The 57,671-nt window shown below is 59.9% G+C and carries 50 protein-coding genes (2 of these 50 cut by a window edge); 19 read left to right on the plus strand and 31 right to left on the minus strand.

Annotated features, from left to right (window positions below; translation table 11 throughout):
- The 14 genes from QOM10_RS28860 to QOM10_RS28925 form a co-directional block, all read right to left on the minus strand.
- Positions 1-1,096: the 5' portion of a sigma-54 interaction domain-containing protein gene (locus QOM10_RS28860; protein WP_127930259.1), read on the minus strand. It extends 425 nt beyond the left edge of the window; only the first 1,096 of its 1,521 coding nucleotides appear in the window; it begins with the start codon at positions 1,094-1,096; its stop codon lies off the left edge, out of view.
- 10 nt (positions 1,097-1,106) lie between these two features.
- Complete coding sequence (tssH, locus tag QOM10_RS28865) at positions 1,107-3,764, minus strand: type VI secretion system ATPase TssH (protein ID WP_316917334.1); 2,658 nt, start codon at positions 3,762-3,764, stop codon at positions 1,107-1,109.
- Between the two features lie 11 nt (positions 3,765-3,775).
- Entirely contained in the window at positions 3,776-4,783 is a 1,008-nt protein-coding gene (gene tssG, locus QOM10_RS28870; RefSeq protein WP_034152087.1) for a type VI secretion system baseplate subunit TssG, read from the minus strand.
- Positions 4,747-6,534, minus strand: a complete 1,788-nt coding sequence (tssF, locus tag QOM10_RS28875; RefSeq protein ID WP_122596749.1) for a type VI secretion system baseplate subunit TssF — start codon at positions 6,532-6,534, stop codon at positions 4,747-4,749. The genes tssG and tssF overlap by 37 nt, the downstream gene beginning before the upstream one ends.
- A gap of 101 nt (positions 6,535-6,635) precedes the next feature.
- A complete protein-coding gene (locus QOM10_RS28880; protein WP_160042368.1) occupies positions 6,636-7,019 on the minus strand; it encodes a hypothetical protein in 384 nt (127 codons plus the stop codon).
- Positions 7,016-7,867: a hypothetical protein gene (locus QOM10_RS28885; protein ID WP_316917335.1), complete on the minus strand. Its 852-nt coding sequence runs from the start codon at positions 7,865-7,867 to the stop codon at positions 7,016-7,018. Before QOM10_RS28885 ends, QOM10_RS28880 begins: the two co-directional genes overlap by 4 nt.
- A 5-nt stretch (positions 7,868-7,872) precedes the next feature.
- Complete coding sequence (locus QOM10_RS28890) at positions 7,873-8,376, minus strand: PAAR domain-containing protein (RefSeq protein ID WP_122604598.1); 504 nt, start codon at positions 8,374-8,376, stop codon at positions 7,873-7,875.
- Between the two features lie 11 nt (positions 8,377-8,387).
- Complete coding sequence (gene tssE, locus QOM10_RS28895; protein ID WP_007920274.1) at positions 8,388-8,795, minus strand: type VI secretion system baseplate subunit TssE; 408 nt, start codon at positions 8,793-8,795, stop codon at positions 8,388-8,390.
- Between the two features lie 9 nt (positions 8,796-8,804).
- Entirely contained in the window at positions 8,805-10,280 is a 1,476-nt protein-coding gene (gene tssC, locus QOM10_RS28900; protein ID WP_007920272.1) for a type VI secretion system contractile sheath large subunit, read from the minus strand.
- Positions 10,281-10,305: 25 nt separating this feature from the next.
- Complete coding sequence (tssB, locus tag QOM10_RS28905; RefSeq protein WP_003229587.1) at positions 10,306-10,809, minus strand: type VI secretion system contractile sheath small subunit; 504 nt, start codon at positions 10,807-10,809, stop codon at positions 10,306-10,308.
- A 32-nt stretch (positions 10,810-10,841) separates the two neighbouring features.
- Positions 10,842-12,404, minus strand: coding sequence for a type VI secretion system protein TssA (gene tssA, locus QOM10_RS28910; protein ID WP_007920270.1), 1,563 nt, complete (start codon positions 12,402-12,404; stop codon positions 10,842-10,844).
- Positions 12,405-13,045: 641 nt separating this feature from the next.
- The gene (locus QOM10_RS28915) at positions 13,046-13,321 is read right to left on the minus strand and encodes an HU family DNA-binding protein (protein WP_003213368.1); all 276 of its coding nucleotides are present in this window, start codon (positions 13,319-13,321) and stop codon (positions 13,046-13,048) included.
- A gap of 190 nt (positions 13,322-13,511) precedes the next feature.
- Positions 13,512-14,660 carry an NAD(P)/FAD-dependent oxidoreductase gene (locus tag QOM10_RS28920; protein WP_127930261.1) on the minus strand — a complete coding sequence of 383 codons (1,149 nt, stop codon included), beginning with the start codon at positions 14,658-14,660 and terminating at the stop codon, positions 13,512-13,514.
- Positions 14,661-14,680: 20 nt separating this feature from the next.
- A complete protein-coding gene (locus tag QOM10_RS28925; protein WP_003437744.1) occupies positions 14,681-14,848 on the minus strand; it encodes a rubredoxin in 168 nt (55 codons plus the stop codon).
- Positions 14,849-15,048: 200 nt separating this feature from the next.
- Between QOM10_RS28925 and QOM10_RS28930 the strand changes: the two genes are divergently transcribed.
- Together QOM10_RS28930 and ubiA are read left to right on the plus strand one after the other, a co-directional pair.
- Positions 15,049-15,609 carry a chorismate--pyruvate lyase family protein gene (locus QOM10_RS28930; protein WP_316917336.1) on the plus strand — a complete coding sequence of 187 codons (561 nt, stop codon included), beginning with the start codon at positions 15,049-15,051 and terminating at the stop codon, positions 15,607-15,609.
- Positions 15,609-16,499: a 4-hydroxybenzoate octaprenyltransferase gene (gene ubiA / locus QOM10_RS28935; protein ID WP_127930263.1), complete on the plus strand. Its 891-nt coding sequence runs from the start codon at positions 15,609-15,611 to the stop codon at positions 16,497-16,499. Before QOM10_RS28930 ends, ubiA begins: the two co-directional genes overlap by 1 nt.
- A 113-nt stretch (positions 16,500-16,612) precedes the next feature.
- Here the strand turns inward: ubiA and QOM10_RS28940 are convergent, their stop codons facing one another.
- Complete coding sequence (locus QOM10_RS28940) at positions 16,613-16,996, minus strand: hypothetical protein (protein ID WP_160042376.1); 384 nt, start codon at positions 16,994-16,996, stop codon at positions 16,613-16,615.
- Positions 16,997-17,147: 151 nt separating this feature from the next.
- Here QOM10_RS28940 and phoB point away from each other — a divergent pair, with 151 nt between their 5' ends.
- The 3 genes from phoB (at position 17,148) to QOM10_RS28955 (ending at position 20,707) form a co-directional block, all read left to right on the plus strand.
- Positions 17,148-17,837 (plus strand): phosphate regulon transcriptional regulator PhoB, encoded by a 690-nt coding sequence (gene phoB / locus QOM10_RS28945; protein ID WP_007896474.1) that lies wholly within the window; start codon positions 17,148-17,150, stop codon positions 17,835-17,837.
- A gap of 132 nt (positions 17,838-17,969) precedes the next feature.
- Positions 17,970-19,256 (plus strand): phosphate regulon sensor histidine kinase PhoR, encoded by a 1,287-nt coding sequence (phoR, locus tag QOM10_RS28950; protein ID WP_238786360.1) that lies wholly within the window; start codon positions 17,970-17,972, stop codon positions 19,254-19,256.
- Between the two features lie 110 nt (positions 19,257-19,366).
- Entirely contained in the window at positions 19,367-20,707 is a 1,341-nt protein-coding gene (locus QOM10_RS28955; protein WP_095119766.1) for a hemolysin family protein, read from the plus strand.
- Between the two features lie 114 nt (positions 20,708-20,821).
- Here QOM10_RS28955 and QOM10_RS28960 read toward each other — a convergent pair whose 3' ends face one another.
- The 8 genes from QOM10_RS28960 to QOM10_RS28995 form a co-directional block, all read right to left on the minus strand.
- Positions 20,822-21,718 carry a peptidoglycan DD-metalloendopeptidase family protein gene (locus QOM10_RS28960; protein ID WP_127930266.1) on the minus strand — a complete coding sequence of 299 codons (897 nt, stop codon included), beginning with the start codon at positions 21,716-21,718 and terminating at the stop codon, positions 20,822-20,824.
- Positions 21,719-21,928: 210 nt separating this feature from the next.
- Positions 21,929-22,885: a response regulator gene (locus tag QOM10_RS28965; RefSeq protein WP_316917337.1), complete on the minus strand. Its 957-nt coding sequence runs from the start codon at positions 22,883-22,885 to the stop codon at positions 21,929-21,931.
- A gap of 177 nt (positions 22,886-23,062) precedes the next feature.
- Positions 23,063-23,824, minus strand: coding sequence for a phosphate signaling complex protein PhoU (gene phoU / locus QOM10_RS28970; RefSeq protein WP_016985766.1), 762 nt, complete (start codon positions 23,822-23,824; stop codon positions 23,063-23,065).
- Between the two features lie 125 nt (positions 23,825-23,949).
- A complete protein-coding gene (gene pstB, locus QOM10_RS28975) occupies positions 23,950-24,783 on the minus strand; it encodes a phosphate ABC transporter ATP-binding protein PstB (RefSeq protein ID WP_016985765.1) in 834 nt (277 codons plus the stop codon).
- A 144-nt stretch (positions 24,784-24,927) separates the two neighbouring features.
- A complete protein-coding gene (gene pstA, locus QOM10_RS28980; protein WP_007920248.1) occupies positions 24,928-26,598 on the minus strand; it encodes a phosphate ABC transporter permease PstA in 1,671 nt (556 codons plus the stop codon).
- Positions 26,599-26,614: 16 nt separating this feature from the next.
- Positions 26,615-28,648 carry an ABC transporter permease subunit gene (locus QOM10_RS28985; RefSeq protein WP_174245149.1) on the minus strand — a complete coding sequence of 678 codons (2,034 nt, stop codon included), beginning with the start codon at positions 28,646-28,648 and terminating at the stop codon, positions 26,615-26,617.
- A gap of 422 nt (positions 28,649-29,070) precedes the next feature.
- Positions 29,071-30,069, minus strand: coding sequence for a phosphate ABC transporter substrate-binding protein PstS family protein (locus tag QOM10_RS28990; RefSeq protein ID WP_316917338.1), 999 nt, complete (start codon positions 30,067-30,069; stop codon positions 29,071-29,073).
- 240 nt (positions 30,070-30,309) lie between these two features.
- Positions 30,310-31,608: an MFS transporter gene (locus QOM10_RS28995; RefSeq protein ID WP_150749869.1), complete on the minus strand. Its 1,299-nt coding sequence runs from the start codon at positions 31,606-31,608 to the stop codon at positions 30,310-30,312.
- 377 nt (positions 31,609-31,985) lie between these two features.
- Between QOM10_RS28995 and QOM10_RS29000 the strand changes: the two genes are divergently transcribed.
- Together QOM10_RS29000 and QOM10_RS29005 are read left to right on the plus strand one after the other, a co-directional pair.
- Positions 31,986-32,390, plus strand: coding sequence for an acyl-CoA thioesterase (locus QOM10_RS29000; protein WP_003229628.1), 405 nt, complete (start codon positions 31,986-31,988; stop codon positions 32,388-32,390).
- Between the two features lie 58 nt (positions 32,391-32,448).
- Positions 32,449-33,348: a D-hexose-6-phosphate mutarotase gene (locus tag QOM10_RS29005; protein ID WP_160042378.1), complete on the plus strand. Its 900-nt coding sequence runs from the start codon at positions 32,449-32,451 to the stop codon at positions 33,346-33,348.
- Positions 33,349-33,474: 126 nt separating this feature from the next.
- Here QOM10_RS29005 and QOM10_RS29010 read toward each other — a convergent pair whose 3' ends face one another.
- From QOM10_RS29010 to QOM10_RS29030, 5 genes are all read right to left on the minus strand, one after another.
- Positions 33,475-34,011: a DUF3299 domain-containing protein gene (locus QOM10_RS29010; RefSeq protein ID WP_007920225.1), complete on the minus strand. Its 537-nt coding sequence runs from the start codon at positions 34,009-34,011 to the stop codon at positions 33,475-33,477.
- Positions 34,012-34,104: 93 nt separating this feature from the next.
- Positions 34,105-34,350, minus strand: coding sequence for a GlsB/YeaQ/YmgE family stress response membrane protein (locus QOM10_RS29015; protein WP_095187854.1), 246 nt, complete (start codon positions 34,348-34,350; stop codon positions 34,105-34,107).
- Positions 34,351-34,462: 112 nt separating this feature from the next.
- Positions 34,463-35,545, minus strand: a complete 1,083-nt coding sequence (locus QOM10_RS29020) for a 5-(carboxyamino)imidazole ribonucleotide synthase (RefSeq protein ID WP_127930271.1) — start codon at positions 35,543-35,545, stop codon at positions 34,463-34,465.
- A gap of 10 nt (positions 35,546-35,555) precedes the next feature.
- Positions 35,556-36,047 carry a 5-(carboxyamino)imidazole ribonucleotide mutase gene (purE, locus tag QOM10_RS29025; RefSeq protein WP_127930272.1) on the minus strand — a complete coding sequence of 164 codons (492 nt, stop codon included), beginning with the start codon at positions 36,045-36,047 and terminating at the stop codon, positions 35,556-35,558.
- A 331-nt stretch (positions 36,048-36,378) separates the two neighbouring features.
- Positions 36,379-37,287, minus strand: a complete 909-nt coding sequence (locus tag QOM10_RS29030) for a LysR substrate-binding domain-containing protein (protein WP_064116481.1) — start codon at positions 37,285-37,287, stop codon at positions 36,379-36,381.
- A gap of 180 nt (positions 37,288-37,467) precedes the next feature.
- Between QOM10_RS29030 and aspA the strand changes: the two genes are divergently transcribed.
- The 6 genes from aspA to QOM10_RS29060 all read left to right on the plus strand — a co-directional run bounded on the left by aspA (position 37,468) and on the right by QOM10_RS29060 (position 49,122).
- The gene (aspA, locus tag QOM10_RS29035; RefSeq protein WP_064116482.1) at positions 37,468-38,892 is read left to right on the plus strand and encodes an aspartate ammonia-lyase; all 1,425 of its coding nucleotides are present in this window, start codon (positions 37,468-37,470) and stop codon (positions 38,890-38,892) included.
- Between the two features lie 450 nt (positions 38,893-39,342).
- The gene (locus QOM10_RS29040; RefSeq protein ID WP_150776037.1) at positions 39,343-40,791 is read left to right on the plus strand and encodes an alanine/glycine:cation symporter family protein; all 1,449 of its coding nucleotides are present in this window, start codon (positions 39,343-39,345) and stop codon (positions 40,789-40,791) included.
- A gap of 171 nt (positions 40,792-40,962) precedes the next feature.
- Entirely contained in the window at positions 40,963-41,967 is a 1,005-nt protein-coding gene (locus tag QOM10_RS29045) for an asparaginase (RefSeq protein ID WP_316917339.1), read from the plus strand.
- A gap of 248 nt (positions 41,968-42,215) precedes the next feature.
- Positions 42,216-43,208, plus strand: coding sequence for an AraC family transcriptional regulator (locus tag QOM10_RS29050; protein ID WP_316917340.1), 993 nt, complete (start codon positions 42,216-42,218; stop codon positions 43,206-43,208).
- Between the two features lie 127 nt (positions 43,209-43,335).
- Positions 43,336-44,361 carry a histone deacetylase family protein gene (locus QOM10_RS29055; protein WP_150749874.1) on the plus strand — a complete coding sequence of 342 codons (1,026 nt, stop codon included), beginning with the start codon at positions 43,336-43,338 and terminating at the stop codon, positions 44,359-44,361.
- Between the two features lie 153 nt (positions 44,362-44,514).
- Positions 44,515-49,122, plus strand: a complete 4,608-nt coding sequence (locus tag QOM10_RS29060) for a dermonecrotic toxin domain-containing protein (protein ID WP_316917341.1) — start codon at positions 44,515-44,517, stop codon at positions 49,120-49,122.
- Here the strand turns inward: QOM10_RS29060 and QOM10_RS29065 are convergent.
- A complete protein-coding gene (locus tag QOM10_RS29065; RefSeq protein ID WP_127930280.1) occupies positions 49,079-50,632 on the minus strand; it encodes a PLP-dependent aminotransferase family protein in 1,554 nt (517 codons plus the stop codon). The two genes, QOM10_RS29060 and QOM10_RS29065, sit on opposite strands and share 44 nt — an antisense overlap.
- 92 nt (positions 50,633-50,724) lie before the next feature.
- Here QOM10_RS29065 and QOM10_RS29070 point away from each other — a divergent pair, with 92 nt between their 5' ends.
- The 3 genes from QOM10_RS29070 to QOM10_RS29080 are packed head-to-tail and all read left to right on the plus strand — an operon-like array spanning position 50,725 to position 52,489.
- Complete coding sequence (locus tag QOM10_RS29070; RefSeq protein ID WP_127930281.1) at positions 50,725-51,348, plus strand: FMN-binding negative transcriptional regulator; 624 nt, start codon at positions 50,725-50,727, stop codon at positions 51,346-51,348.
- A gap of 10 nt (positions 51,349-51,358) precedes the next feature.
- A complete protein-coding gene (locus tag QOM10_RS29075) occupies positions 51,359-51,805 on the plus strand; it encodes a GNAT family N-acetyltransferase (protein WP_127930282.1) in 447 nt (148 codons plus the stop codon).
- 12 nt (positions 51,806-51,817) lie between these two features.
- The gene (locus tag QOM10_RS29080) at positions 51,818-52,489 is read left to right on the plus strand and encodes a GNAT family N-acetyltransferase (protein ID WP_127930283.1); all 672 of its coding nucleotides are present in this window, start codon (positions 51,818-51,820) and stop codon (positions 52,487-52,489) included.
- A gap of 100 nt (positions 52,490-52,589) precedes the next feature.
- On the opposite strand, the gene QOM10_RS29085 is transcribed toward QOM10_RS29080, so the two are convergent.
- Entirely contained in the window at positions 52,590-53,489 is a 900-nt protein-coding gene (locus QOM10_RS29085; protein WP_316917342.1) for a homocysteine S-methyltransferase family protein, read from the minus strand.
- A 113-nt stretch (positions 53,490-53,602) separates the two neighbouring features.
- Between QOM10_RS29085 and QOM10_RS29090 the strand changes: the two genes are divergently transcribed.
- Together QOM10_RS29090 and QOM10_RS29095 are read left to right on the plus strand one after the other, a co-directional pair.
- Positions 53,603-54,424: an ABC transporter substrate-binding protein gene (locus QOM10_RS29090; RefSeq protein ID WP_127930285.1), complete on the plus strand. Its 822-nt coding sequence runs from the start codon at positions 53,603-53,605 to the stop codon at positions 54,422-54,424.
- Entirely contained in the window at positions 54,421-55,257 is an 837-nt protein-coding gene (locus QOM10_RS29095; protein ID WP_007912085.1) for an amino acid ABC transporter permease, read from the plus strand. Before QOM10_RS29090 ends, QOM10_RS29095 begins: the two co-directional genes overlap by 4 nt.
- A gap of 32 nt (positions 55,258-55,289) precedes the next feature.
- Here QOM10_RS29095 and QOM10_RS29100 read toward each other — a convergent pair whose 3' ends face one another.
- Positions 55,290-55,568: a helix-turn-helix domain-containing protein gene (locus QOM10_RS29100; protein WP_127930287.1), complete on the minus strand. Its 279-nt coding sequence runs from the start codon at positions 55,566-55,568 to the stop codon at positions 55,290-55,292.
- Positions 55,569-55,830: 262 nt separating this feature from the next.
- Between QOM10_RS29100 and QOM10_RS29105 the strand changes: the two genes are divergently transcribed.
- Positions 55,831-57,671, plus strand: partial view of an autotransporter domain-containing protein gene (locus tag QOM10_RS29105; protein ID WP_316917343.1) — the 5' portion only. The gene runs 1,117 nt beyond the window's last position; only the first 1,841 of its 2,958 coding nucleotides appear in the window; the start codon lies at positions 55,831-55,833; its stop codon lies off the right edge, out of view.

Here is a 57,671-nt window from a genome sequence, read left to right on the forward strand (position 1 = left end):
CCGGCAGCTCGATCGGGAATTGCGCGAGACGGTAATACAAGTCCTCGCGGAATTTGCCCTCGCTGACCAGCGTCGACAGATCGCGGTGGGTCGCGGCGATGATGCGCACGTCGATCTTGTGCGTGTCGTTGGAACCCAACGGACGAATCTCGCCTTCCTGCAACACGCGCAAGATCTTCGCTTGCAACGACAGCGGCATGTCGCCGATTTCGTCGAGCAACAGCGTGCCGCCATTGGCCGCATCAAACAGCCCGGCACGGTCGCGATCGGCGCCGGTGAACGCGCCCTTGCGATAGCCGAACAGCTCGCTTTCCAGCAGATTTTCCGGAACCGCCGCGCAGTTCTGCACGATAAACGCCTGGGAACGGCGCGGGCCGCAATCGTGAATCGCCCGCGCCACGACTTCCTTGCCGGTGCCGGTTTCGCCACGCAACAACACGGTGTACGGGCTGTGCAGGACTTTGCTGATCAGCGAATGGGTCTGGCGCATCGCCGCGCTTTTACCGATCAAGCCATAGCCACTGATGCTCGGCACGCTGCGCACAACCGATGCCGACTCTGCCAACGGCTGACGCAAGCGTTGCAGCAAATGCAATTGGCCAAGCACGAACGAGCCGAGCTGGCCAAGGGAATCGGCGAAGCCTTGCAGGTGGGTGCGACGACGGCTGGCGCACAGCAGCAAACCTTCAACAGCTTTGTGCTGATTGACCAGCGGCACGCACAACAGCGACTGCCACGGCGAGGTTGCCGCCGGCAGAAAACTGGTTTCGTGCAGGCTGCCGCTCAAGTCGTCGAGGCACACCACACGGTTCTGGCACAGGGCAAATTGCAACAGTTGTTCACCGTTGTAATCCGCCGGCAGGCTCGCCGCTTCACGCGGTTGCAGGGCGCCGTCGAGGCATTCGGCGTTCATCCCCAGGCACGTGTGGGTGGCGTCGAGCAGATACAGCTGCGTCAGTTCGCAACCGCTCAGCTCGGCCAACCCGCGCACAAAATCACCCAGCAACGCAGCACCGTCCGCCGCCCGCGACAGACTGGCGAACTGCGCCAGCAACGCTTCGGCATAGACCAGTGGCTGCGGCACCTGAGTGAACATCACACCCACCTCAGGCGAACTCGCACGTCACGCTGGACTCGCCGTCGAGCGTGGCATGCACACGCTTGAGGCTTTCACCGGTAGCCATGGCATCGAGCAAGCGGTCAGCCACCAGCGGCAGCACGTGCTGATCGAGCAGATGGTCGATCAGACGCGCACCGCTTTCGCTTTGCGTGCAACGCTCGGACAGGTGATCGACGAGGTTCTGGCACCAGCTGAAATCCAGCTGACGACGATTCAGGCGCTCGCCGAGACGACCGAGTTTGATCTCGATCAGCTCGCGCAATACCGGGCCGCCGACCGGGTAGTAAGGCACCACTTTCATCCGTGCCAGCAGCGCCGGTTTGAAGTGTTTGCTCAGCACTGGGCGGATGGTTTCTTCGAGGACTTCAGCGGTCGGGCGTGCGCCGTTTTCGCAAAGGTCGCTGATGCGGTCGCTGCCGAGGTTCGAGGTCATCAGGATCAACGTGTTGCGGAAGTCGATCTCGCGACCTTCGCCGTCGTTGGCCACGCCTTTGTCGAAGATTTGGTAGAACAGGTTAAGCACGTCCGGGTCAGCCTTTTCGACTTCATCGAGCAGCACCACCGAGTACGGCTTCTGGCGTACGGCTTCGGTGAGCATGCCGCCCTCGCCGTAACCGACGTAGCCCGGTGGCGCGCCGATCAGGCGGGAAACGGTGTGCTTCTCCTGGAATTCGGACATGTTGATGGTGGTGATGAAGCGGTCGCCGCCGTAGAGCAAGTCAGCGAGGGCCAACGCCGTTTCGGTTTTACCGACGCCGCTCGGGCCGACCAGCAGGAACACACCGACCGGCGCGTCAGGCTTGTTCAGGCCGGCAGCGGTGGCGCGCATCGAGCGATCCAGTGCGTGCACGGCCTGTTCCTGACCACGGATGCGCGTGCGCAGGTCGGTGGCGAAACTGGCGACTTTGGCGTTGTGTTCGCGAGCCAGTTGCGCCAATGGCACGCCGGTCCAGGCGCTGATCACTTCGGCAACCAGACGCGGGCACACTTCGAAGCTGACCAGACGCTCCGTGACCTGTGCGGCGGTCAAGGCGCTGTGGGTTTCGTTGAGCTGGGCTTCCAGCGCTTCGACGCTTTGGCCTTCTTCGACTTCGGCGGCAACGGTTTCGATCACGGTGCCTTCGGCGTCTTCTTCAACTGTCACCACTGGCTCGACCGCTGCAGCTTCGCGGGCCTTGGCCAGTTGCTGACGCAGTTCCAACAGGCGCTCGGCCAGTTGCTTCTGTTCAGTCCACAGGGTTTCCAGCGCGACCATTTCGTCTTCGGCTTCGTCGAGACGAGCTTCCAGAGCATCCAGCGCTTCGTGGTCGATCAGCAGACCGGCTTCGGCATCGCGGCGCAGGGCCTGACGCTGACGGCCTCCTTCAGCCAGTTCGCCACGCAGGCGCTCGAGGCTTTCCGGTGCAGCGGCAAGGCTGATGCGTACGCGGGCGCACGCGGTGTCGAGGACGTCGACGGCTTTGTCCGGCAGTTGCCGACCGGCCAGATAACGTGCGGACAATTCCGCCGCCGAGACCACCGCGTCATCACGCAGATAGATGCCGTGGCTCTTCTCGTAAACCTGGGCCAGACCACGGAGGATAGTCACCGCTTCGCTGACGGTCGGTTCGTGCAGTTGCACTGGCTGGAAACGACGGGCCAGCGCCGGGTCTTTCTCGAAGTATTTCTTGTACTCGGCCCAAGTGGTCGCAGCGATGGTGCGCAATTCGCCACGGGCCAGTGCCGGTTTCAGCAGGTTGGCCGCATCAGAACCGCCGGCATTGCCGCCCGCGCCGATCAGGGTGTGGGCTTCGTCGATAAACAGAATGATCGGCTTCGGCGAGGCTTTGACTTCGTCGATCACGCCTTTGAGGCGACGCTCAAACTCACCTTTGACGCTGGCGCCAGCCTGCAGCAAGCCCATGTCCAGCGACAGCAGTTCAACGCCTTTGAGCACTTGCGGCACTTCACCGGCAGCAATGCGCGACGCCAGACCTTCGACGATGGCGGTCTTGCCGACACCGGCCTCACCGACGACGATCGGGTTGTTCTTGCGACGACGGGCGAGGATGTCGACCATCTGGCGGATCGCGCCGTCACGGCACAGCACCGGGTCGAGTTTGCCGTCGCGGGCCTGCTGGGTCAGGTTGTGGGTGAAGCGCTGTAGCAGCGATTCGCCTTGGGCGGCCGGTTTGCCATTGGCCGCCGGTTGCTCTTTCTGCGACAGGGCAAATTCCTTCAGGCGATCGATGTTCAGCTTGGCGAGCAGCGGCTGATAACGGCTGCCGGCGTAGCGCATCGGATTGCGCAGCAGGGCAAGGATCAACGCGGCGTCTTCAACCTGGGTCTGACCCAGTTCGAGGTTGGCCACCAGCAGCGCATCTTGCAGCCACTGCACCAGTTCCGGGGCGAACACCGGGTTGCGCGAAGCGCTGTGTTCGACGCGCGATTGCAGCGCGGCGCTCAGTTCACCGGCGTCGACGTCGGCATCCTGCAGTGCGCGCGACAACAAGCCGTTCGGACGCTCGAGCAGGCCGAGCATCAGGTCTTCGACGAGGATCTTGCTGCCGCCACGGGCCACGCAACGCTCGGCGGAACGTTCCAGATCACGACGGGTTTCGGCGTCCAGCGCCTGGATGAGTTGTTGCAGGTCTACGTTGATCATGGCTCACGTCCTTAATGAATTTTGCTGCCCAGGGTCACCACGCCGTCCGCTTTTTCGCGGCCCAGCCAACTGGTCCAACCGAGGCGACAGGCGTTCTGCTCACCGATGCGCAGTTCGCGGATTTCTTCCTGGCGCAGAACCAGGCGGATGTCGTAATCGAGCGGGTCACGCAAGGTGAACCGCACCAGCGCGCAGAGCGGCTGGTAACCGAAACCGATCGGCAGGAATTCATGGAATCGCTGCCAGTCGAGTTCAGTGATGTGAATGCGGAATTTGCCGCTGCGGTCGCGCACGTGCTCGCCGAGCACAAGGTCTTCACCGAGCAGGCTGTTGGCGCGGCCCAAACGATTGCGCTGCTCTTCGAGAATTTCTACGCGGCGCTCGATGCACTGCTCGATGACCAGGTCTTCGTGCTTGAAGTAGTAACGCAGCACGGCTTCGATCAGCGCCGCCGAGTGCGCGCGCAAGCTGAGCAGGCCGAGGTATGGCAGCAGGCGTTTCCAGTTGAGTTCCTTGGCCTTGCGAATCTCTTCGCCGCCCAGACCGATCAGGGCGAACAGCTGCGAGGAGAACGGGTCAATCGCGCCGCTCTGGAAGCTCGCGCGGTAGCGGTACTTGCGCCAGATCGGCAGCATCAGCCGTTGCAGGCGATGGTGGAACAGATCGAGGAAGTTGCGCGTCGGGTTGCCGTCTTCGCTATCGCCCAAGGCTTGTTCGCCGTAGAACGCCGGCAGCGGCGAACCCGAGCCGACCAGGCCGATCAGGTTGAAACGCATGCGCGCGCGCATCTGCCCGTGTTCTTCGAAAAACTCCACGCGATCGACGTCGCTGCGCGGAAAACCGAGGCTCGGGTTGGCCTGGAACTCCACGTGGTCGTACAGATCGTCTTCGCTCAGGTACGGGTGTGCCTCGCGCAGCCGGTCGATCACCAGCAGCACGGCCTGAAACAGCGAGTACTCGCGTATTACCTTGGTCAGCCCGCTTAAAGCAGGGGCTGCAGGCCCATACGTGGTGTCCATTGGTACACCTCTCCCTGTGTGCTTTTTACGCGCAGCTCATGGAATGAATTGAGACTGGCGTAAAGCGCGAAAAACTCGTTAAGAACCGAAGCGAAAACGAACAGGTCGCCTTCGCCGATATACCCTTCCGGGTCGATGGTCAGTTCGGTGCGCAAACCGCGCACCGGCAACCCACGGTGCAAGCGGTCGACGTGGTGATGCTTGATGTGCTTGAGGCCGCCGAGCAGGCGTTTGCTGACCTTCTCCGCGTGCTGGTCGTAATAGCGCGGCAAGTCGTAGGTTTCGAGAATCACCTTCAACGCATTGACGTCGGCCAGCGACAGATAGTTAAGCGACATGTTGCTGATCAGCTTCCACAGGAAGTCACGGTTCAGCGGTGGCGCGAAGCTCGACGTGGCCGGGGTGATGTTGCGGAAACTGAGGAACTCCGGCGTCTCTTCGCAGGCCATGCAGATGTCGCCAAGCTTGAGCTTGCGCGGCAGGTTCTGGTTGGTGCAGATCAGCTCGATCGACAGGGTTTCGTGGGCTTCGGTGTGGCGGATGCCGAAGCTCAGGTAGGTGTCGAGGCCGTCGTGCAGCAAGGACGAACGCTGGCGAATGCTGTAATGCGGACGGCTGTTGGGCACGTCGAAACTCGGGTCGTGCTCGAAGGATTCGAACGGCACGTATTCCTGATAACCGAGGCCGCCGGGCTTCCAGCCGGTCACGGTTTCGACCGAAAACACACCGCAGTTTTCCAGATCGTATTCCGCTGGCAGCAGCAGGTATTCGTCCTGCTTGCCGTCGAGGCGGATCGGCAGCGCGTCGTGGGCGAACAGGTTGGCAATCGGCGTGCAGAACAGCTTCACGTTATCCAGGGTCGGCCGCATGCGCATGATGCCGCTCTTGCGAATATCGAAGCGCAATTCCAGCCCGCGCATCTGCTTGAGCGTGTCTTCCGGCAGTGCGTTGATGATGTCCAGACCGTTGACGTCGACGAACAGGAACTTGTCCTGAAAGGCGAAGTATTCCTGCAGGTAGCGATAGCCACGGAAGGTGTTCAGCGGATACGGGATCAACGCTTCTTCTTCGGCAAAGCCCACCGGTTTGACCCGATCACCGGGAATCTTGAACGCCATCGGCTTGCCGCTGACGCCATCAATCGGTTTACCGGCGCCGTCGAGCGGGATCAGTTCGATGCCTTCAAGATTGCGCAGCAAGCTCAGGTAGAGCATCTGACTGATATAGCGCTCACCGGCAAAGTGCAGACGCAGTTTGCTCAGTTCCAGCTCACCGAGGTGGCCGTCGGCGCTCATTTCCAGACGCAGGCTGAGCAGCGAGCCGTCGCCCTTCACCGAGTAGTTCAGTGCGGCCAGATCGAGGGGCAACACTTCGGTCGGATAGCAGGTGCGGAAGCGGCAACGCACGTCTTCGATCGGCTTGCTTTCAATCGGCGTATCGCGCTCGACGCGCAACGCCGGCCCGGAACGCTTGAGCGGATCGAACTGCAAAATGCTGAACGCCGGCAGCGGGCGCATGTAGTTCGGCCACAGCAATTGCATCAGCGAATGGCTGAGTTCCGGCAACTCGTCATCAAGCTTCTGGCGCAGCCGCCCAGTCAGAAACGCAAAGCCTTCGAGCAACCGCTCCACGTCCGGATCCCGCCCGGCCTGGCCCAGATACGGCGCCAACGCCGGACTACGCTCGGCGAAACGGCGACCGAGTTGGCGCAGTGCGGTGAGTTCGCTTTGGTAGTAGTGGTTAAACGACACGGGTTACCTGCCTGGTAGTGGAACTCATTTGAAAAAACAGCAGAACGGTTCATGCGGGCTAGGAACTCCCCGCGAGCAATGTCGGCAATGACGCCCGACAGTCATGCTTCAACTTCTCTTTTTGAAAAAAAAAGGCGATCGATTAACTGACCAGCGAATATCGCCGCAAAAGTCAGGACACCACCCATCAATGTGTAAGCCATCGCGCGGACGGGGTAGTGAGGCAAAAAATAGTACAAGATAAGCGCAAGCATAAATGAGACACAGAGGACTTTTAATTTCAGCTTGGGGATAAAAAAAGTTATAGCGTTCATCACCACAAAATACTGAACCATTAGATCCGGCGTCATACCGATGCCGATACCTCTCGATGTCAATCCACCATACACTCCGATATATAAGTCGACACCGTAGTTATGCAGCGGAACGTACAGAGCACACACTATTAGATGCGGAATACAGCCAATTAAGCGACGAGCTTTCATTTATTCCAAGTCCCGTACTGATCCATATCGCCTTGCGAAATTGGATTCATCAATTTCGCATTTGATACTGGCACAAAGGGTGCATCAGTAAGTTCAATTGTGTGCGGGATACCTTTATCGTATACCGTGTCTTTTTTCACAACCAACTTGCAGTTTTCTTTTGCCCACAATATCCCTCGTAATATGATGAAGTTATCGTAGACGTCTTTCGGTCCTCGCTCTGCTCCGGTATAGGCTTTGCCGTCGCCCCAAGTCACACCGGTTTCACCAGCCATCTTTATTGCGAGCTCTACCTGCTTTGTTTCTCGCAGATACTTTCTATAGGTGTTAACCGCAAACGGCACCTGGCCAATGCCATCAGTCCAATAGGGTTTATCCTCCATGAACACCATCAAAAACTCAGCACCGCCCACGGCACGGAATTTCCAGTCACCCGGCATTCCGGAGTGAAACGTGAAGGAAAAGCGGTCAACAATTGCAAAATCGATCAGCTCCTGCCAGGTAACATGTTTATAAGCCGTATTCGACTCTGTTCCGGCCTGCGTTGTTTCTGGATTGATCCAGATAAGTTCTCTGTAATATCTGGCTAACGGTTCGAACCACTGACCCTTTTCTGCGTACAGTTTCTCCGCGGTGATGATTCTGAATGGAGAGTCATCCTTACCCGGTTTCAAAGCGAAGAGAGGCACTCCACTTTTTCGCGTAATAATCCAGGCCAACGGAAGATCAACTGTCTTAGGCTTCGCATCCTTGCTCTCAGTTGTTTCGGCAAGAACTTTAAGTGTAGTCACCTGATCCTGAGTCACAAAGGTGTAAGCGACACCATCGATGTTGATTATGGTCTCCATACCTACTAGTCCGCCGAAATGTATATAGTTACAGGCTCTGCCGTCTTTCCAGTTGAAAAACCACCTGACATGCCTGTTGACGTTGAACCTATTTTCTCAATCCCGCTATCAGAGCGCATGGTGTAGTTTAAATTTTCAACCGTTCTTCCATCTGCGGTTTTGAATTCAAAGACACGATTGAATATTCCAGGGATGATGACCGGTAACGGCGGCACAAACGGCGCCGGCGAATGCGAATTCCCGATAATCACCGTCCCGGATCCAGCCGTAACCTTGTTGCCATGGGTACCCACCGAATCAACCGTCGCGGCAGGTTTGCCGTTGATCAACACAGTGGTCGCCAAACCACCCGACATCGCACCACCACACGCCGAGGCATCGCCTTGGCGGGCGGCCGCGAGGCCGTCGAAGAACACGTCGCCGGAACCGGCGGCGATCGGGTTGGTACCGTGGCCGGGGAGTGGGCAAGCGGTGGGGTCGGATACGCGTGCTGCGGGTTTGCCAGACATCGGGGATCTCCTTAGGTGACCTTCACTTGACCGCTGCCATCCAGGCGCGCGGAAAAACTGACCTGACGCTTGAACCCTTCAACTTCCAGCAGGCCTTCGATGCTGAAGGCGAGGCGAAGTTGATCGTGGTCACGCGGCAGGGAAATGACACGCACGTTGCTCAGGCGCGGCTCGTAGGCTTCGATGAAGTTTTCGATGGCCAGACGGGCCTGACTCAGGGAGTCGTGCAGGCTCAGGCGCATGTCATTGAGATCGGGCAACCCGTAGTCGGCCAGCGTTTGCACGCTGCCGGCCCGGGTGCTGAGCATTTTGGCCAGATGGGCAGCCACTGACGCCATGGCACAAGCCTCAAGGCTGTTGCCCTTGCGTAGTTGCGCGTCGCCGTTGAGGCGTTCGAACAGGCTGCCGTATCCGTCCATGAGTCGCTCTTACTCTTTGTCCAGCTTGCCAACCAGCGACAGGGTGAAATCGGCACCCATGTACTTGAAGTGCGGACGCACGTTCAAGCTCACGCGGTACCAGCCCGGCTCGCCTTCAACGTCGCTGACGATCACTTGCGCAGCGCGCAGCGGACGACGGCCACGGACTTCGGCGCTCGGGTTTTCCTGGTCGGCGACGTACTGACGGATCCACTTGTTCAGTTCCAGCTCGAGGTCGGTACGTTCTTTCCACGAACCGAGTTGCTCGCGCTGCAGCACTTTCAAGTAGTGAGCCAGGCGGTTGACGATCATCATGTACGGCAGTTGGGTGCCGAGCTTGTAGTTCAGCTCTGCCGCCTTGCCTTCTGCGCTGATGCCGAAGAACTTCGGCTTCTGCACCGAGCTGGCGGAGAAGAACGCCGCGTTGTCGGAGCCTTTACGCATGGTCAGGGAGATGAAGCCTTCCTCGGCCAGTTCGTATTCACGACGGTCGGAAACCAGAACTTCAGTAGGAATCTTGGTTTCGATTTCGCCCATGCTTTCGAAATGGTGCAACGGCAGGTCTTCAACCGCGCCACCGCTCTGCGGGCCGATGATGTTCGGGCACCAGCGGAATTTGGCGAAGCTGTCGGTCAGCTTGGTGCCGAACGCGTAAGCGGTGTTGCCCCACAGGTAGTGCTCGTGGCTGTTGGCAACGGTTTCCTTGTACACGAACGATTTGACCGGGTTTTCTTCCGGATCGTACGGGTTACGCAGCAGGAAACGCGGCACGGTCAGGCCAACATAACGGGAGTCTTCCGAGGTACGGAAGCTCTGCCATTTGGCGAATTGCGGGCCTTCGAAGTGGTCTTTCAGATCTTTCAGATCCGGCAGGCCGGTGAAGCTTTCCAGACCGAAGAATTTCGGGCCGGCAGCAGCGATGAACGGCGCGTGCGACATGCACGAAACGCTGGCAACGTACTGCATCAGCTTCACGTCTGGCGAGCTTGGCGACATGTAGTAGTTAGCGATGATCGCGCCCACAGGCTGACCACCGAACTGGCCGTATTCAGCGGTGTAGATGTGCTTGTACAGGCCCGACTGCATGACTTCCGGCGAATCTTCGAAATCGTCCAGCAGGTCTTCTTTGGAGACGTTGAGGATTTCGATCTTGATGTTTTCGCGGAAGTTGGTGCGGTCGACCAGCAACTGCAGACCACGCCACGACGATTCCAGAGCCTGGAAGTCCGGGTGGTGCAGGATTTCGTCCATCTGACGGCTGAGCTTGGCATCGATCTCGGCGATCATGCGGTCAACCATGGCCTTCTTGACCGGCTCACCGTTGTTCTGCGGCTTGAGCAGTTCTTCGATGAACGCCGACACACCGCGCTTGGCGATGTCGTAGGCTTCGTCGTCCGGAGTCAGACGGGTTTCGGCGATGATGCTGTCGAGAATGCTGTACTCGCCGTTGCCGGCGCTCTTCTCTTGTGCTGCGCTAGTGCTCATTGTGTTGGCTTCCTTGGCTGGAGTCTCAGGCGTCCGGGGCTGCGGCGTTCAGGCCCAGCTCACCGAGTACGCGACCGCGGGATTCGTCGTCGGCGAGCACGCCTTCGATCGCTTTACGGAACGCAGGTGCGTTACCCAGCGGGCCTTTGAGGGCCACCAGCGCATCGCGCAGTTCCATCAGTTTTTTCAGCTCAGGCACTTGCTCGACCAGGCTGGCCGGGTTGAAGTCCTTCATCGAATTGACGCGCAGTTGCACAGCCAGCTCGTCGGCCTCGCCATCTTCCTGCAGACGGTTCGGCACGCTCAGCGTCAGACCCAGTTCTTGCTTGGCCAACACTTCGTCGAAGGTCATCTTGTCGATGCTGATCGGCTTGCGATCTTCGATTTTGCGATCGTCCTTGCGGTGGGTGTAGTCACCGATTGCCAGCAGCTTCAGCGGCAGTTCAATCTCTTCCTGAGCACCGCCGGTGGCGGGTTTGAAGGTGACGTTGATGCGTTCCTTGGGGGCTACCGAGCCTTCTTTGGCCATGGCTTTTCTCCTTGCGGTTGTGGCCCTGGGGCCTATTCGAGTACCACTTCGAGGTCGAGGTGGCACAGCCTGCGATAAATCTCTTCCTTGCGTTCACGTACAGCATGGTTCTGCGGCAACAATTCGCAGCAGCTATGCAGTAAATGCAGCACTTCCAATGCAAGATCGGGCTCCCAGGCGTGCAGGCCTGAGTCCTGTAATGTCTGATCGAGGGTTTCCAGCTGGTTCTTGGCCAGTTCGTATTTCTTGGCCATGAAGCACAGGCGCGCGAGGGCGAACTGCCAGAAGAAGCGTTCGCGACCGCCGTGGGCCGACTGCAAGCCTTGCTTGAGCGTCTGCACGGCAGGCTTCAGGCCTTCCTTGCGCAGCAGCGGCAGGACTTCTTCGAGGGCCTTTTCCCAGGCCGGCTGGGTTTCGACGTTTTCGCTTTCGACCTTGCGCGGCGCGCTGGCGCTTTGCAGGTGCGGCATGACGTTGGCGGCGATCCACGCGCGGGTGGACGGATCGGCAAACGGCGCGCCGTCATGGAAGCGCAACTCGACAATGCCGGGCAGCCGTTGAACCAAAAGCGCGAAGTGGATTTCCACTTCGCGCATTGCCAGCTCGGCGTTGAGGTTCTGGAGACACTCCCAGACCATCCTCTGGCCATCGAACCAGAACGGCGCCTTCGCCAGGCTCGCCTCCAGTTCCACCAGCAGGTCGGCGTATTTGCCCTGATCGAAACGGTCCTGATAGAGCTTGAGCTTTTCCAGCGGCAGGCCGCGCAGCACGGTGATCTGCTCGGCGTTGCGCTCCGGCACCGCGTCGATGGTCATCCACAGCAGCGTGCGGTTCAGGCGCAGGGCGCGCAGGTCGGTGGCTTTCTGCTTGAGCCACCAGGCGCACAGCGGGCGGGCGCTTTCCTGTTGGGCGCGCAGGGCTTTGTGCGCGTCTCGTTCGTTATCGATCGGAGCGCCGGGGGTGAGCAACTGGCTCGCCGCCTGCTTGACCTGCGCCACCGCCGCACCGACCACACCGGGAGCCGGCTGGTTGTCGGCCGCGCGCTGGATCATGGTTTTCAGGCGACGGGAGATCGGCAGCAGCAGCGGCGAATCATCGCCCAGGTGCTCAGCACACGCCGCTTCGAGACCGGACAGGTGCTCGGAGAGCTGCCGGAACATCGGCAACTGCTCTTTGATCGCAATGTTTTCGGTGATGACCTGCTCGAGACGCGGCACCAGCCAGCCGATGGCGGCGGCACGGGTGCGGGGTTTGAGCGGGTGAACGTCGGCCCAGTTGTTTTCCGACAGATGGTGCAGTAACCCGAGGCCGGCCAGCAGCCCGGGGAAGGATTCGCGCTGGTACAGCGACCAGGTCAGCCAGGCGCCGACACGCAGATCCTTGGATTGGGTACGCAGCAGATTTTCGCTGTTCTCGCGAATTTTCAGCCAGTCGATCTGCCCGCTTTCGTGCATCGACGAGGCTTTGGCCAGCTCGCTTTCCAGCGCCTCGAATTCGCTCGAAAAACGAACGTCTTCGCCCGCGAAATTCTCTTTGGAAACAGAGACTTTAGCGAGTTCGAGGTAATGGGCGGAAAGTTTGCTTGAGTAGGACATCCATGGCCTTTATTAAGGATTACAGTCAGGCGCCTATTGGAGTAACCGTGGCGCGGGACAGTATCGAAGAGCAGTGATGCGACTCATCCAATTGAGATGTGCTCTTTCAAGTGGGCGCATCGTAATCACTATGATGGCCACTAGCAAGCATCTGATTAAACAACAAGACGAAGTGTTCTTTGTTTGTTGTAGGAGGTTTCCCTATATTCAGTCAGGGAATCCCCGATGCTCTGTTTATATTCGAATACCCTTACAAACCTCCGGGAAAGCTTGATTTAGAGCGATCGTTCCAGCTGCCGTCGATCACCGCAAACCGGGGCAGGCGAGAATGGCGCGGAGCATGACGGGTTTTGAAAAAATCGGATGTAGGATGATTCCGAAAGACTTCGGTGTTGTTTCAACAAATCACCGCGAGACAACCACCAACTCAGAAAGTGCCATCAATATGATGGCTTTTATATATAGAGGATTGATTTAACTGTGAGGCTGATCGATAGCCAACAAATGCAATCAATTACTCGGCCTTTATTAAGGCTGTACGCCCCAATAAATAGGCAGGCATAAAAAATGGGCACCCGACCGCAATCGGTGTGCCCATTTTTTTCTGCGGTTCTCCCCGTTATTCGAGGAGTTCGCCGCAATTAAGGATTAACGCTGTCTTTCAACGACTTGCCTGGCTTGAACGCAACGGTGTTGCTGGCCTTGATTTTGACCGGCTCGCCGGTCTGCGGGTTTTTGCCGGTGCGGGCGCCGCGGTGGCGTTGCAGGAAGGTGCCGAAGCCGACCAGCGTCACGCTGTCCTTGCGGTGCAGAGCGCCGGTGATTTCTTCGAGAACGGCGTTGAGTACGCGGTTGGCCTGTTCTTTGGTCAGATCTGCTTTTTCAGCGATTGCAGCGGCGAGTTCTGGTTTACGCATTAGTGAAGCCCCTTTGACGGTTTTTTGTTGTTATGTCCGTGCTGTTCTCGTTGGAACAGCGCCCAAGGCGCCGCAGGCTCTACTCTGCGGCAGACGGGAGTGAGAATGGCACGCGGATACCGGCGGCGCCAGTCTCCCCGCGACCTTTGTAGGGGCAAAAGCGGGGTGATTCCGACAGAACGACCGGTATTTACGCCAGCAGGGCCGGAAGCTGTTTGTTCAGGGCAAGTTTTTCCATCACCGCGGCGCCGGTCAGCGCGTAGCCGAGCAATTGGCCGTCGGCGCTGTGGCACAGGGCTTTGATGTCGGCGCCCTGCCCTTCTACCGTCCAGACGCCTTCGCTGCCCCGTGGCGGCGGCGAAACCACCAGCGGGCACACCGGGGTTTTCACGGTGATCGGCATCGGCCCGTAGCTCACGGCGGTCGGGTTACCGGCGAGGGTTTGCGCCAGCGCACGCGCACAGCTCATGAGGGGCATCACGTACAGCAGATTCAACCCGTCGACCTCGGCGCAGTCGCCCAAGGCGTAGATATTGGCGTGGGAGGTTTTCAGGTGTCGATCAACCACCACGCCGCGGTTGACCTGTACGCCGGCAGCCGCCGCCAGATCGATACGTGGGCGCAGGCCGATGGCCGAGACCACCACGTCGCAAGGAATGACCTGGCCGTCGGACAGGTGCGCTTCCAGGCCGTCGGCGACTTTTTGCAGGCGGGTCAGCACCGGGCCGAGGTGGAATTTCGCACCGAGGCTTTCCAGCCCGGCCTGCACCGCAGCCGCAGCGGCCGGGTGCAGCAACATCGGCATGACCTGCTCGCAGGGTGCAACCAGTTGCACTTCGTAGCCGCCAAGAATCAGATCGTTGGCAAACTCGCAGCCAATCAGGCCGGCGCCGAGCAGCAACACACGGCGCTTGCCCGCCGCAGCGGCACGGAAACGTGCGTAGTCTTCGAGATCATTGATCGGGAATACCAGATCCGCGCCATCGCCTTCGATGGGCACGCGCACGGTTTCTGCGCCCCAAGCGAGAATCAGGTCACGGTAGGCCACCGCTTCTTCACCGATCCACAGACGCTTGTGGCCGGCATCGATGCCGCTGATGCGCGTATGAGTGCGCACCTCGGCTTTCAACTGCTCGGCCATGGCGCCCGGTTCAGCCATGCTCAGGCCATCGGCGTCCTTGTTCTTGCCGAAACCGGTGGAGAGCATCGGCTTGGAGTAAGAGCGCCCGTCATCGGCGGTGATCAGCAGCAGCGGGGTTTCGCTGTCGAGTTTGCGAAACTCGCGGGCCAGGTTGTAGCCCGCAAGGCCAGTGCCAACGATGACGACAGGTGCGCTCATGCCTTACTCCTTGATTGTGCTTAGTTGATTTCGATCATTTCGAAGTCCATTTTGCCGACGCCACAGTCCGGGCACAGCCAGTCTTCCGGTACGTCTTGCCACAGGGTGCCCGGCGCAATGCCGTCATCCGGCCAGCCGTCGGCTTCGTTGTAGATCAAGCCACAGACGATGCATTGCCACTTTTTCATTCAGGTACTTCCTCAGGGTTCAGGCTTGGTGCCGGCGCGGACGGTCGATGGAGTTGCGCTGCCATCCGGCTCAGGGCGTTTTGTACTGATGGAGCCGGGCAGATGCAAGCCTGTTCGGCGCAATGGCGCCCCGGATCAATCAATAGCGCAGCTCGCCATGGTAAGCTCGCCGCCTCATTTGCGGCCAATAATGACTCATTGTGCAACATTCAAATGCCTGCCCGACCCCGCTCTGGCTGACCCAAAGCCGACTGACGCCCCTCCCCGATTCGTTGACCCTCGATTGGCTGTTCGACGAAGGCTCCCTCACCCGCCGCCTGACCCGGCTGTCCAGCGATGGCTTCAGCGTCACGCCGCTGTTCGAAGGCTGGGACACCCTGCGCGCTGACGAATGTGCCGCGCTGGATCTGGCCGATGGCAGCGAAGGCTGGGTGCGCGAAGTGTATTTGAGCGGCCACGGCGAAGCCTGGGTGTTTGCCCGCAGCGTGGCATCGCGCGAAGCCTTGCAGGGCGACGGTTTGCACATGGATGAGCTGGGCAGCCGCTCGCTGGGCGAATTGCTGTTTTGCGATCAGGCGTTCCAGCGCCGCGCCCTCGAAGTTTGCCACTACCCTGAACAATGGCTGCCACAAGACGCAAAAGCGCCTGAGCTGTGGGGCCGGCGTTCGCGCTTTGATCGTGGCGCGCTGAGCGTCCTGGTTGCGGAAATCTTCCTGCCGAGCCTGTGGAATGCCGCCCGCGCCCATCCGGAGAACTGCTGATGTATCAGAGCCTGCTCAAGTCGCTGAATCGCTTGAACCCGCGTGCCTGGGATTTCATTCAGTTGACGCGGATGGACAAGCCGATCGGCATTTACCTGCTGCTATGGCCGACCCTATGGGCGTTGTGGATTGCCGGCAAGGGCTCGCCGTCGCTGGCCAATGTGGTGATTTTCGTCCTCGGCGTGGTGCTGACCCGCGCCGGCGGCTGCGTGATCAACGACTGGGCTGATCGCAAGGTCGACGGCCACGTCAAGCGCACCGCGCAACGGCCATTGGCTGCGGGCAGAATCAGCTCGAAAGAAGCGCTGGTGTTCTTCGCCCTGTTGATGGGCGTGAGTTTTCTGCTGGTGCTGTGCACCAACGCACCGACCATTTGGCTGTCGCTGGGCGGTTTGGCGCTGGCATTCACGTATCCGTTCATGAAGCGCTACACCTATTACCCGCAAGTGGTGCTGGGCGCGGCGTTCTCGTGGGGCATGCCGATGGCGTTCACGGCCGAGACCGGTGAGTTGCCGGCGGCAGCGTGGCTGCTGTGGATCGCCAACCTGCTGTGGACGGTGGGTTACGACACCTATTACGCGATGACCGATCGCGATGACGATTTGAAGATTGGTGTGAAGTCGACGGCGATTCTCTTCGGCGAGGCGGATCGGGTGATCATCCTGAGCTTGCAGGCGTTGTCGCTGGGGTGCCTGCTGCTGGCGGGGTCGAAATTCGAGTTGGGAATCTGGTTCCATCTTGGCTTGCTGGTGGCTGCTGGCTGTTATGCCTGGGAATTCTGGTACACCCGCGATCGTGACCGCATGCGTTGTTTCAAGGCGTTTTTGCACAACCACTGGGCTGGATTGGCGATTTTCGTCGGGATCGTGCTGGATTACGCATTGCGCTGATCCACACGAACTGTGGGAGCGAGCCTGCTCGCGAAGGCGTCGTGCCAGTCGACAAATAGGTTAACTGACACACCGCTTTCGCGAGCAGGCTCGCTCCCACAGGGGACTTGCGGTTACTTGTGCTCGTGCACCACGTGCCAGACGTCTTTCATCTTGTCGCCCGTCATATCTCCAGGCTTCTCATCCTTGACGAAGGTATACAGCGGCTTGCCGTCGTAGGCGTACTGCATCATGCCGTCATCACGCTTGATAACAGTCCATTTGCCTTCAGCCTTGGCCCCCGCCGGCGCCATCATCGGCGGCCAGTTCTTCGCGCAATCGCCGTTGCACATCGACTTGCCGCCAGCGTCCTTGTCGAACGTATAAACGGTCATGCCTTTGTGATCGACCATCATGCCGTCCTTCATCATGGCCGGCTCCGCGGCCATGGCAAATCCAGGCAGCGTCAGGGCCGCAGCCATCAGCAGTGCTTTGAAAGAAACAGTCATTTGAGTCATGGAAACCTTCTTTTGTGGTTGTCAGGATTCGGACTTAGAGCTTAGTTGAGGATTTGCACAATCGCTGCCGGACTAAAATACTGTCACACGACTGCAATAATTCCGTTATCTAATGCGGCGCAAGACAGTTAAATGACAAGAGGTTTAAGGCATGGTTGGCAGGAGCATTCTGATCGTCGACGACGAAGCGCCCATTCGTGAAATGATCGCCGTTGCGTTGGAAATGGCCGGCTATGACTGCCTCGAGGCAGAGAACTCGCAGCAGGCCCACGCCATCATCGTCGACCGCAAGCCGGACCTGATCCTGCTCGACTGGATGCTGCCCGGCACCTCCGGTATCGAACTGGCCCGTCGCCTGAAGCGCGATGAACTGACCGGGGACATCCCGATCATCATGCTCACCGCCAAGGGCGAAGAGGACAACAAGATCCAGGGTCTGGAAGTCGGCGCCGACGACTACATCACCAAACCGTTTTCCCCGCGTGAACTGGTCGCCCGTCTCAAAGCCGTGCTGCGCCGCGCCGGTCCGACCGACGGCGAAGCGCCGATCGAAGTTGGCGGCCTGCTGCTCGACCCGATCAGCCACCGCGTGACCATCGACGGCAAACCCGCCGAGATGGGCCCGACCGAATACCGTCTGCTGCAATTCTTCATGACCCACCAGGAGCGCGCCTACACCCGTGGCCAGTTGCTGGATCAGGTCTGGGGCGGCAACGTCTACGTTGAAGAACGCACCGTCGACGTGCACATCCGCCGCCTGCGCAAGGCCCTCGGCGACGCCTACGAAAATCTGGTACAAACCGTGCGCGGCACCGGCTACCGGTTTTCCACCAAAGCATAAAAAAACAGCTGCAAGCTTCTAGCTACAAGCGGCAAGTAACAGCGAGCCGCTCTGACTTGCAGCTTGAAACTTGAAGCTGCGGCTAAGGACGCCCCCGTGAATCAAAATTGGCATGGCACCCTGATTCGCCACATGCTGCTGCTGGTCACCGCCTGCCTGGTGATCGGCCTGATCACCGGCTATTACGGCTGGAGCCTCGCGGCGGGTCTGGGGATTTATCTGGGCTGGACGCTCAAGCAATTGCTGCGGCTGCACGAGTGGCTGCGCCAGCACCAACCCGATGAAGCACCGCCCGACGGCTATGGGCTGTGGGGCGAGGTGTTCGACAGCATCTACCACCTGCAACGCCGTGATCAACGCGTACGCGGGCGCCTGCAAGCGGTGATCGACCGGGTGCAGGAATCCACCGCCGCGCTGAAAGACGCGGTGATCATGCTCGACAGTGACGGCAACCTGGAATGGTGGAACCGCGCCGCCGAAACCCTGCTCGGCCTCAAGACCCCGCAGGACAGTGGCCAACCGGTGACCAACCTCGTGCGCCATCCGCGCTTCAAGGAATACTTCGAGCAGGACAGCTACGCCGAGCCGCTGGAAATCCCCTCGCCAACCAACGATCGCGTGCGCATTCAGCTGTACCTGACCCGCTACGGCAACAATGAACACCTGATGCTGGTGCGCGACGTCACGCGTATCCATCAGCTGGAACAGATGCGCAAAGACTTCATCGCCAACGTCTCCCACGAATTGCGCACGCCGCTGACGGTGATCTGCGGCTATCTGGAAACCCTGCTCGACAACGTCGAAGAAGTGAACCCGCGCTGGAGTCGCGCTCTGCAGCAGATGCAACAACAGGGCGGACGCATGCAGACGCTGCTCAACGATTTGTTGTTGCTGGCGAAACTCGAAGCCACCGATTACCCGTCGGACAACCAGCCGGTGCAGGTCGACACCCTGCTGCAATCGATCAAGAGCGATGCGCAGCAATTGTCCGGCGCGAAGAACCAGCGCATCAGCCTCGAAGCCGATGCCAGCCTGTTGCTCAAGGGCAGCGAAGCGGAGTTGCGCAGCGCGTTTTCCAATCTGGTGTTCAACGCGGTGAAGTACACCCCGGCCGAGGGCAACATCCGCATTCGCTGGTGGGGTGACGATCAGGGCGCGCACCTGAGCGTGCAGGATTCCGGGATCGGCATCGACAGCAAACACTTGCCGCGCCTGACCGAACGCTTCTACCGCGTCGACTCCAGCCGCAACTCCAACACTGGCGGCACTGGCCTGGGTCTGGCCATCGTCAAGCACGTGTTGCTGCGCCACCGCGCACGCATGGAGATCAGCAGCGTGCCCGGTCACGGCAGCACGTTCACCTGCCATTTCGCCCCGGCTCAGGTGGCCCAGGCGCGGGCGATCAGCGCCGCTGAGTAATGTCGCACTAGGCAATCGCCAGGTCAGCCGCTACATTGGCTGACTTGTGCCTGCCTTTCAGGCGCGACTTTTCTCTCTTTTGAATCACACGGAACCCGCAAAACTCCATCATGGACCCTTCCCCTGGCTTGTCCCTCGCTACAATTTTCGCCGACTTCGGCATGATCCTTTTCGCTCTGATCCTGGTTTTGCTCAACGGCTTTTTCGTTGCGGCGGAATTCGCCATGGTCAAACTGCGCTCGACCCGGGTCGAGGCCATCGCTGAACAGAACGGCTGGCGCGGACACATCCTGCGCACCGTACACAGTCAACTCGATGCGTACCTCTCGGCCTGTCAGCTAGGTATTACCCTCGCCTCACTTGGCCTCGGCTGGGTCGGTGAGCCGGCGTTCGCACACATCCTCGAACCGCTGCTGAGCGCGGTCGGCGTGCAGTCGCCGGAGATCGTCAAAGGTGTGTCGTTCTTCACCGCGTTCTTCATCATTTCGTACCTGCACATCGTGGTCGGCGAACTGGCCCCGAAATCCTGGGCGATCCGTAAACCCGAGCTGCTGTCGCTGTGGACGGCGGTGCCGCTGTACCTGTTCTACTGGGCGATGTACCCGGCGATCTACTTGCTCAACGCCAGCGCCAACGCGATTCTGCGTATCGCCGGTCAGGGCGAACCCGGCCCGCACCACGAACACCATTACAGCCGCGAAGAACTGAAACTGATCCTGCACTCCAGCCGTGGCCAGGACCCGAGCGATCAGGGCATGCGTGTTTTGGCCTCGGCGGTGGAAATGGGCGAGCTGGAAGTGGTCGACTGGGCCAACTCCCGCGAAGACCTGATCACGCTGGAATTCAACGCACCGCTGAAAGAAATCCTGGCGATGTTCCGTCGCCACAAGTTCAGCCGTTATCCGGTCTACGACAGCGAGCGTCAGGAGTTCGTCGGCCTGCTGCACATCAAGGATCTGCTGCTGGAACTGGCGGCGCTGGACCACATTCCCGAGTCGTTCAACCTGGCTGAACTGACCCGCCCGCTGGAGCGCGTGTCACGGCACATGCCGCTGTCGCAGTTGCTGGAGCAGTTCCGCAAGGGCGGCTCGCACTTCGCCGTGGTCGAGGAGGCTGACGGCAACATCATCGGCTACCTGACCATGGAAGACGTGCTGGAAGTGCTGGTCGGCGACATTCAGGACGAACACCGCAAGGCTGAGCGCGGGATCCTCGCCTATCAGCCGGGCAAGCTCTTGGTGCGTGGTGACACGCCGCTGTTCAAGGTGGAACGCCTGCTGGGCATCGACCTTGATCACATCGAAGCGGAAACCCTCGCCGGGCTGGTTTACGAAACCCTGAAACGGGTGCCGGAAGAGGAAGAAGTGCTGGAAGTCGAAGGCCTGCGGATCATCATCAAGAAGATGAAAGGGCCGAAGATTGTGCTGGCGAAGGTGTTGATGCTGGATTGATGGGCTGATCCGGCACCGCGCCGATTCCTTCGCGAGCAGGCTCGCTCCCACAGTTGAAATGCATTCCAGGGTGGGAGCGAGCCTGCTCGCGAAGGCGTCAGATCAGATACCTCATCACTGTTTGCCCAACGCAAAGTTGGGCAACGCCCCCAGCGGCTGGTTGAACTGATACGGAATCGACACCAACCCATCCCCCGTATTGCGCTGCACAACAAAGTGCAAATGCGGGCCGCTGCTGTTGCCAGTGTTGCCTGACAGCGCCAACGGACTGCCCACTGTCACCCTTTGCCCCTCGCGCACGCTCACCGAACCTTGTTTGAGGTGCAGGTACACGCCCATGGTGCCGTCGTCGTGTAGCACCCGCACGAAATTGCCGGAAGCATCATTACCGCGCCCGCTCTGGGAGTTCTCGGTCTTCACCACCACCCCGGCCCGCGCGGCAATGATCGGCGTGCCGACCGGCATGGCGATGTCCATCGCGTACTTGTTCTTCGGCCCGTAGTGGCTGTATTGGCCGTTGGCGCCCTGACTCAGGCGAAACGGCCCACCGCGCCATGGCAGCGGATAACGATAGCCCTGTGCGGTTCCAGCGGGGTCACCGAGGGAATAGTGAAATTGCGGCGTGTACACCAGCGGCTGCTTGCCGGACACCGCCGTCAGCAATGCCAACCGCGTATTGCTGCGCGCCGGCAGCACCCGGCGGATGGTTTGTGCCGGCGCGCCGCGCACATTGCTCATCCCGGTGAACGCCAGCGCCACCTCGACCGGCGCATACAGATCGTTGCGCACGAAGACCACGTCGGCACCCTTCTGCTTTTTGATGTCGAGGTACACCTGCCGCTCCAGACGCTCGACCATGCGGTCCTGAAAAACGAACACCTGCGCGCCTTTGCTCGGCCGGTCACTGTACGAGACCACGCCGTTGGCATCGGTGGATTTGTAAATGGTCATGGCCACAGCCGAGGTGGAGGCCATGAAGAGACCACAGAAAAACAGCAGGCGCGCGAGCATGGGCAAGAGTCTGTCGAAAGGAAGGCCTGGAAATGAGCCTAGCAGGTGAAGCAGACCAGGCTAGTCGACAGATGTTTCAAATTGGCCAGTCTGGAAAAATGTAAGTCGTAAGTGATGGCCCCTTCGCGAGCAGGCTCGCTCCCACATTTGGAATGCATTCCAGGGTGGGATCGAGCCTGCTCGCGATAGCGGACTGTCAGGCGACGAAGATCACGCGCCCGGAACGAAGTGCTTCTGCGCCGTGCCGCGTGCGATCAGGCGGGAGATGTAGTCGAGCTTCTGAGCGTCCTGATCGACGAAACGGAAGGTCAGTTGCAGCCAGTCGCTGTCCGGTTTCGGCTCGAACGCGACAACCGCGTGCAAGTAACCGTTGAGACGGGCGATTTCGGCGTTGTCGCCCTGCTCCAGATCGAGTACGGCGCTGTCGAGGATCTGCGGCAGGGTGTCGGTGCGTTTCACCACCAACAACGCTTCCTTGATGCTCAGAGCCTTGATCACGCATTGCTGAGTACCGCTTGGCAGGCGCAATTGGCCCTGACCTCGGCCACTGGCCGGTGCCGACGCGGCGGCGGGTGCCTTGACCGGCGGGCTGTTGAGCAGGCCACGGGATGGCGCAGCAGCGGACGCTGGCGCGGCAGCAACCGGTTTGGCAAACGGGTTGACCGCCGCCGCTGCCGGAGCGCCGCCGACCACGGCAGGCTTGCCGCCGGTCAAGGCGCTCAGGGAATCGTTACCGAACGCCGAGTTCATCTTGGTCGGCGCGCTGTTCATCAGGGTGTCGAGTTTGCCGACCTTGTTCAGCGCCTGCTTGACCTTGGTCAGCAGTTGCTCGTTGGTGAACGGCTTGCTGACGTAGCCGGAAACACCGGCCTGAATCGCCTGCACGACGTTTTCCTTGTCGCCACGGCTGGTGACCATGACGAACGGCATGGTCTTGAGGTTGTCTTGCTCGCGGCACCAGGTCAGCAGCTCGAGACCGGACATTTCCGGCATTTCCCAGTCGCACAGGACCAGGTCGAAGGCTTCTCTGGCCAGCATGGCCTGAGCCTTTTTACCGTTGACGGCGTCCTCGGTGCGGATCCCCGGGAAGTAATTACGCAGGCACTTTTTCACCAGGTCACGAATGAACGAAGCATCGTCCACGACCAACACACTGATCTTGCTCATCCAACACCCCTATTAAAATCCCGGCAAGCATAACGCTGGCTGATGGCACATTGCCAAAACTCTTCAGTCACGCCGGGACTTTTCGTTCGCGGGTGCTGCTTTTTAATTCGATCTGCCTTGTGAAAAGCACAAACAAAAACGCCCGGCCAAAGGGCCGGGCGCTTTTCTCAGGCAATCTTACTTATCGTCAGCATTGCCCGGAACATTAGCGGTTTCGCCGCTTGTACCCTCAACTTCTTCCTTCATGCGCTTGAGGCCCATGTGGCGCACGTCGGTGCCGCGCACCAGGTAAATGACCAATTCGGAGATATTGCGCGCGTGGTCGCCGATGCGCTCCAGCGAACGCAGCACCCAGATGATGCTCAAGACCCGCGAAATAGAGCGCGGGTCTTCCATCATGTAGGTCGCCAGCTCACGCAGCGCGGTCTTGTATTCGCGGTCGATGATCTTGTCGTACTGCGCCACCGACAACGCCAGATCGGCGTCAAAACGGGCAAACGCGTCCAGCGCATCACGGACCATGTTGCGTACCTGGTCGCCGATGTGGCGAACCTCGACGTAACCGCGCGGCGCTTCGCCTTCTTCGCACAGCTGAATCGCACGACGAGCGATCTTGGTCGCCTCGTCACCGATGCGCTCAAGGTCGATCACCGACTTGGAAATGCTGATGATCAAACGCAGGTCGGACGCCGCCGGTTGACGACGGGCAAGAATGCGCAGGCATTCTTCGTCGATGTTGCGTTCCATCTGGTTGATCTGGTCGTCGATCTCGCGCACCTGCTGAGCCAGGCCGGAGTCGGCCTCGATCAGCGCGGTCACCGCGTCGTTGACCTGCTTCTCGACCAGCCCGCCCATGGCCAGGAGGTGGCTGCGCACTTCCTCAAGCTCAGCGTTGAACTGCGCGGAGATGTGGTGGGTAAGACCTTCTTTGGAAATCATGCATTCGCTCCGAAAAAGCGTTTAACCAAGAGCTGCTAGCTACAAGCTGCAAGCTGTTATGTGGTGATCCATGCCGCTTCGCTTCTAACTTGCCGCTTGAAGCTTGCCGCTCGCAGCCGCTTCAATCAGCCATAACGACCGGTGATGTAGTCTTCGGTCTGCTTCTTCGCCGGGTTGGTGAACAGGGTATCGGTGTCGCCGAATTCCACCAGTTTGCCCATGTACATGAACGCCGTGTAGTCGGACACCCGCGCGGCCTGTTGCATGTTGTGGGTCACGATGACGATGGTGAACTTGGACTTCAGCTCGTAGATCAGCTCTTCGACTTTCAGCGTCGAGATCGGGTCGAGGGCCGAGCACGGCTCGTCGAGCAGCAGCACTTCCGGCTCAACCGCGATGGTACGGGCGATGACCAGACGCTGTTGCTGACCACCGGACAGGCCGAGTGCCGATTCATGCAGACGGTCTTTGACTTCGTCCCACAGCGCCGCGCCTTTCAACGCCCACTCGACCGCTTCGTCGAGGATGCGCTTCTTGTTGATGCCCTGAATGCGCAGGCCGTAAACCACGTTTTCGTAGATGGTTTTCGGGAACGGGTTGGGCTTCTGGAACACCATGCCGACACGACGACGCAGCTCCGCAACGTCTTCGCCCTTGCGATAGATGTTGTTGCCGTAGAGGTTGATCGCGCCTTCTACGCGGCAGCCGTCAACCAGATCGTTCATGCGGTTGAAGGTGCGCAGCAGCGTGGATTTACCGCAGCCGGACGGGCCGATGAACGCGGTCACGCGCTGCTTCGGGATGTTCATGCTGACGTCGAACAGCGCTTGTTTCTCGCCGTAGTACAGGCTCAGGCCCGGCACTTCGATGGCCACGGTTTCCTGCTCGAGACTGAGGCTCTGCTTGTCGCGGCCCAGGGCAGACATGTTGATGCCGTGGGTGTGTGTTTCGTGCTGCATGGGAGGCTCCCTGTGCTAACAAATTCGGTTCGGTTTTTGTGGGAGCCAGCCTGCTGGCGATTCAGGCGCTGCGGTTTGTCTATGAAACCGCGGTGATGCCTTCGCGAGCAGGCTCGCTCCCACATAAAAATCAGTGCTGCAAAATCAGCTATCCAGTGCTTTGTATTTTTCGCGCAGGTGGTTACGGATATACACCGCCGACAGGTTCAACGTGGCGATCACCAGCACCAGCAACAGCGCCGTGGCGTACACCAGCGGACGCGCCGCCTCGACGTTCGGGCTCTGGAAGCCGACGTCATAGATGTGGAAGCCCAGGTGCATGATCTTCTGATCCAGGTGCAGGTACGGGTAGTTGCCGTCCACCGGCAGCGACGGCGCCAGTTTCACCACACCCACCAGCATCAGCGGCGCCACTTCACCCGCGGCACGGGCCACGGCGAGGATCATGCCGGTCATCATTGCCGGGCTGGCCATCGGAATGACAATCTTCCAAAGGGTTTCAGCCTTGGTCGCGCCGAGGGCCAACGAGCCTTCACGCACGGTACGCGGAATACGCGCCAGACCTTCTTCGGTCGCCACGATCACCACCGGCACCGCCAGCAGCGCCAAAGTCAGCGAGGCCCAGAGCAGACCCGGGGTACCGAAGGTCGGTGCCGGCAGTGCTTCGGGGAAGAACAAACGGTCGACCGAACCACCGAGTACATAAACGAAGAAGCCCAGACCGAACACGCCGTAAACGATCGCCGGAACGCCAGCGAGGTTGTTCACCGCGATACGGATGATCCGCGTCAGGGTGTTCTGCTTGGCGTATTCCCGCAGGTACACCGCCGCCAGCACGCCGAACGGGGTGACGATCATCGCCATGATCAACGTCATCATCACGGTGCCGAAGATCGCCGGGAAAATCCCGCCTTCGGTGTTCGCTTCACGCGGGTCGTCCGACAGGAATTCCCAGATCTTGCTGAAGTAGAAGCCGACCTTGGTGAAGGTGCTCATCGCGTTCGGCTGGTAGGCGTGAACCACTTTGCCCAGACCGATTTCGATCTCTTTGCCGTTGGCATCACGAGCGGTCAAGGCATCGCGATTGAACTGCGCATGCAGATCGGCCAGGCGCGCTTCGATGTCCTGATAACGCGCATTCAGCTCGGCACGCTCGGACTCCATGTCCGCTTGCGCGGTAGCGTCGAGCTTGCCTTCCAGTTCCAGTTTGCGACCGTGCAGACGGATGCGCTCCAGACCTGCGTTGATTGCACCGATGTCAGTCTTTTCCAGCGACTTCAGTTGTGCCGCCAGACCGTTCACACGGTTGATTCGCGCCTGCAGCTCAGGCCACGCGGCCTCGCCCTCGGCGATGACTTTGCCATCCTGTTTGACGTTGACCAGGTAGCCGTAGAAATTGCCCCACTCGCGACGCTCGATCGCCATCAGTTCTGGCGGCGTGGTCTGGTTGGTCAGCCACTCGCCGACGATCCAGGTGAAGTCGTTGCCGTTCAGATCACGGTTGCCGACCTTGATCAGCTCGCGGGTCATGAATTCCGGGCCTTCATCGGGCACCGGCAAACCGGCGCTCTTCAGACGGGCGCGAGGCACTTCTTCTTTCTGTACCACTTCACCGATGACCAGGTGATTGGCCTGGCCCGGTACGTCGTAATGGGCGTGGACCAGGTCCGCCGGCCAGAAGTGACCCAGACCGCGCACGGCAATCACGGCCAGCAGGCCAATGGTCATGATGACCGCGATGGACACCGCGCCACCGCTGATCCAGACGCCTGGGGCGCCGCTCTTGAACCATCCTTTCAGGGAGTTCTGTTTCACAGACTTCTACCTTTGCTTAAAGCGACGAGTATTTCTTGCGCAGACGCTGACGAATCAGTTCTGCCAGGGTGTTCATGACGAAGGTGAACAACAGCAGCACCAATGCCGAGAGGAACAGCACGCGGTAGTGGCTGCCGCCGACTTCCGACTCGGGCATTTCCACCGCGACGTTGGCAGCCAGGGTGCGCAGGCCTTCGAACAGGTTCATTTCCATGACCGGGGTGTTACCGGTGGCCATCAGCACGATCATGGTTTCACCGACTGCACGGCCCATGCCGATCATCAGCGCCGAGAAGATCCCCGGGCTGGCGGTCAGGATCACCACGCGAGTCATGGTCTGCCACGGCGTGGCACCGAGGGCCAGCGAGCCGAGGGTCAGGCCGCGCGGCACACTGAACACGGCGTCTTCAGCGATCGAATAGATGTTCGGGATCACCGCAAAACCCATGGCCAGACCGACCACCAGAGCGTTGCGCTGGTCGTAGGTGATGCCGAGGTCGTGGGAGATCCACATGCGCATGTCACCGCCGAAGAACCAGTTCTCCATGAACGGGCTCATGTACAGCGACAGCCAGCCCACGAACAGAATCACCGGAATCAGCAGCGCACTTTCCCAGCCATCCGGGACTTTCAGGCGGATCGATTCAGGCAGACGACTGAAGGTGAAACCGGCGACCAGGATGCCGATCGGCAACAACATCAGCAGGCTGAAGATGCCCGGCAGATGCCCTTCGACATACGGCGCGAGGAACAGGCCGGCGAAGAAACCGAGGATCACCGTCGGCATCGCTTCCATCAGCTCGATCACCGGTTTGACCTTGCGGCGCATGCCCGGGGCCATGAAGTACGCAGTGTAGATCGCAGCGGCAACGGCCAGTGGCGCCGCCAGCAGCATCGCGTAGAACGCGGCTTTCAGGGTGCCGAAGGTCAGTGGCGACAGGCTCAGTTTCGGTTCGAAATCGGTGTTGGCGGCGGTCGATTGCCAGACGTATTTAGGCTCGTCGTAGTTCTCGTACCAGACCTTGCTCCACAGCGCGCTCCACGAGACTTCCGGGTGTGGGTTGTCGAGCAGCAACGGTTGCAGCTTGCCGCCGGCTTCGACGATCACGCGGTTGGCGCGTGGCGACAGACCGAACAGGCCTTGGCCTTCAACCACCTGATCGACCAGCAAGGTGCGGTGCGCGGTGCTGTGGAACACGCCGAGCTTGCCGCTGGCATCCAGCGCGAGAAAGCCTTTGCGACGCTCTTCAGCACTGATTTCAACGATTGGCGTGGTGCCCATCTGGAAGGTGCGGATCTGCTTAAGACGCAGCTCACCATCGGTGTCACGGGCCATGAACCACTGGGCCAGACCACCTTTTGAGTCACCGACGATCAGCGAGATACCGCCGACCAGTTGCGTGGTTGCGGTGACTTCAGCGTCGGCGTTTTCCAGCAGTTTGTAGCGACCGTTGAGGCTCTTGTCGCGCAGGCTGAAGACATCGGCCTGGGCACGACCGTTGACCACGTACAGCCATTGCTGGCGCGGGTCGACGAAGATGTTTTTCACCGGCTCAGTCATCTGCGGCAGATCGATACGCTTCTGCTCGTTGGTGACTTCACCAGTCATCATGTTTTCTTCGCTGGTCAGCGACAGAACGTTGAGTTGCGAACCGGTCGAACCGACCAGCATCAGGGTCGTGTCGGAGGCGTTGAGGCTGACATGCTCCAGCGCACCACCGGCTTCGTTAAGCGCGATCGGTGCCTCGCCGTACGGATACTCGATGGCCGGGCTGATGGTTTTCTTGCCATCGGGGTAGCTGACTTTATAGGTGTGACGGAACACCAGCGCCTGACCGTTGGACAGGCCCACGGCCACCAGCGGATGGCCCGGCTGGTCTTCACCAATCGAGGTTACGGTGGCGCCGGCAGGCACCGGCAGATCGACGCGCTTCAGCTCAGCGCCACTGTCGATATCAAAGAACAATGCCTGGCCCTTGTCGGAAACACGCATGGCCACCTGATTCTGCTCTTCGAGCGAAATCATCAGCGGCTTGCCGGCGTCCTGCATCCAGGCTGGGGTAATCGAGTCTTTCGCGGTCAGGTCGGCACCCTGGAACAGCGGCGCAACCACGTAGGCGAGGAAGAAGAAGATCAGGGTGATGGCTGCCAGCACCGCGAGACCGCCAACGAGGACGTACCAGCGGGTGAAGCGATCCTTGAGCGCGCGAATGCGGCGCTTGCGTTGCAGCTCAGGCGTATTGAAATCAATGCGCTTGGGAGGATTAGTAGTCATTTGGGAATTGGCCAGATCATTCATGCGCTCACCCTAGCGATCCTGTATGACAGAAAGATGACAATGCAGTGACGCAGCAAATCCACTGCCAGCGGGACTGGCAGAGGATCAAAAATTTGAGGTGTGTAAAAGGCCGGTCTGCGCGCAGATCCGGCCTTTCACCTGAGTCCGGTGGGGCTCACTCCGGACTCAATTTGTTACTTCTTTGCGACAGCGCCGCCTTCCTGCAGACCCAGGTCAGCCAGTGCTTTTGCAGCAACCTTGGCTGGCAGAGGGATGTAGCCGTCTTTCACTACCACTTCCTGGCCCTGTTTCGACAGCACCAGTTTCACGAACTCGGCTTCCAGCGGAGCCAGAGGCTTGTTCGGGGCTTTGTTGACGTACACGTAGAGGAAACGCGACAGCGGGTACTTGCCGTTCAGGGCGTTTTCTTCGGTGTCTTCGATGAAGTCAGTGCTGCCTTTCTTGGCCAGCGGTACGGTTTTAACGCTGGCGGTTTTGTAACCGATGCCCGAGTAACCGATGCCGTTCAGCGAGGAGCTGATCGACTGCACAACCGACGCCGAACCTGGTTGTTCGTTGACGTTTGGTTTGTAGTCGCCTTTGCACAGGGCTTCTTCTTTGAAGTAGCCGTAGGTGCCGGATACCGAGTTACGACCGAACAGCTGAACTGGCTTGTTGGCCAGGTCGCCGGTCACGCCCAGGTCGCCCCAGGTTTTCACGTCGGCTTTGGCGCCACACAGACGGGTCGACGAGAAGATCGCGTCAACCTGCTCCAGGGTCAGGTGCTGGATCGGGTTGTCTTTGTGTACGAAGACAGCCAAGGCATCCACGGCCACCGGGATAGCGGTTGGCTTGTAGCCGTACTTCTGCTCGAAGGCCGCCAGTTCGGTGTCCTTCATCTTGCGGCTCATCGGGCCCAGGTTGGAGGTGCCTTCAGTCAGCGCAGGTGGCGCAGTGGCGGAACCAGCGGCCTGAATCTGGATGTTGACGTTCGGATATTCTTTTTTGTAGTTCTCAGCCCAGAGGGTCATGAGGTTGGCCAGGGTATCGGAGCCGACGCTGGACAGGTTGCCCGACACACCAGTGGTCTTGGTGTAGCTCGGGATAGCAGGGTCAACAGCGGCAACCGCGTTGGCAGTCGCAACGCCAGCAGCGACAAAAGTCATTGCCGCCATCAAACGCTTCAGTTTCATGCCTTACTCCTAGCAGATAGGGTGTGTTAAGTCGGGGCCAAGTATCAGCAGGCCGTGTGAACACTCTATGGCTGAAATATGACAATTGGATGAAAGGCCAGCATGTCGCGACAGATCGTTCCCACGCTCTGCGTGGGAACGCCGCCATGGACGCTCTGCGTCCGCATTTGAGAAGTGACGCGGAGCGTCACAGGATGCATTCCCACGCGGAGCGTGGGAACGATCAGGCGGGAGGGGAAATCAGCGGCCCTTCTTCCACAGCCACGCCCCGACCAGAATCCCCATCGTGCACAGCACCGCTACATAGTAGGCAGGCCCCATCGCACTTTCTTTCAACAACAGACTGACCACCATCGGCGTCAACCCGCCAAAAATCGCGTAAGCCACGTTATACGAGAACGACAACCCGCTGAAGCGCACCACCGGCGGGAACGCTTTAACCATCACGTACGGCACCGCACCAATGGTGCCCACCAGAAAACCGGTCAACGCGTACAGCGGGAACAGCCAGTTCGGGTGATCGGCGAGGCTGTGATAGAAGGTCCACGAACTGATCAGCAAGCCCAGGCAACCAAACACAAACACGCGCCCGGCACCAAAGCGATCCGCCAGTGCGCCGGAAATGATGCAGCCAATGCTCAGAAACACGATTGCCAGACTGTTCGATTGCAACGATTCGGTCGGCGAGAAGTGATAGACCGTTTGCAGCACGGTCGGCGTCATCAGAATGACCACGACGATCCCGGCCGACAGCAACCAGGTCAGCAGCATCGAGATCGCAATCGCGCCGCGATGATCACGCAGCACCGCACGCAGCGGCACTTCTTCAGCCAAGGCTTTGCGCAGTTGCAGTTCGGCAAATACCGGGGTCTCGTGCAGCCAACGGCGCAGGTAGACCGAGAACAGGCCGAACACACCGCCCAGCAGGAATGGAATCCGCCAGGCGTAATCGGAAACCTCTGCTGGCGTATAAATGCTGTTGATCGCCGTGGCGACCAGCGAGCCGAGCAGAATGCCGGCGGTCAGCCCGCTGGTGAGGGTGCCACAGGCGTAACCCATGTGCTTTTGCGGAACGTGTTCGGAAACGAAGACCCAAGCCCCCGGCACTTCACCGCCAATCGCCGCACCTTGAATGACCCGCATCAATAGAAGAAGGATCGGCGCCCACATGCCGATCTGCGCATACGTTGGCAGCAGACCCATGATCAGGGTCGGCACGGCCATCATGAAAATGCTCAGGGTGAACATCTTCTTGCGCCCCAGCAGGTCGCCGAAGTGCGCCATGACGATGCCGCCCAGCGGCCGCGCGAGGTAGCCGGCGGCGAAGATGCCGAAGGTCTGCATCAGGCGCAGCCACTCGGGCATGTCGGCCGGGAAGAACAGCTTGCCGACCACGGTGGCGAAGAAGACGAAGATGATGAAATCGTAGAATTCCAGCGCTCCGCCAAGGGCGGACAGCGACAGAGTCTTGTAGTCATTGCGGGTCAACGGTCGTGCGGGTTGCTCGGGCTGCGCGAGGCTCGAAGGCGCTGTGGTCATGGCAAGGGCTTCTCTTATAGTCGGATCTGCCGCCACAACAACGCTGGCGGTGGCTTGGGCAGGTTCGGCACCATAGCAAATTGTTCGAAAAAGCACATAGAGGCGCGTAATTGACGGTCAAAATCAGAACCGGATGGTCGTCGTGGAGTCTACCGACCGATATACTCGCAACCTGCTCCGGTTTGTAAGGGGTTGCTGTGCGAAAACGTCGTTGGCCCGGCCTTTGCTCGGGATTAGCCGGTTTCGCAGAGTTTCTCCTTTAGGCGCCTGATGGAAAACGTGACGAACGTAGTATGTTCGGTGCTGAATCGTTTTTCCCGAAGACGGCTACCACCAGCAATACCAACGAAGAGTCACGGGTCAGAGGCACCCCCGGCATGATAGAGCTCGAACAAGAAGATCCGATCCCGCAAGGCGACCTGGCCCTGCAAATCACTGCACTCCCGCGCGAAACCAACGGCTTTGGCGATATTTTCGGCGGCTGGCTGGTAGCGCAGATGGATTTGGCCGGCACCGCAATGGCCAGCCGTGTCGCTGGCGGCCGCGTCGCCACCGTCGCCATCGATCGCATGGCATTTCTCGTGCCTGTGGCAGTCGGTGCGCAATTGTCCTTTTATACCCAGACCCTGGAAATCGGCCGCAGCTCGATCCAGATGATGGTCGAAGTGTGGAGCGACGATCCGCTGTCCAGCGAGTGGCGTAAAGTGACCGAAGCGGTTTTCGTCTTCGTCGCCATCGACGGCAGCGGTCGCACTCGCTCGGTTCCACCACGCGCGCGTTAAACCTCGCGGCCGTTTTGCGGTCGATAACCGTCCCAAGTGTCTGATCGAGAGCTGCCCCATGAACACGCCCAACGTTGAAGCGGTGAAACTGGATGAACTGAACTGCTGGCGCATCCGCCACGGTCAGGCCGAAGTGCTGGTGGCGCAGCAAGGCGCGCACATCCTCAGTTATCAGATCGATGGGCAACCGCCGATCATCTGGCTCAACGACAAGGCCGACTTCAAGACGGGCAAAAGCATTCGCGCCGGCGTGCCGGTGTGCTGGCCGTGGTTCGGCAAGTTCGAACGCAACCCGCAGAGCGTGCAGGCCATGTACACCGGTGAGCAACCGGCACCCGCGCATGGTCTGGTGCGAGCGATGGATTGGGAACTGGGCGGCATCGAATCAGAGGCTGACGGTATCAAGGTCGAGTTCAAGCTGCCCTACCCCGAAGGTGGCCTGCCGGGCTGGCCGCACGAAGTCGATCTGACCCTGACCCTGCATTTGTCCGAGCAACTGAGTTTCAGCCTGACCAGCCATAACCGTGGCAGTGACACCGTCAGCCTGAGTCAGGCGCTGCACACCTATTTCGCGGTCAGTGATGTGCGCAATGTGCACGTCGAAGGCGTGGATGGTTTGAATTACATCGAGACGCTGGATGACTGGAAAACCACCAGTCAGCAAGGCGACCTGCAATTTGCCGGTGAGACCGACCGCATCTACCTCGATGCGCCGCCACAACTGAGCATCGTCGACCCTGCCTGGGAAAGACGCATTGTGCTGACGGCCACAGGTTCACGCACGGCGGTGATCTGGAACCCTTGGATCGATCGCGCGGCGGCATTGGCGGATATGGACAACGATGGTTGGCAGCGCATGTTGTGCATCGAGACGGCGAATGTGATGGATGACATCGTCACGCTGGCGCCGGGGGCGAGTCATACCATGGGCGTCAGCGTCGCCCGCGAACCGCTCTAACCAGCACTGCAATACAAAATGTGGGAGCGAGCCTGCTCGCGAAGGCGTTGTATCAGTCAACATTCAAATGACTGATACACCGCTTTCGCGAGCAGGCTCGCTCCCACAGTTGTTTGGTGGTGATTGTTAGAGATCGGACTCCTGCACCACCCGCACCTTGTCGGCTTCCAGCGCATACGCCGCATCGGCCAGATCATTGCTGACCTTCTCGACCTTCAGCGTGCCGGTCACCCACAGAGGCGTGTAGATATCGTCCAGTTTCAAACCTTTCGGATACCGCACCAGCACCAGTTGATTCGGCGGCGGTGGCGGCACGTGGATGCAGGCGCCGGGATACGGCACAAGGAAGAACAACGTGCTGCGGCCCTTGGCGTCGGACTCCAGCGGCACCGGATAACCACCGATGCGGATGTGTTTGTCATTCATCGATGCCACGGTTTTGGTCGAGTACATCACCGCCGGCAGACCTTTGGCCTGCTTCATCCCGCCCTTCTCGGTGAAGGTGCCGGTGGCTTCCGGGGAGTTGTGGTCGATTTCAGGCATGGCCTCGAGGGCCTTTTGGTCCGACTTGGGCATCAGTTCGAGCCAGTCGGTTTCCGGCAGTTCGCCGGCGTGGGCCAAACCGCTGCCCAGGAAAAGGAGAGTCAACAGAAGACGGCGCATGAAGGTGCTCGGTATAGAAAGGAAGGAACATTGAATCGCCGAGCATTCTAGCCCTCCCGGCCACGTTGGCCGAGAGGGCTTTGTCGCTTTGGATCAGTTCTTTTTGATCAGACCGTAGATCACCAGCAACACGATCGCGCCGACCAGTGCGCCGATGAAACCTGCGCCCTCGCCCGCGCGATAGATGCCCAGAGCCTGGCCGCCGTAAGTGGCTGCCAGCGAACCGCCGATACCGAGCAGGATGGTCATGATCCAGCCCATGCTGTCATCGCCCGGTTTCAGGAACCGTGCCAGCAGGCCGACGATCAAGCCGATAAAGATGGTTCCGATAATTCCCATGGCATTTCCCTCTGATTTGGTAGATATGCCAAAGCCTAGACAGACTTTGGCATCCTGCCATGAGAGAACGGCGGCTCCTGAATGGTTCCGCCGCTGCCACATGAAACTGTCGTTACTCGGCGATCAGCGCTTCGACCTTGACGATCTGCGCTTGCAGCGTGGCCATGTCGGCGCAGCGCAGGTTGGCGTGGCCGACCTTGCGCCCGGCCTTGAATGCCTTGCCGTAGTGATGCAGATGGCAGTCTTCGATAGCGATGACTTTCTCAACCGGCGGTACCACACCGATGAAGTTAAGCATCGCGCTCTCGCCAACCTTGGCCGTCGAACCCAGCGGCAGGCCAGCAACGGCGCGCAGGTGGTTTTCGAACTGGCTGCACTCGGCGCCTTCGGTGGTCCAGTGCCCGGAGTTGTGCACGCGCGGGGCGATTTCGTTGGCTTTCAGGCCACCGTCGACTTCAAAGAACTCGAACGCCATCACGCCGACGTAGTTCAACTGCTTGAGCACGCGGCTCGAGTAGTCTTCGGCCAACGCCTGCAACGGGTGATTGGTGCTGGCCACGGACAGCTTGAGGATGCCGCTGTCGTGGGTGTTGTGCACCAACGGATAGAACTTCGTTTCACCATCGCGGGCACGCACGGCGATCAGCGAGACTTCACCGGTGAACGGCACAAAGCCTTCCAGCAGGCAGGACACGCTGCCCAGTTCGGCGAAGGTACCCACCACGTCTTCCGGTTTGCGCAGGACTTTCTGACCTTTGCCGTCATAACCCAGGGTACGGGTTTTCAGTACGGCCGGCAGGCCGATCGAAGCGACGGCGGCGTCCAGATCGGCTTGCGATTGAATGTCGGCGAAGGCCGGAGTCGGGATGCCCAGGTCCTTGAACATGCTCTTTTCGAACCAGCGGTCGCGAGCGATGCGCAGGGCTTCGGCGCTCGGGTAGACCGGGACGAATTGCGAGAGGAATGCCACGGTTTCGGCCGGGACGCTTTCGAATTCGAAGGTCACCAGATCGACTTCATCGGCCAATTGGCGCAGATGATCCTGATCGCCGTAATCGGCCCGCAGGTGTTCGCCCAGCGCGGCCGCACAGGCGTCCGGCGCAGGGTCGAGGAAAGCGAAGTTCATGCCCAGCGGGGTGCCCGCCAGGGCCAACATGCGACCCAACTGGCCGCCACCGATTACACCGATCTTCATCTCAACAACCTCAGGCAATACGTGGGTCTGGATTGTCCAGGACGCTGTCCGTCTGCTCGGCACGGAAGGTTTTCAGCACCGTGTGGAACTGTGGATGCTTGGCACCGAGGATGCTCGCCGAGAGCAAGGCTGCGTTGATTGCGCCGGCCTTGCCGATGGCCAGAGTGGCGACCGGAATGCCCGCTGGCATCTGCACGATCGACAGCAGCGAGTCGACGCCCGAGAGCATGGCCGACTGGACCGGCACGCCCAGCACGGGCAGGTGGGTCTTGGCCGCACACATGCCTGGCAAGTGGGCTGCGCCACCGGCACCGGCGATAATCACCTCGATGCCGCGGCTTTCAGCCTCTTCGGCGTACTGGAACAGCAGATCCGGGGTGCGGTGGGCAGAGACCACTTTGACCTCGTACGGGATGCCGAGCTTTTCCAGCATATCGGCGGTGTGGCTAAGGGTGGACCAATCGGACTTGGAGCCCATGATCACGCCAACCAGTGCACTCATCGTCGCGCCTCTTCTCTCTGGAGCGCCCGCAGGCGCGTCATAAAACAACAAGCCACGCAGGTTGCGTGGCTTGATTGTACGAAAAATGGCCGGACGTGCCGGCCGAAGGCCGCGCAGTATACCGCAAAGAAAGCAATAAACAGCCCCCCGCGCGACCATCTGTCATCTGCCGCAAATGCCCGGTTTTATTGACTTGAAGGTCAGCGACAGAACACCGCAAATCCCCTGTAGGAGTGAGCCTGCTCGCGATGGCGGTGTATCAGTCACATCATCGTTGAATGTGCAGACGCTATCGCGAGCAGGCTCACTCCTACAAGGGGTCCGCGTAGGCTCAGGAAGCTTGTGCAGCGCCACCCTCGAGCTTGCGCCACAGCAGACGGACGTTGGCTTTGCGCACCAAGGCGCAGCGATACAGGCGAATCTCCAGCGGCACGTGCCACTGCGGGCCGCCACAGACCACCAGTTCGCCGCGAGCCAGCTCAGCACGCACGCTCAGCTGCGGCACCCACGCAATTCCAAGCCCCTCCAGCGCCATGCTCTTCAGGCTGTCAGCCATCGCGGTTTCGTAAATAGTGGTGAAACGCAGCTGCCGCTGACGCAACAAACCATTCACCGAGCGACCAAGAAACGCCCCGGCGCTATAGGCCAGCAACGGCACGCTCGCCTCCCCTTCCAGATCGAACAACGGCTTGCCCTCGGCATCCGCCGCACAGACCGGGAGCATTTCCGTCTGACCCAAATGCAGCGAGGGGAAGATTTCCGGGTCCATCTGCATCGCCGCATCCGGGTCGTAGAACGCCAGCATCAGATCGCAGCCACCTTCACGCAACGCATGCACCGCGTCGCCGACGTTGGTTGCGACCAAACGCGTGGCGATGTTCAGGCCTTCATTACGCAGTTGCGCGATCCAGCGCGGGAAGAAACCCAAGGCCAGCGAGTGAGCGGCAGCGACCTGCATCACCTCGCCCTGCCCGCCTTCCAGATGATGCAGATGGCGCAGCACTTCACCGAGCTGTTCGACCACGGTGCGCGCAGTGACCAGAAACAGCTGCCCCGCCGCCGTCAGTTCGATCGGCGTGCGCGAGCGGTTGACCAGAGTCAGCCCCAGCGCCGCTTCGAGGCTGCGGATCCGCCGACTGAAGGCCGGCTGGGTCACGAAGCGTCGTTCAGCGGCCTGCGAGAAGCTGCGGGTGGCGGCCAGAGCACTGAAGTCCTCGAGCCATTTGCTTTCCAGATTCATCACGTCCTCCCGGACACGCACCAAAACAGGTCACACGTCTGCCGCGCAGGCGGCGTCACATGGGCATTATGCCGAATGTGCATAGGGCAGTGCTGAACAGCATTGGCCCAAAATTTCCCACAAGCCTAGCATTCGCAGCGTTCCGGCACAGACCGGGTCCATATCGAGATGATTTCTATCATGTCCTCCGCTGCATCTTTCCGCACAGAAAACGACCTGCTTGGCGCCCTCGAAGTACCGGCTCAAGCGTATTACGGCATCCAGACCCTGCGAGCGGTGAACAACTTCCGCCTCTCCGGCGTTCCGATTTCGCATTACCCGAAACTGGTTGTCGGCCTGGCAATGGTCAAACAGGCCGCTGCTGACGCCAACCGCGAGTTGGGTCACCTGAGCGAAGCCAAGCACGCTGCCATCAGCGAAGCCTGTGCCCGATTGATCCGCGGTGATTTCCACGAAGAGTTCGTGGTCGACATGATTCAAGGTGGCGCCGGTACTTCCACCAACATGAACGCCAACGAAGTGATCGCCAACATTGCGCTCGAAGCAATGGGTCATCAGAAAGGCGAGTACCAGTACCTGCACCCGAACGACGACGTGAACATGGCGCAGTCGACCAACGACGCTTACCCAACGGCGATCCGTCTGGGTCTGCTGCTCGGTCACGACACCCTGCTGGCCAGCCTCGACAGCCTGATTCAGGCGTTCGCGGCCAAGGGCAAAGAATTCGATCACGTCCTGAAAATGGGCCGTACCCAGCTGCAAGACGCCGTGCCGATGACCCTCGGCCAGGAATTCCGTGCCTTCGCCACCACCATGGGCGAAGACCTGGCCCGTCTGAAGACGCTGGCCCCGGAACTACTGACTGAAGTGAACCTCGGTGGCACTGCGATCGGTACCGGCATCAACGCCGACCCGCGTTATCAAGCGCTGGCGGTACAGCGTCTGGCCCTGATCAGCGGTCAACCGCTGGTTCCAGCCGCCGACCTGATCGAAGCGACTTCCGACATGGGCGCCTTCGTGCTGTTCTCCGGCATGCTCAAGCGCACCGCGGTCAAGCTGTCGAAGATCTGCAACGACCTGCGCCTGCTGTCCAGCGGCCCACGCACCGGCATCAACGAAATCAACCTGCCAGCGCGTCAGCCAGGCAGCTCGATCATGCCCGGCAAGGTCAACCCGGTCATCCCGGAAGCGGTTAACCAAGTGGCGTTCCAAGTAATTGGTAACGACCTGGCGCTGACCATGGCAGCCGAAGGCGGCCAGCTGCAGCTGAACGTGATGGAGCCACTGATCGCTTTCAAGATCTTCGACTCGATCCGCCTGCTGCAACGCGCCATGGACATGCTGCGCGAGCACTGCATCGTCGGCATCACCGCCAACGAAGCGCGCTGCCGTGAACTGGTCGAACACTCGATCGGTCTGGTCACCGCACTGAACCCGTACATCGGCTACAAAAACGCCACCCGCATCGCCGGTCTCGCCCTTGAAAGCGGCCGCGGCGTGCTGGAACTGGTGCGCGAAGAAGGTCTGCTCGACGAAGCCATGCTCGCCGACATCCTGCGCCCGGAAAACATGATTGCTCCACGTCTGGTTCCGCTCAAAGCCTGAACCGACGCTTTACTTGTAGCACCGCTCACCAGGTCGAGGGACTAGACACCTCTCACCTTTTGAGGGCTTGGGGATTTAGTCCCCAAGCCCTTTTTTTTAACTTTCTGACCCTGAGACCCGTATGTCTGGGGACTGCTCGCTCTCACAGAAGAGCAGTTCCTGCACAAGCCCGGCGCCGGTAACGCCGGGTGTTTCAAAGCCTCGTTTCGTCGCTTGCACCACTACCGTGCAGACGGGCGCGTCACTGATCGGTATAGTGCCGCCCCTCTTCGCGTGAGCGGTCGTCGGTAACGAGGCCATAACCCATGCGAAACCCGAACTAATAACAAACCCGCGAAATGGAACCGGACGAAACCTTCGCCTCACTCGTCGTGCCGCGCGCACACCGGTGTAACACGATGTTTCTTCCATCCAGTATTTGCTTACACAATAAACAGCGAGGAAAAATCCATGCTCGAAGTCATTAACGACTTCCTCTCAGGGAAAGTACTGATCGTGCTCATTGTCGGGCTCGGTAGCTACTTCACGATTCGCTCGCGTTTCGTTCAATTGCGTCACTTCTTCCACATGTTCGCGGTGTTCCGCGACAGCCTCAAAGGCAGCGCCGGGCAACTCAGCTCGTTCCAGGCCCTGATGCTCAGCCTTGCCGGCCGTGTCGGTGCAGGCAACATCGCCGGTGTCGGCATCGCCGTGACCCTCGGTGGTCCGGGTGCGGTGTTCTGGATGTGGGTGACCGCACTGGTCGGCATGTCCAGCAGCTTCTTTGAATGTACCCTGGCCCAAGTCTACAAGCGCGCCGATGGCGACGGCTTGTACCGTGGGGGCCCGGCCTACTACATCCAGCACGGCCTTAAGCTCAAAGGCATGGCTGTAGTGTTCTCCGTCCTGCTGCTGGTCACCTACGGCTTCGCCTTCATTGGCCTGCAGTCCTACACCGTGACCCACTCGCTGCAGAACGCCTTTGAATTCAACCCACAACACACCGGTATCGTCCTGGCGGTGCTGCTGGCCATCACCTTCATCGGTGGCATCAAGCGTATCGCCTCGGTGTCCGACCTGCTGGTGCCGATCAAGACCCTGGCCTATATCGGCGTGACCCTGTACGTGATCGGTACCCAGATCGAACACGTGCCCGCCATGCTGGAAACCATCTTCAAGAGCGCCTTCGGCCTCGACCCGGCCTTTGGCGGCCTGCTTGGCAGCGCCATCGTCATGGGCGTGAAGCGTGGCGTGTTCGCCAACGAAGCGGGTCTGGGCAGTGCGCCGAACGTCGCTGCCGTGGCCGCCGTGAAGCACCCGGGTGCTCAGGGCGTGGTTCAGGCTTTCAGCGTGTTCCTCGACACTTTCGTGATCTGCACCTGCACCGCGCTGCTGATCCTGCTGTCGGGCTTCTACACCCCGGGCTTCGAAGGTGACGGCATCGTCCTCACCCAGAACTCGCTGGCCGCTGTGGTCGGTGACTGGGGTCGCATGTTCGTCAGCGTCGCGCTGTCGCTGTTCGTCTTCACCTGCATCCTCTACAACTACTACCTGGGCGAAAACAGCCTGCAATTCCTCACCCGCAACCGCGCCGCACTGATGATTTTCCGCGGCCTGGTGCTGGCGCTGGTGGTATGGGGTTCGATGCAGGACCTGTCGACCGTGTTCGCCTTCGCCGACATCACCATGACCTGCCTGGCCTTCGTCAACCTGGTGGCCCTGGCCATGCTGTTCAAGGTCGGCATGCGCGTGATGCGCGACTACGACGCGCAGCGCCGCGCCGGCGTCAAACAGCCGGTGTTCGACTCGAGCAAATTTGCCGATCTGGACCTCGACCTGAAGGCCTGGCCGACCAACCCGTCTGCCGCTGCCGGCCAGACCGAAGCCGAGCCGCAAGGCGTGCCTGCAGCGCAACGCTGACAGGTAAATGACGGGCGCATCCCCTGCGCCCGTCAGTTATTGTGGTGCAATAACTTGTGGCAGTGAGCCTGCTCGCGATAGCTGTCTTTCAACCAACATCAATGTTGAATGATGAACCGCTATCGCGAGCAGGCTCACTCCTACAATGTCATCTCTTGTGGAGACCCTCAGATGATTGCCAATTCCTACCCCGCCGCCCAACACGTCATGGTGCTCTACACCGGTGGCACCATCGGCATGCAGGCCAGCGCCAATGGTCTGGCCCCGGCGTCCGGTTTCGAAGCGCGGATGCGCGACTACCTGCACAGCCAGCCTGAACTCGTCGTGCCACAGTGGCGCTTCCGCGAAATGTCGCCGCTGATCGACAGCGCCAACATGACCCCGACCTACTGGCAGCAACTGCGTGAAGCAGTGGTCGATGCTGTTGATGTGCAAGGCTGCGACAGCGTGCTGATCCTGCACGGCACCGACACGCTGGCCTATAGCGCGGCGGCGATGAGTTTCCAGTTGCTCGGCCTGCACGCCCGGGTGTGCTTCACCGGCTCCATGCTGCCGGCCGGCGTTACCGACAGCGATGCGTGGGAAAACCTTGGCGGCGCACTGGTTGCCCTCGGCCATGGCCTGGCACCGGGCGTGCACCTGTACTTCCACGGCGAACTGCTGGCGCCGACCCGTTGCGCGAAAGTGCGCAGCTTCGGCCGTCATCCGTTCAAGCGCCTGGAGCGTCAGGGCGGCGGTATCAAAGCCCCATCGATTCCAGCGTCGTTGAACTACAACCAGCCGAAGCAACTGGCCAAGGTGGCCGTGCTGCCACTGTTCCCCGGCATCAGTGCCGAAGTGCTCGACGGCCTGCTCGACAGCGGCATTCAAGGTCTGGTGCTGGAGTGCTACGGCAGCGGTACAGGGCCGAGCGACAACCCTGAGTTTCTGGCAAGCCTTGGCCGTGCGCGGGATAACGGCGTAGTCGTTGTGGCGGTCACGCAGTGCCATGAAGGTGGCGTTGAGTTGGATGTGTATGAGGCGGGCAGTCGCTTGCGCGGTGTCGGCGTGTTGTCCGGCGGCGGCATGACTCGTGAGGCAGCGTTCGGCAAGTTGCATGGGGTGCTGGGGGCAGGCCTTGAAACTCAAGAAGTGCGCCGGCTGATCGAACTGGATTTGTGTGGTGAGTTGCTCTGAGCAAGGCTCTGGATCGGCCCTCACCCTAGCCCTCTCCCGGAGGGAGAGGGAACTGACCTTAGTGTCTTGCGCTATACGCCGACCTGAAAAAAAGTGTCGATTATGGATTCGGCACAGTTTTTTCACGTCGGCGTGTCTCTTCAATATCCCCCAGTCGGCCCCCTCTCCTTTTGGGAGAGGGCTGGGGTGAGGGGCTGCTGCGGCATGCAACTTGCTGCGTTCCAGCCATCTCAAGGCTGGAAAATCCCATGCTCCACTCCCACCTCACCACCCTCAACGCCGTCTCGCTGATCCTCAACACCTTCAAAGCCGAAGGCCTGTCGAGCGAAGCGCTGCTGGCCGGCAGTGGCATCAGTGCGGCGGATCTCAGCCGGGCCGACACGCGCATCACCACCAATCAGGAGATGCAGGTCTGCGCCAACGCGGTCGCGCTCAAGCGCGATATCGGTCTGGAACTGGGTCGGCGCATGCACGTTTCCTGCTACGGCATCCTCGGTTACGCACTGTTGACCTGTGCCACCTTCGGTGACGCTTTACGCTTGGCGATCCGTTATCCGGCGCTGTTGGGAACACTTTTCGAACTGAGTCTGGAAGACGATGGCCAGCGCGTCTGGTTCGTCGCCGCCGATTATCGCGAGACTCCGGCGATGGCAGTGTTCAATGCCGAATTCTGCCTGGTGTCGCTGAAAGTCATTTGTGATGACTTGCTCGGGCATCCGTTGCCATTGCTCGCCACGCGGTTCGAACACGCGGCGCCGGACTATCGCGACAGCTATGCCGAGCACTTCGACAGTCCGCTGCACTTCACCGCCAAGGACAACGCCTTCGCCTTCGACCGTCACTGGCTCGATCAACCGCTGCCGCTGGCCGATCTCATCACCCATCAAGCCATGGCCGAACGGTGCCGCAAGCAGAACCTGGAATTCACTGGGCGTCAGGCGTGGTTGGGGCGGATTCGGCAGCTGCTCAGCGCGCAATTGAACGCCGCGCCGGGGCTGGAAGGTCTGGCGCAGCAGATGAAGTGCTCGCCGCGCACCTTGCGCCGGCATCTCAAGGACATGGGCAGCAGCTATCAGGAACTGCTCGATGAGCTGCGCTTCGAGCGGGCCAAGCAGATGTTGTGTGAAGATCAACTGCCGATCTACCGCATCGCCGAAACCCTCGGCTTCAGTGAGACCGCCAGCTTCCGCCATGCCTTTGTGCGCTGGAGCGGCGTGGCGCCGAGTCAGTTCAGGGCCTGAAGAAGGGGCGAATTGCGGTCAGTGTTTTTGGCCATATCAATCCCCTTTTGGCCTTTCCTGCCGTTTTCCGATTCGTCTTGTCCCGCAACACTGAGAGCAACCGAATCAGCCCTGCGGAGAACAACAAATGCTGACGATCTACTCAGACGATCACCACCTGCACCATGGCCGCTGCGAACTCATCGATGGCCAGCTCAAGCCGTGCTTCGAGATGCCGTCGCGCGCCGACCATGTGCTGCAACGCGTGAAAAACCAGAACCTCGGCGCGGTCGAGGCACCGAAGGATTTCGGTCTGGAGCCGATCGCCCGCGTCCACAGCCGTGACTACCTCGACTTCTTCAAAGGCGCATGGGCGCGCTGGACTGAATTCAATACCGACGGCGACTTGCTGCCCTACACCTGGCCGGCGCGGACTCTGCGTGCGATCAAACCGACCAGCCTGCACGGCCAGCTCGGTTACTACAGTTTCGACGGTGGCGCGCCAATCACCGCCGGCACCTGGCAAGCGGCGTACAGCGCGGCGCAAGTGGCCCTGACCGCACAAGCGCAAATCCAGCGCGGCGCGCGCAGTGCCTTCGCGCTATGCCGGCCACCGGGACACCACGCCGCCAGCGATTTGATGGGCGGTTATTGCTACCTCAACAACGCCGCAATCGCCACGCAGGCGTTCCTCGATCAGGGCCACAAGAAGGTCGCGATTCTCGACGTCGACTATCACCACGGCAATGGCACGCAGTCGATTTTCTACGAGCGCAGCGACGTGCTGTTCACCTCGATTCACGGCCACCCGGAAGCGGAGTTTCCGTTCTTCCTCGGTTACGACGACGAGCGCGGCGAAGGTGCCGGTGAAGGTTTCAACTTCAACTATCCGCTGCCCGCCGGTTCTGGCTGGGAGGTCTGGAGTGCAGCGCTTGATCAGGCCTGCAGGGAGATCGAAAGCTATGGCGCTGACGTTATCGTCGTATCGCTCGGCGTCGACACTTTCAAGGATGACCCGATCTCGCAGTTCAAACTCGACAGCCCGGATTACCTGGCGATGGGCAAACGCATCGCCAGACTCGGCAAACCGACGCTGTTCGTCATGGAGGGCGGTTACGCGGTGGAAGAGATCGGCATCAATGCGGTGAACGTGCTGGAAGGATTCGAGCAGTAACCACGCGCTAGTCGGACACGCATAAAACCAGACCCGCCCACGCGGGTCTTTTTTTGCCGGCAATATTTATCTACCGCACGCACCCCGCAGCCTGCCTCTACCTTGCCCGGAACCGCCGCCGTTTCGGCGCGCCCATCAGAGCAGGAGTTGCCCATGCCCGAAATCCCCTCGCCCAGCGCCGTCGATATCCTGACCCAACTGGTGACCGGCCCTTCGCTGCGAGAAGTCGCCTCGAAAACGCTGCGTCCGGCGCTCAAGACGCTATATCCGGATCTGGAGATCGACCCCCAACGGGCCATGGTCGTAAGACCGACCTGGGTCATTCAGGATGATCAGGTCGTCCCCGGCCGCCACCTGATCGAATCGCTGACCGACACACTGGTGCGCCTGGGCCTCTCCGGCACTGCCGTGACGTACCTCGACGGTGAGCATTATCTGACCTCGCAGCCCGACCAGCCCGCAGCCATTCAACTGCCGGTGAAAATCAGCGCCGTCGGCAAGCTGCTCAATGATCTGGCACCATTGCTGTTCATTGCCTACAAGGAACAGCAAGTCAATTACTGGGACGAATTCACCTACCCGGGACAACCGCGTTGGCAACAGATGTCGCAATCCTTGCGCAAGCTGTGGAACGTCGAAGCCAATCCTGACTGGGATACCGACCAGCGCACCATGGTGGAGGCGGTTTACCAGCACCCGGACAAACACCAGCGCCGGCCAACCGGCAAATACCAGGTACGCGCCTGCCTGGTCGATCTGGACCGCAACGAGGGTGACCAACAGAACCATCTGACCCTTCTCGATACCGCCGTGCTGATCGGTACCGATGGCCAGCGCACCTGGATCATCACGTACTCGGTGATCCAGGGTTTCGAGAGCTTCGAATCGCTGGATGAACTCGGCAAGGCTTTGTTGCGTCGCTACGGGAATGAAGCTGCCGGTGTCGGCCTGGAATGGCGACTGTTCGAACCGCAAGGCCATTTCTTCGACTATCAGGCCTGTACCCTGATTGCGCTGGAGGCTGATGCCCTCGGCGCGATCAATTTCTTTCAAGAGTCGGGGCCCCGCCCGCCCTACCCGCACCCCGGGACTGTCGGCGATCCGCGCGAACCGACACCGCGCCTCAAACCGCATATCGAGCGTCTGCGCCCGATGCTGCCAGCCTGGCTCGACAGCGCCGCGCCGGCCGATCAAACCCGTTACAGCCGGCATCTGCTGGACCTGACCATGGTGCAGCATGCGAACAAAGGAAAAACCTTCCAGAGCGAAGTTGTCAGCCTGCAAGCGTTCACCCGCGATGCCCTGAAACAGCAGATGCTCAAGGACCATCCGAAGGCCGGCGACGTAGCGATCGATGACATTGAAATCAGCATCACCAGCCTGGTGGTCTGGGGCACGTTCGTCTTGCCGGGCAACACGCAGACCCAGACACTGTCACTCATTGAACTTGCCTTGCAGAACCTTGCCGGACAGCCAATCGGCAACAAAACCGTACGTTACAAGGACGGCAGCGAATTGCCCGACTGGATGACCGTCAGTTACGTGGAAACGCTGGTCAGCACGGTCGATATCGGCAAGACCTACCCGGCGCACTTGCAGAACCTGCTGGTCGACGACACCGAGCAAGCGACCGCGCTGCAAGGGCTCTACACCAGCCAGTTGCCCATCGAGCTGCCACTGCTGGCGTTGCAACACAAAATACAGGGCAAGGCGGGCATGACTGATCTGGGTTACCGCTATGTCGTCGCCGCACTGGCCAGCACTGACGAGGAGCGGCATGTCGATCACGAGGAAGTGGTCATTCGCCCGCTGGCATTTGTCGCCCATCGCACCCGCTCAGAGGCCGACACCGTCGATAACATGTTCATCATCGGCCCGCGCGCGGTGGAAAAAGGGCCGTGCGTGCTTTATCGGCCACTGTTCGAAATGGCGCTGATGCAGTTTCCCTCTCACGCCAACCTGACGTACGAAATCCAGCAGTCTCGCCAACTGCGTGAGTCAGTTCTGGCCTGGTTGCCGGACGATGTACGCTTCAACTACAGCCAGTTCGTCTTCACTGCCCGGCTGCCTTCGGTCTGGACGATCCCGCAATTGCTGATCAACCCCACTACCGCTCTCGACATGTCCGGTCCGGTGGCATTGGGGACCGCGGCGATCGAGCAGGATGTGCTGGCGACGCTGCACAACAGTAATGTTCAGGCGGTGATTACCCAGGCTGATCGCCAGTCGGTCTCCGATGCAGAAGCGCGCTGGGCCACGCTAAAACACGGCGGCTGGATGTTGTTCAACGCGGCATTGCCGTTCCTGGGACGCAGCGTCGGCACAGCGGCCTGGATCTGGCAGATCATGGACGACCTGCAAGAAGTCAGCGACGTTGCCAATGAGCAATGCGGCAAGATCGCCTGGACCGCTCTCACCGATATTCTTCTGGCATTGGGCATGGTGCTCGCCCATCGCGCAGCGGTCGGCGACAAGCCACAAAGCGAACCACTGACACAGGAAGAACCCGTTCAGCCCATCACCACCACCGCCGCCGTCATCAGCACTGCATTAAAGCTGCCAGATATCTCCGGCAGCGCCCTGCCCAGCGCCCATGAAATGTCGGTAAACCCTTTTGCCGCACTGAAGCGATCTCCCGTCGCACTGACCACTTTGCTTGAGAGTTTTCAGATCGCCAAACCCAGAGGCATCGGCGATGCCGCCAGCGAGGGCACCCACAGACACCTCTATCCACGCCAGAAACAATGGTTCGCTCCGGTGGGCAAGCGCTGGTTCGAAGTCACCATCAATGAACACGCAGACGTCCAGATCATCGACTCACGCCAAGCAACGGCGCGCCCCGGACCGCCACTGACCCGCACCGCCAATGGCCAATGGGTGGTCGATCTGCGCTTGCGCCTGCGAGGCGGCGGTCTCGACAGTGCGCTTGAGAAAGCTCAGGACTTCAGCAAAAAAACAGCGAAGCAACTGACTGCCGAAATCAGCGCTTTCGATGTAACGATGACGGCCAAACAGATTCAGCTTGACGCACACCGCGCCGCGCTCGACAACGCGCTTGCGCAGTCCAGGGCACAGCTGCGTGAGCAATATCTGACTACGCTTGAATCACAGCGCAAGGCTTACGCCACGAACATCGAACAAATCAAAGCGTTGAATCACAAGGAACCCATTCCCAATTACCGCACCGTGATGATTCAGCGACTGCAGATGCAGTTGTTTCTCGGTCAGGAGTGGCTCGAACTGCACTCCACAGAGTTTCAGGCCAGCCTGAAGACGATGCAGACAATGCTTGCCGATGAAAGCCGATTCGCCCTTCAGGCGTTTATCGACACCTTCGAAAAAATGACCGATCAGACCCAGGCCATCATCGAAAAAGTGGAGTCGGCACAGACGCGTTTTGACGAATTGACGCTGTTGGGAAAAGAGGCTGTCGAGGTTATTCAACTGTATCGCAAGATGTTGCCTAACTATGATATCAACGACCTCAAGCTTCTACAGATCAGCCTCGGCCAGGAGATCTGCGTCAAGCCGGGTGACACGACGACTGACGCCAACGCGCGGCAGACACTGGCCACCCTCATCGAAGACGCTGCACTGAGTATCCAGAGCACGCTGAACCTGACCAGCGACGAAAGCCTCGACAACCTGCGTGACCGCACGGATGCCTTGAGCAATGTTGCCGAACAATTTACCGCCATCGATCAACGCTTTGGCGATCTGCTCATCGACTATCCCGAGCAGATCAACACCGCGCGACTGGAACATGTGCGCAGCCGGGTGAGCGCATTCAAAGCCCGCACGGACGTAAAACTGGTCGAGTTGCTGCGCTACAAACACTTGCTGGAACCGCTGCCCGGGCCTTCCCGGCCGACATCGGCATCATCATCGACGCGCCGGATCATCAAAACCAAATCCAGGGGTACATTAGTCGGCGAACGAAAAAAGAGCATCGAGAGTCCGGATACTGACCTGGTGGAAGTGCGCACCACCCTGACGGGCGTCATCGCCACCTTCCAGGAAGAGTCACCCGGTGTCTGGGTCGAACAGCGCACAGCCAAACCGAAACCGCCCAAGCCTAGTCCAAACCTGAATACCAGTATTCGTGAAGGTCAGGCCCTGATCGACGGTCTGGCCACCTTCCACCGGCGTATCGAGGCCCAACTCAAACGAGGGCCACGAATTCCTGTCGAGGTCGAAGAGGACTATCACAAACACGCTGCCGTCTTGCGCAAAGCCAACGCAGACATCGATGAAGCGTTGACCGCCAGCAATCTGACTGCCGACCTCAAAAAACCGACCGAAGCGCTTGGCCACAAGCTTGACGAAGCCGCTAACAACCTTGAAGCAAAAGGCACCAGCACGCGTATCCGGATGGTCAAGCAACAGCCACCGACGGCGGCCGGGATCCTTTGGCTGAAGGACAAGGGGGAAGTGAGGACGTCACAAACCGTGACCCGGCGCCGGCTCCGCAGTCACGCCAACGATTTTCTCGACGAATACGAAATACGCGACGTCCACACTCACAAGGTGCTGTGTTACGCACACTTCCATTACAGCAGCGCGCAAGCGCCCGTCACGCCATTCCCCACCGGCCATATGAAAACCGTTGCACAACGACATATGGGAGGAGCTTATGAGCCACGCTTGCTCAACAATCAGGCACTGATCGATATCCATCGCAGCACAATTTCCGACAAATCCGCACAGACGCTGTTTCTCATACCTGCCACGCCTGTCGTAACCGAATCAACGCCGAGTTGATCGCCGCTTCAGGTACGGCAGCAAACCCCAGTACCAACCCGGCGCGCTGATCCATGGGCGTGGTGGAATCAGGCAGCCAGTAGCTGCTCAAACCGTTGATCTCGACATCGACGCGAGCCGCTTGCGCAATCAACTGCTGCTCGCGCTCGAGGTTGTCTACGGCCACGGTCAAGTGCAATCCGGCCGAGACGGCAGGCAGATCGCCGACACCGGCAATGGCGCTCGGCCAACCCTTGAGCAATGTATTGCGGCGGCTCAGAGCAGCCCGCCGCATGCGTCGGATATGTCGCTGGAAATGCCCGGCGGCCATGAATTCGGCCATCACGGCTTGTGTACTCACCTCGGAATGCCGGACATCCACAGCCCGCCGTTGTGAAAATGCATCCACCAGCCCCGGCGGCAGTACCAGATACCCAAGCCGCAGCGCCGGGAACGCGACCTTGCCGAAAGTGCCGACATACAACACGCGTCCCTGTCGATCGAGTGCCGCCAACGGTGCCAGTGGTGCACCGGTGTAGCGGTACTCGCCATCGTAGTCATCCTCGACGATCCAGCCTTGGCAACGCTCGGCCCAGGCGAGCAGTTCAAGACGTCGCGCCAGGCTCATCACCACGCCGGTCGGGTACTGATGAGAGGGCGTGACATAAGCCACGCGACAATCCCCAGTGGCCGACAGCGCAGCGCAATCCATACCCTCGTCATCCACGGCAATACCGTGCAAACGAGCGCCTGCCACGGCGAACGCATGACCGGCCGCACGGTAGCCCGGATTTTCGATCGCCACACCGTCGCCCGGCTCCACCAGCAACTGTGCACAAAGGCTAATGCCCTGCTGTGCGCCGCTGGTGATCAGAATTTGCTCAGGTGAACACTGCATGCCACGCGAACTACGCAGATACGCCGCGATCATGGCGCGCAAACGCGCATCACCGGACGGATCGCCGTAACACAGTTGCTCCAGATTCGGTTTGCGCCAGAAAGCCGCATTCAGCTTGGCCCATACCTCGAACGGGAACAGATCAAAGGCCGGAACACCGACCCGAAAGGCTCGCGGTGGACCGCTCGGCGGCCGGGGCAAATGGTTCTTTTCGATACGCGAAAAGGTCCCGCTGTGGATAACTTTACTGGATGGAATCACAGGTGAATCCAGCCAATTTGTGGATAAGGCTGTGGGTAAGCCTGTTGAAAACCCTGTGGATACTTTTGTGGATAATTTTTTCGGCGAGGCTGCTACCGGCATCAATTGCGCGACATAAGTGCCATCGCCGACCCGCCCCTCGATAAACCCTTCGGCATACAGTTGATCGTAGGCGCGCACCACACTGTTGCGGGAAATACCCAACGCCGCCGCCAGATCGCGACTCGCCGGTAACCGCGTGCCGCTCGCCAGCCGCCCGTCCAGTACCCGCAGGCGCAAAGCCTGATAGAGCTGCCGACTCAAACCCTGACGGCGATCAAGCTCGATACCTGCAGGGTTGAATGGCATGGACAACGTCGGCGAATCGGGCATGGCAATGGACCTATGAAATTGGTCATCAATGGCTCTTACAACAGACCAATAGCCTGCCTACGATGCAGGCATTCGCCAAGGAAAATCTGTCCATGTACACGCCACGCGCCTTTGCCATCGAAGACCTGACACAACTGCACGAGCTGATTCTCGCCACCCGCCTCGCCATTCTGGTGACTCACGGCGAAAGTGGCCTGCAAGCCAGCCATGTGCCGGTGCTGCTGCATTGCGAACAAGGTGAGTACGGCACGCTGTACGGGCACCTGGCCCGCGCCAATCCACAATGGAAAGACCTGCGCGACGGCGCCGAAGCCATGCTGATTTTTGCTGGCGCCGATGCCTACGTCAGCCCGGGCTTTTACCCGAGCAAGGCCGAACACGGCAAAGTCGTGCCGACCTGGAACTACATCGCCGTGCATGCCTATGGCCACGCCGAAACCTTCAGCGACGGCGGGCGCCTGCTCGACATCGTCAGCACCCTCACCGACCGCCATGAAGCCGGCCGCGCACAACCGTGGTCAGTTGCCGATGCGCCCGCCGATTACATCGACGGCATGCTCAAGGCCATCGTCGGTTTCGCCATGCCCATCGACCGTCTCGAAGGCAAGCGCAAGCTCAGCCAGAACCGCAGCGCCGAAGACATTGCCGGCGTGCGCGAAGGCCTCGCTGCCAGCCCGGAAATCAATGATCAAACCCTCGCCCGATTGATGCGTTAAGGAAATCACCATGAGTCATATCGACATTCGCCAGGTCAGCGCCGACGACCACGCCGTGTGGCTACCGCTGTGGCAAGCCTACTTGCGTTTCTACAACACTGAACTGCCGGAAGCTGTGACGCACAACACTTGGCAGCGTTTTCTCGACCCGAGCGAACCGACCCACGCGGCATTGGCCTGGGCCGACGGCAAGGCGGTGGGCATGGTGCATTACATATACCATCGCTCGAACTGGAGCATCGAAAACTCCTGCTACCTGCAGGATCTGCTGGTAGTGCCGGAAACCCGTGGCAGCGGTGTCGGCCGCCTGTTGATCGAACACGTTTACGCCACCGCCAAGGCTGACGGTTGCGGCAAAGTGCACTGGCTGACCCACGAAACCAATGCCACCGCGATCCAGCTCTACGAGCGCATCGCCGAACGCCCGGGCTTCATCCAGTTTCGCAAAGCCATTTAAGGAGACGCGTACATGACTGCATCACTCGCTGACTGGAAAGGCGCCCCCGCCCCTACCGCCACCCTGCTCGAAGGTCGCTTTATTCGCCTGGAACGACTCGACCCGGCGCGTCACGGCAGCGAGCTGTTCGCCGCCCTCGAAGGCCCCGGCGCCGACCCGAAACTCTGGGATTACTTGCCCTACGGCCCGTTCCCGGAACGCAGCGTTTTCGACGCTTGGCTGAACAACCACGCGGCCGCCAGCGACCCGTATTTCTTCGCTGTCATCGACCGCGCCAGCGCTCAGGTGCAAGGCATCCTCAGCCTGATGTCGATCGTCCCGGCCCAGGGTCGCATCGAAATCGGCCACGTCACGTTCGGCGCGCCAATGCAGCGCTCGCCGAGAAGCACCGAAGCGGTGTACCTGCTGGCCAAGCATTCCTTCGACCTCGGCTACCGCCGCCTCGAATGGAAATGCAACAACGGCAATGCCCGCTCCAAGTACGCCGCCGAGCGTTTGGGTTTCAGCTTCGAAGGCGTGTTCCGCCAGCACATGGTGGTCAAGGGCCAGAATCGTGATACCGCGTGGTACTCGATTCTGGATGGCGAGTGGCCGGCGATTGCGGCAGGATTCGAGCGGTGGCTGTCGGATGAAAATCAGACGCCCGACGGGCAGGTGAAAGGCTTGGTCGAATGCCGATCGTGATTACCTGAAAAGCAAAAGATCGCAGCCTGCGGCAGCTCCTACACGGGATTGACGTTCACCCTGTAGGAGATGCCGCAGGCTGCGATCTTTTGATCTGCGGTTACACCAGTTTCTGCGCCAGCACCGCAATGTGTTCCGGCCCGATCCCGCAGCAACCGCCCAAATGGCTGGCACCGCGCTGCTGCCAGTCAATCGCCCAATGCAGGTAACCCGGCGGATCCAGATCCTCGCGCAGCGGATCAAGTCCATCATTGGCCGTGGCTTCTTTTGGCTGCGGCGGAAACGCATTGGCGTAAGCACCAATGTTTATCTTCACCCCCAGACGCTCGAAGGTTTCACGCGCCGCATCAATCGCGGCACCGATCACTTCTGGCTGACTGCAATTGAACAGCAACGTCTCGACGCCCAACTCAGCCGCCACCGCAGCCGCTTCGGCGACCGGCTCACCAGAGCGCAAGCGCGGCACTTCATCGGTGTCTTCGTCCTTCAAGGTGAACGACAACCAGAACGGTTTGCCATCCTTCGGCAACCCGGCGTGAATGGCTCGCGCCTCGATGATCGAACTCTGGGTTTCCGCCAGCCACAGATCAACGTGCGGTGCCAGGCCATTGACCAAGGGCGCCAGCAACTCGGTCACTCGTTCGGCGTTGAACAGATCCGGACGATAGGAGCCAAACAGCGGCGGCAATGAGCCAGCTACCCGCACGGATTTCCCAGAGACTTGCACCGCACGCCGCGCCAGCTCACCGGCCAACGCGGCCAGCGCCTGCCCTTCGGCGGCGAAACGTTCTTCGCCAATATGGAACGGCACCACGGCATAACTGTTGGTGGTAATCACATTGGCGCCACTGGCGATATAAGCGGCATGCACCCCCTCAACCGCTTGCGGTGCCTCGCTCAACGCCAGCGCCGACCACTCGGGCTGACGAAATGGCGCCCCGGCGCGCTGCAACTCACGGCCCATGCCGCCATCGAGAATAATCGTGCTGCCTGCGCCCATATGCTTTTCACTCATATGCTTATGAAAATAACTCACTATCAGAGTCGTTCTTATAACTATTTAATACGCACCATTCCGTTAAAAACAACCTCTTTTTTACACAGGGATCGACTGTGAAATTTCAACCGCTACTGGCCCTGGGCCTGACGATTCTGGCCGCCTCCACGCAAGCCTTTGGTGGCACGACGCTGGACCGTATCGAGCAAAAGAAAGAACTGGTCGGCGTGCTGATGGAAAGCTATCCACCGTTCTCGTTTCTCAATGACCAGAATCAACTGGATGGCTTCGACGTTGATGTCGCCAAAGCCGTGGCTGACAAGTTAGGCGTCAAGCTGCGACTCGAAACGCCGTCCTGGGACGTCATTGCGGCCGGCCGCTGGAGCGGGCGCTACGATATCTGCATTTGCTCGATGACACCGAGCAAGGCCCGCGCCGAAGTGTTCGATTTCCCGGTCGAGTACTACGCTTCGCCGGCAGTGATCGTGGTCAACGCCAAGGATGAGCGGATTCACGACGCCAAGGATCTGAGTGGCAAAAAAGTCGGCCTCACCAGCGCGTCCAGTTACGAAAGCTATCTGAACAAGAACCTGGTTATCGAAGGTGCCGAGGACACGCAGTTGCAGTACCCGTTCGAAGACGTGCAGATCGCGCCGTACGATACCGACAACGTCGCCTTCCAGGATTTGGGCCTGGGCGCCGGCGTGCGCCTGGATGCAATCCTCACCAACCTCGTTACCGCGCAGCCACGCCTGAATGAAGACAAACGCTTCAAACTGGCCGGCGCGCCGCTGTACTCGGAGCCGAACTCGGTGGCCATCGAAAAGGGTGACGCGCAATGGGACGCCAAGGTGCGTGAAGTCTTCGCGCAACTGAAACAGGACGGCACCCTGAGCAAGCTGTCGCAAAAATGGATCGGCGCTGATATCAGCCAATGACTTCTTTCCCGACACCGCCACAGCCACCGCAACCAGTGGCTGAATCACGCCTGCAACGGATGTTCGGGTTTCGTACGCGGCTGTACCTGACCTGGGCAACGCTGTTCTGCCTGTTCGCCGGGTTCTTCCTGAGCTTCGACCTGAAGTTCTCGATCATCCTCGACAAACTGCCCAATCTGGTCGGCCTGCACCTGGCGCCCAACGGCTTTTTGCAGGGTGCGGCGCTGACGCTTTTCCTCTGTGTATGCTCGATTGTCGCCTCGTCCCTGCTGGGCTTCATCACCGCATTGGCACGCCTGTCGAAAAGCGCCGTGGCGTTCGGCATCGCCAGTTTTTACACCTCGTTCTTCCGTGGCACGCCACTGCTTATCCAGATCTTGCTGATCTATTTGGGCTTGCCGCAACTGGGCATCGTGCCCGGCGCCATCGTCGCCGGAATCATTGCCTTGTCGTTGAACTACGGCGCCTATCTCAGCGAAATCTTTCGCGCCGGCATCCTCGGAGTCGACCACGGCCAACGCGAAGCTTCGCTGGCATTGGGGATGCGCGAGACAGTGATTTTCTGGCGCATCACCCTGCCGCAAGCCATGCGCACGATCATCCCGCCCACGACGAACCAGTTCATCTCGATGCTCAAGGACTCGTCGCTGATTTCGGTGATGGGCGTCTGGGAAGTGATGTTTCTCGCCCAGTCATACGGGCGCTCAAGCTACCGCTACATCGAAATGCTGACGACGGCGGCGATCATTTACTGGCTGATGTCGATTGGCCTGGAATTGATTCAGGCGCGCATGGAGCGGCATTACGGCAAGGCTTACGTGCGGCGGAGCTAGGGCGATCGGCACATTGCGGGCTGCGTCGGGTTTTAATTGATTTCTCGGCGAAGCCGCACGACGCCCATTTTCATCCCGAACAATCGGAATATTGAGTCCAACGACCTTAACGTTTGATTACCCTCAGCGTGCTCTATGTGTATCAACGTGCGGACCGAAATTTTGCACATCTTAGCGAATTGGATTTGATGCAGCCCTGTCACCTCCACTCGTAAACGGCGGACAGCTTCGCTGATTTCCAATGTCCCGTCGGCCAGCGCCTCTTGAATGCTTTCGATGAGCGCCATGCGTTCGAGAACTGTCATTACCATTTTCCTCTCCAATCTTCGAGCGCCGCATAAGGCTCAATAAACATTAATGGCGCGGGGATTCATTGATGTGATTGCTTCGGCGTTTGAATCAAACTTACTGCACCTAATGAGAGGAGCAGGCAAAAAAACTGCAACAAAATGCAGAAATTAATATGTTTCAGCGCCGAAGATGCAAAACAATGCAGATCAACCACCGACATCATTCTGTAAAAACCCTTCGCTATACAGGACGCCCCGCTTATAACAAGAAGGCCGTCCGACCATGCCGTTCCCGCCCCAGCGTCTGTCCCTTGCCATTGCCCTGTTGATCGCTGCTACATCGGCAAACGCTAAAACCGTGCAGATCGACACCGCCACCACTGCAGCGCAAACGCTGGGTGGTAGCGACACGTTGACGATTTCGGCGCCGGGCAGCATCACCAACAGCGGCAAGGCCGTGAGCCTGAAAGACAAGACCAGCGGTGCGGGTGTGGTGATCGATAACGCCGGCAAAATCGTTTCCACCGGCGGCCGGGCCATCGACAGCAGCGGCGACCTGACCCAGGCGCGCAACTACACGATCAACAACCGCAGCGGCGGGCAGATTCTCGGCGCCAACGACGCTTTGCGCATCGACAGTAACTTTATCAGCGGCAGCCTGTTGATCGACAACAGCGGCATCATTCGTTCGACCACCGGCCAGGGGCTGGACCTCGATGCGCTGCGCAGTGACGCCGTGAAGACCACCATTATCAACCGCGTCGGCGGGCTGATTCGCGGCGACGCCAGTGACGGCATGAAGACCGGCGCCAACGCGAGCATTACCAACTACGGCGAGATTTCCACCGGCGATTCGCACAATGCCGACGAGAAGTTCGACGGCATTGATATCGACTCCGCCAGCGGTGTCAGTGTGACCAATTACGGAGTGATTTCCGCTGGCCGTCATGGCATCACCACCGACCTCGGCGCGACACTGGTCAACTACGGGCAGATCACCGGCCGCAACGGCTCCGGCTTCGGTTCCGACGGCGATGGCACGGTGATCAACCACGGCACCATTACTGGCGCGTACTCAGGCTTGCAAGCGAACGGTGACGGCGACGGCGTGGACATCGACAAGATCGCCCACATCGAAAACTACGGGACCATTCAGGGCGTCGGTGCGGGCGGTGTCGACAAGGGCGGTTTCGCTAACGGCAGCGAAGGTATCGCGCTGGGTGGCGGTTACATTCTCAACGCCAGCAACGCTTTGATCAGCGGCGCCGACAGCTCCATTCTGGTCGACGATGGCAGCGGCGGCTCGGGGCTGGCGGCGACCACTCTGGAAAACTTCGGCACCATTCAAGGCCTCAACGGTTTCGGCGTGAAGCTCGTCGGCGAGTTCGCCGACAGCGTCATCAACGGCGGCACGATCAGTGGCAGCAACGGCCTGGCACTGGATCTGGGTGGCGGCAATGACAGCCTGGCCTTGCGCAACGGCAGTCGCTTTGTCGGCCTGGTGGATGGCGGCAGCGGTTATGACCGGGTGGTGATGGATGACGCGGCCGGTGGCAGCTTCGGCGCCAGTCGCAACTTCGAATGGCTGGAGGTCAAGCAAGGCGCCTGGACGCTGACCGGCCATGATGATTTCAGCGATGGCGGCGCAGTGCGCGACGGCGCCACACTGGTCAACCAAGGCAGCATCGCCGGCAACCTGACCGTCGACGCCGGCGGTGTATATGCCGGTGGCGGTTCGGTGGGCAACCTCAACGTCAACGGCACGTTGCGCACCGACACCCGCCTCGGTCGCGCATCCATCGATCGCGATTTGAACATGGCCAGCACAGCCACCCTCGCCTACGGCGTCAACGCCGATGGCAGCAGCGCACCGGTACAGGTCGGCGGCATCGCCAACCTCAATGGCGCAACGCTCGCGGTGAATCCCGGCAGCGGCACGTATCCATGGCAGAGCCATTACACCGTGCTGCAAGCGGCGCAGGTCAACGGCACCTTCGGCAAGGTCAGCAGCGACTATGCGTTTCTCACGCCCACCCTCGCCTACACACCCACCCAGGTCGATCTGACCTACACCCGCAATGACGTGGCTTTCAACGAGTTCGCTGCGACCGGCAACGGTAAAAA

Source organism: Pseudomonas sp. P108, from assembly GCF_032613195.1.
GTDB lineage: Bacteria > Pseudomonadota > Gammaproteobacteria > Pseudomonadales > Pseudomonadaceae > Aquipseudomonas.

Excerpts from the sequence above, each read along its gene's own strand:
- tssH (WP_316917334.1), bottom strand. The coding sequence starts at position 3,764 with ATGATCAACGTAGACCTGCAACAACTCATCCAGGCGCTGGACGCCGAA.
- tssG (WP_034152087.1), bottom strand. The coding sequence starts at position 4,783 with ATGGACACCACGTATGGGCCTGCAGCCCCTGCTTTAAGCGGGCTGACC.
- QOM10_RS28880 (WP_160042368.1), bottom strand. The coding sequence starts at position 7,019 with ATGAAAGCTCGTCGCTTAATTGGCTGTATTCCGCATCTAATAGTGTGT.
- QOM10_RS28885 (WP_316917335.1), bottom strand. The coding sequence starts at position 7,867 with ATGGAGACCATAATCAACATCGATGGTGTCGCTTACACCTTTGTGACT.
- QOM10_RS28890 (WP_122604598.1), bottom strand. The coding sequence starts at position 8,376 with ATGTCTGGCAAACCCGCAGCACGCGTATCCGACCCCACCGCTTGCCCA.
- tssE (WP_007920274.1), bottom strand. The coding sequence starts at position 8,795 with ATGGACGGATACGGCAGCCTGTTCGAACGCCTCAACGGCGACGCGCAA.
- tssC (WP_007920272.1), bottom strand. The coding sequence starts at position 10,280 with ATGAGCACTAGCGCAGCACAAGAGAAGAGCGCCGGCAACGGCGAGTAC.
- tssB (WP_003229587.1), bottom strand. The coding sequence starts at position 10,809 with ATGGCCAAAGAAGGCTCGGTAGCCCCCAAGGAACGCATCAACGTCACC.
- tssA (WP_007920270.1), bottom strand. The coding sequence starts at position 12,404 with ATGTCCTACTCAAGCAAACTTTCCGCCCATTACCTCGAACTCGCTAAA.
- QOM10_RS28915 (WP_003213368.1), bottom strand. The coding sequence starts at position 13,321 with ATGCGTAAACCAGAACTCGCCGCTGCAATCGCTGAAAAAGCAGATCTG.
- QOM10_RS28920 (WP_127930261.1), bottom strand. The coding sequence starts at position 14,660 with ATGAGCGCACCTGTCGTCATCGTTGGCACTGGCCTTGCGGGCTACAAC.
- QOM10_RS28925 (WP_003437744.1), bottom strand. The coding sequence starts at position 14,848 with ATGAAAAAGTGGCAATGCATCGTCTGTGGCTTGATCTACAACGAAGCC.
- ubiA (WP_127930263.1), top strand. The coding sequence starts at position 15,609 with ATGTATCAGAGCCTGCTCAAGTCGCTGAATCGCTTGAACCCGCGTGCC.
- QOM10_RS28940 (WP_160042376.1), bottom strand. The coding sequence starts at position 16,996 with ATGACTCAAATGACTGTTTCTTTCAAAGCACTGCTGATGGCTGCGGCC.
- phoB (WP_007896474.1), top strand. The coding sequence starts at position 17,148 with ATGGTTGGCAGGAGCATTCTGATCGTCGACGACGAAGCGCCCATTCGT.
- phoR (WP_238786360.1), top strand. The coding sequence starts at position 17,970 with ATGCTGCTGCTGGTCACCGCCTGCCTGGTGATCGGCCTGATCACCGGC.
- QOM10_RS28955 (WP_095119766.1), top strand. The coding sequence starts at position 19,367 with ATGGACCCTTCCCCTGGCTTGTCCCTCGCTACAATTTTCGCCGACTTC.
- QOM10_RS28960 (WP_127930266.1), bottom strand. The coding sequence starts at position 21,718 with ATGCTCGCGCGCCTGCTGTTTTTCTGTGGTCTCTTCATGGCCTCCACC.
- QOM10_RS28965 (WP_316917337.1), bottom strand. The coding sequence starts at position 22,885 with ATGAGCAAGATCAGTGTGTTGGTCGTGGACGATGCTTCGTTCATTCGT.
- phoU (WP_016985766.1), bottom strand. The coding sequence starts at position 23,824 with ATGATTTCCAAAGAAGGTCTTACCCACCACATCTCCGCGCAGTTCAAC.
- pstB (WP_016985765.1), bottom strand. The coding sequence starts at position 24,783 with ATGCAGCACGAAACACACACCCACGGCATCAACATGTCTGCCCTGGGC.
- QOM10_RS28985 (WP_174245149.1), bottom strand. The coding sequence starts at position 28,648 with ATGCAGGACGCCGGCAAGCCGCTGATGATTTCGCTCGAAGAGCAGAAT.
- QOM10_RS28990 (WP_316917338.1), bottom strand. The coding sequence starts at position 30,069 with ATGAAACTGAAGCGTTTGATGGCGGCAATGACTTTTGTCGCTGCTGGC.
- QOM10_RS28995 (WP_150749869.1), bottom strand. The coding sequence starts at position 31,608 with ATGACCACAGCGCCTTCGAGCCTCGCGCAGCCCGAGCAACCCGCACGA.
- QOM10_RS29000 (WP_003229628.1), top strand. The coding sequence starts at position 31,986 with ATGATAGAGCTCGAACAAGAAGATCCGATCCCGCAAGGCGACCTGGCC.
- QOM10_RS29005 (WP_160042378.1), top strand. The coding sequence starts at position 32,449 with ATGAACACGCCCAACGTTGAAGCGGTGAAACTGGATGAACTGAACTGC.
- QOM10_RS29010 (WP_007920225.1), bottom strand. The coding sequence starts at position 34,011 with ATGCGCCGTCTTCTGTTGACTCTCCTTTTCCTGGGCAGCGGTTTGGCC.
- QOM10_RS29015 (WP_095187854.1), bottom strand. The coding sequence starts at position 34,350 with ATGGGAATTATCGGAACCATCTTTATCGGCTTGATCGTCGGCCTGCTG.
- QOM10_RS29020 (WP_127930271.1), bottom strand. The coding sequence starts at position 35,545 with ATGAAGATCGGTGTAATCGGTGGCGGCCAGTTGGGTCGCATGTTGGCC.
- purE (WP_127930272.1), bottom strand. The coding sequence starts at position 36,047 with ATGAGTGCACTGGTTGGCGTGATCATGGGCTCCAAGTCCGATTGGTCC.
- QOM10_RS29030 (WP_064116481.1), bottom strand. The coding sequence starts at position 37,287 with ATGAATCTGGAAAGCAAATGGCTCGAGGACTTCAGTGCTCTGGCCGCC.
- aspA (WP_064116482.1), top strand. The coding sequence starts at position 37,468 with ATGTCCTCCGCTGCATCTTTCCGCACAGAAAACGACCTGCTTGGCGCC.
- QOM10_RS29040 (WP_150776037.1), top strand. The coding sequence starts at position 39,343 with ATGCTCGAAGTCATTAACGACTTCCTCTCAGGGAAAGTACTGATCGTG.
- QOM10_RS29045 (WP_316917339.1), top strand. The coding sequence starts at position 40,963 with ATGATTGCCAATTCCTACCCCGCCGCCCAACACGTCATGGTGCTCTAC.
- QOM10_RS29050 (WP_316917340.1), top strand. The coding sequence starts at position 42,216 with ATGCTCCACTCCCACCTCACCACCCTCAACGCCGTCTCGCTGATCCTC.
- QOM10_RS29055 (WP_150749874.1), top strand. The coding sequence starts at position 43,336 with ATGCTGACGATCTACTCAGACGATCACCACCTGCACCATGGCCGCTGC.
- QOM10_RS29060 (WP_316917341.1), top strand. The coding sequence starts at position 44,515 with ATGCCCGAAATCCCCTCGCCCAGCGCCGTCGATATCCTGACCCAACTG.
- QOM10_RS29065 (WP_127930280.1), bottom strand. The coding sequence starts at position 50,632 with ATGCCCGATTCGCCGACGTTGTCCATGCCATTCAACCCTGCAGGTATC.
- QOM10_RS29070 (WP_127930281.1), top strand. The coding sequence starts at position 50,725 with ATGTACACGCCACGCGCCTTTGCCATCGAAGACCTGACACAACTGCAC.
- QOM10_RS29075 (WP_127930282.1), top strand. The coding sequence starts at position 51,359 with ATGAGTCATATCGACATTCGCCAGGTCAGCGCCGACGACCACGCCGTG.
- QOM10_RS29080 (WP_127930283.1), top strand. The coding sequence starts at position 51,818 with ATGACTGCATCACTCGCTGACTGGAAAGGCGCCCCCGCCCCTACCGCC.
- QOM10_RS29085 (WP_316917342.1), bottom strand. The coding sequence starts at position 53,489 with ATGGGCGCAGGCAGCACGATTATTCTCGATGGCGGCATGGGCCGTGAG.
- QOM10_RS29095 (WP_007912085.1), top strand. The coding sequence starts at position 54,421 with ATGACTTCTTTCCCGACACCGCCACAGCCACCGCAACCAGTGGCTGAA.
- QOM10_RS29100 (WP_127930287.1), bottom strand. The coding sequence starts at position 55,568 with ATGGTAATGACAGTTCTCGAACGCATGGCGCTCATCGAAAGCATTCAA.